Source organism: Mycolicibacterium sp. 624, from assembly GCF_040548615.1.
Classification (GTDB): Bacteria; Actinomycetota; Actinomycetes; order Mycobacteriales; family Mycobacteriaceae; genus Mycobacterium.
Genome location: NZ_JBEPRZ010000004.1, coordinates 173,014 through 230,684 on the forward strand (window position 1 = coordinate 173,014; position 57,671 = coordinate 230,684).

Sequence of the window (57,671 nt, forward strand, 5' to 3'; positions counted from 1 at the left end):
CGCCGAGGTCATCGACGTCAGCCCGCATAAGCGAAATCCGAACATCGGTTTGGTCACCAAGGCCTACACCGGCACGAATCAGCACGGCAAGACGGTGCTGGCGTGCCATCACATTGTGGCCGTAGACCGGCGCAACCCCGAGGAGATGACATGAACACCCTGGACGAGATTCTCGAAGCGGCCCACGCAGCCCGGATTCCGGCGGCACGCGCGAGCGCTGCCGAACGCGCTGCTTGGTTGCGCGCCATCTCCGATGCGCTTGACGCCCAAAGTGACACGCTCGTGACGATCGCTGCCGAGGAGACGCACCTGCCCGAGCCGCGGCTGCGCGGTGAAGTCACCCGCACCACGTTTCAGGCTCGACTGTTCGCCGACCGCGTCGAATCCGGTGACCTGCTCGAGGTGCGTGTCGACGCAGCCGATCCCGACTGGCCGATGGGTCCGCGACCCGACCTGCGTCGCGGCTACGTCCCGATCGGACCGGTCCTGGTCTTCGCGGCGAGTAACTTCCCGTTCGCGTTCTCCGTCGCAGGCGGAGACACCGTCAGCGCTCTGGCCGTCGGATGTCCGGTAGTGGTCAAAACCCATGACGCACACCCGAGGCTGGCGCGCGCCACCGCTGACATCGTGACTGCGGCACTGGCTTCCGCTGGGGCCCCCGAGGGCATGTTCGGGACGATCCACGACCGCGAGGACGGTATCCGCGCGGTCCAGGACGTTCGGATCAGGGCCGCCGGGTTCACCGGCTCGGAGGCCGGTGGACGGGCGCTGTACGACCTCGCGGCGTCGCGGCCCGACCCGATCCCGTTCTACGGCGAGCTCGGAAGCACGAATCCGGTCGTGGTCACCCCCGCGGCGTGGAATGAACGCGCGGACGACATCGTCGACGGCTTCACGGCGTCCTTCACGATGGGTTGCGGACAATTCTGCACCAAACCCGGTGTCGTCCTCGTCCCCGATCGCGATGCCTTCGCCGACAAGGTGGCTCTGCAACCGGTGCATCCGATGCTCGATGAGCGCATCGCGCGCGGATTCGATCAGACGCTGCACGAGATCGGCGGCAACCCGGCGGTGAAGGTCCTGCTCACCGGCCCCCGGGAGGCGAACTCGCCGGCCGCCACGATCCTGGGAACCGATGCCGACGCAGTACTCGCAGATCCCGCGATCGTCACCACCGAGATGTTCGGACCCGCTTCGGTGCTCGTGGGCTACCGAGACATCGCCCAGGCCGTCGACGTGCTCGCGGTGATCAAGGGTGCCCTGACCGCGACAATCCAGGGCGCCGCCGCGCTCGATCCGGATGCGCCGCGCCTCATCGAGGCCATGTCCTCCCTAGCCGGTCGCGTGATCTACAACCAGTGGCCGACCGGCGTCACCGTGAGCGACGCGCAGCAGCATGGCGGACCCTGGCCGGCCACCACGGCGCCAACGACCACGTCGGTGGGAACCGCTGCAGCTCAACGGTTCGCTCGGCCAGTGGCGTTCCAGAACATGCCAGAGGAGTTCCTCCCGCCGGGGCTTCGCCGATGACGGGTACCTACCGAGGCCTGACATGGGATCACCCGCGCGGCGCGGAGGCCCTGCGCCGGGCGGTCATGGAGGCTGAGGCGCCGAGATGCGAGATCGTCTGGGAGACACAGTCGCTCGAGGGTTTCGAGTCGGCGCCCATATGTGACAACGCCGCCCGCTACGACCTGCTGGTGCTGGACCACCCGCACCTCGGCGAGGCGCTTGGGTGCGGAGCACTGTTACCACTCGAGGAGGTCTTCACCTCAGCCGATCTGGACAGGTGGAGACACGGCACGGTGGGGGAGTCGTTCGCCTCGTATCAGATGGACGACAGGTCGTGGGCGTTGCCGCTGGATGCGGCCACGCAGGTCTCGGTCGCCGCTGATCCGGCCATCGACATCCCCACCACGTGGTCCGATGCGGTCGCGCTCGCACGGGACGTCGACACCGTGCTGCCGACCAGCGGGCCCCACCTGTTCCTGACTCTGTGCTCGATCGCCTTGGCCAATGGCGAGGAACCAGGCCAAGGTGACGAGTTCTTGACGGTCGAGGCGGTGGGCGAGGGGCTGCAGACGATCGGTGCCTTCATCGACCCGCACCGGCCACCGCCCCCATTGCACAACCCGATCGTCGTGTTGGAGCAGATGTCGCAGCCGGGCGGACCGGTCTACTGCCCGCACGTCTATGGCTACGTCAACTACGCGCTGACAGGTCAACCGAGACCGCTGCAGTTCGCCGACGCGCCCAAGGGACGCGGCGGACGACGGGGCTCGGTCCTCGGCGGGACCGGCGTCGCCATCAGCAGTCGATGCCGTCCCGATGACGGTCTCGTCCAACATCTGCGCTGGCTGCTAGACGATGCGACCCAGCGCACGTTCATCCCACAGCACGCCGGCCAGCCGTCGGCGACTGCGGCGTGGCGAGATCCCCTCGTGGACAAGGCATCAACGGGCTTTTACTCGCGAACATGGGACACCATCGACGACGCCTGGGTCCGGCCGCGCTTCGACGGCGCCGTCGCCTTCCAGCGCAGTGCCAGCGAATGCGTTCGTGAGGCCGTACTCGGCCACTGCGACGCCCGCCTGCTCGCCGCGGAGTTGACGCGACTACACCGAACGTCTCAAGGAGATCGATGACCACCGCCGCAGCCACCACCGACCACGCTTCCGTGTCGCTGACCGCCTGGCCCCCGGCCTCGCAGACGTGCCTTCCGTTCGACCATGATCGCGCCACCCTCGTCGGACGCGTCTCCGGACCCGACGGCCCTTGCGTGGTCACCGTTCGCGGTGGTGATGTGGTCGACATCAGCGGTGTCTTCGCCACCGTTCGAGACCTCGCTGAGCACCCAAACCCCGCGGCCGCAGTCAAGATCGCTGAGGGTCGTGTGCTCGGCACCATTGCAGACATCCTTGCCGGAACGCCGGTCGATCACCGCTCGACGGCGGGCGTGCGCCTGCTCAGTCCGGTCGACCTGCAAACCATCAAGGCCGCCGGCGTGACCTTCGTCGTGTCGATGGTCGAGCGGGTCATCGAGGAACGCTGCGGTGGCGACTCCACCCGCGCTGCCCAGATGCGCGCCGAGATGGCCGATCTCATCGGTGGTGATCTCGCTGAGCTTCAGCCCGGCTCGCCCGAGGCGGCCCGGCTGAAGGAGGTCATGGTCGCCGCCGGGACCTGGAGCCAGTACCTCGAGGTGGGTCTCGGGCCCGACGCCGAGATCTTCACCAAGGCCTCACCGATGTCCACCGTCGGCACGGCCATGGACGTGGGGGTCCATCCCGGGTCGGCGTGGAACAACCCCGAGCCCGAGGTGGTGCTGCTCGTGTCGTCGAGCGGGCGCATCGTCGGTGCGACTCTCGGCAACGACGTCAACCTCCGTGATTTCGAGGGCCGTTCGGCACTGCTGCTCTCGAAAGCCAAGGACAACAACGCCTCCGCAGCGCTGGGCCCGTTCATTCGTCTGTTCGACGACACCTTCTCGCTGGAGGACGTGCGTGAGACGGTGGTGCGCCTCGATGTCCGCGGCGTTGACGAGTTCACGCTGCAGGCCACCTCATCGATGAGCCAGATCAGCCGTGACCCTGAGGATCTCGTGCTTCAGATGATGGGGAGCACCCATCAGTATCCGGACGGCGCGGTGCTGTTCCTCGGCACCATGTTCGCCCCTGTGCAGGACCGCGGCGCCGAGGGGGAGGGTTTCACACATCATGTCGACGACATCGTGGCGATCAGCGCCAGCCGTCTGGGAACACTCGTCAACCGGGTTCGCACGAGCGATGTCTGCGAACGATGGACCTTCGGTATCGCAGATCTGATGCGAAATCTTGCTGCCCGCGGACTGCTGTGAGACGAACGTGAGTCCTGTCGGACCTCACTCGAGTCGTATGGGCCAGGCCTCACCGCGCCAGCGCTGCGGATCGTCCTCCAGTTCGGCCCGGTTCCAGCCGGCGAGATCGGCGGCTGCGGCGTAGCTGGACTGCAGGAACTCCAGCAGGTCACGGTCGGGGTTGGCTGAGGTGCGCACCGCCTCATAGGGCAGCAGAAACTGCTTGTAGTCGGGGTGGTAGAACGCGGCGTCCGGACCGACGGAGTGCCCGGCGAAACCCTCCGGTTCGGGATAGGCGTACGCGTAGAACGCGCCTTCCTCGCCGCCACCGGGCCAGAAGCCGCAACTGCTCAACTCATGCGAGTAGCCCTCCACCATGACCCAGTCTGCGCAGTTGGGCGCCCCGCCGGGGTGTTTGGGTGCCGGGCGACCGGAGAACCTGGTGCAGGCCATGTCGAAGGAGCCCCAGAAGAAGTGCACGGGGCTGACCTTGCCGATGAAACGGGAGCGGAACTCGTTGATCACCCGATGTGCCTGCACCAGTTGACGCCAGAACAGGTGGGCGGCCTGCGGGTCGTAGGACGCGTGTTGATGGTCCTCGGCGAACGGTATGGCCGGGTCGACCTCGTTGGGTCGGGCGGAGATTGTCGCCTCGATACCCAATTGCGCCAGCGCGTCGATGATTTCGGCATAGAACTCGGCGACGGACCTCGGGGCCAGCGCGACGGTGCGCGACCCGCCGTCGCTGGTGCGGATCGACAGGACGTGGTCAATGAAGTCGAACTCCATGTCGAACAGTCGGTTTCGGTACGGAATCGATGACGTGGTCAACCCGCGCGGGCTCACATACAGCGTCACCTGCCACCAGTGGTTGAGTAACGGCGATTGCGTCAGGCGGATCTTGCCGACGATCTGTGTCCACATGTGCAGGGTGTCGCGGGTTGGCGTCCAGTCCGATACACGCAGGGCCGGCCAACCATTGTCAGCTGGAGCAGTCATATCGCGAGCGTAACCCTGTGTCATGGCGCGAAGAAGTCGATCGTGCGTTGTGTCCAGGTCCTCACGTCGTCAACGGTTCGGGCAACGTGCAGAGTGGAGTCGGGAATGATCTCCGCGAGCCGCTCGGCGGTCGACACCGGGTGCAGCGGGTCGGTGTCCCACGCCAGAATCAATGTGGGATGGGTGAGTGCGGCCAGCTGCGTGGGATCGGGCAGATCCGAGAGCCCGACGCCGCGCAGGATGGCCGACGCCAGCGCATCGTCGACGTCGGGGTCGAACTTGGCTGGCGGGTAATCGGCGAAGATCGGCAGGGGCGGCGCGTCGGCCCACTGTCGCCGCCACGCAGTGGCGCCGATGGAGTCGATGGTGTCGGCGGTGTCGAAATACCACTGCCGCAATTGCTGGGGACCTGATTCCCACGCGACAGGCGGGATGAGAAGGGCGAGTCGACGGAATCGCTGGGGACTGTCCACGGCGGCGTGAAGGATCGCGGCCGCCCCGAGGGACGAACCGGCGAAGTCGATGGGTTCATCGATACCGCTGGCGTCGATAACTCCCAGAAGGTCGTCGGCGGCCTGTTCGAATCGGTAGTGGCCGGGCTTGGGGCGGCCGGTCGAGTGTCCATGCCCGCGCTGGTCATAGGTGAGCAGGCGACGCCCGGAACCGAGCGCGCCGAGATCGAAGATGCCGAGACCGTGTATCGCGGCGCGACTGAGGAGCACCCCGTGGGCATACCCCACGGGGCGACCGGTGCCGTTCACCTCGTAAGCAATGGTCGCGCCGTCGGCAGCGAAGTGTTGATCGGCAGCCATATGGTGTCAGTTCCCTTCGAGAGCGGTTCGTAATACCCCTACCTGGTATATCCGACCTCGCCGAATCTGTCGAAGAGCGGTGCAGGCACGCCCGGACCCTGGCAGCGGCGACATCTTGAGCAAATCTTCATCTGACCCACACCGATTCCGCGTGCAACGTCGATGAGCATGAATGAGACGGGCAGGACCAATGCAGGGAGGCGCAGGCGAGCATGCAGTCACGGGTCAACCGCCGCACGTTCATCGCCGCAACGGCAGTGACGGGACTGGCGTTGGCGGGATGTGGACGAAAGGACGTCTCCGCGGACCTCGGTGAGGCCGTGGCCGCCGCCGAAGCGCGTCGGCCGCACACGGGTCGCACGATCAGGGCCACCCTGACGCCGCGGCCGGCGGTCATCGATCTGGGCGGTACCCGCGCGGCGACCCTGGGCTACGGCGACACTCTGCCGGGTCCACTGTTGCGCGCCACGGCCGGCGACGATCTCGCCGTGACGGTCAGTAACGGGCTCTCACATCCGACCTCGGTCCACTGGCACGGCATCGCCTTGCGCAATGACATGGACGGCGCCGCTCCGGCCACTCCCGACTTGAAGCCCGGCGGAGAGTTCACCTACCGCTTCTCCGCACCTCACCCCGGCACCTACTGGGCACATCCCCATACCGGGCTCGACGCTGACACGGGGCTCTATTTTCCCGTCATCATCGATGATCCCACTGAGCCGGGGCGCTACGACGCCGAGTGGATCGTGGTACTCGACGACTGGACCGACGGTGTCGGCAAGTCACCACAACAGGTTTGGGAGGACCTCACATCAGAGAGCGCGTCCGCGCACGACATGCACGGCATGGGTCCCATGCCCGGCATGGGTGGCGGTGCGACCAGCACCCTGCTGGGCGGAGACGCCGGTGACGTCGAGTATCCCCACTACTTGATCAACGGTCGGATCGCAGACGCTGCAAGCACGTTCACGGCCAAACCGGGGCAGCGGATTCGTATTCGGATCATCAACGCTGGTTCCGACACCGCATTTCGGGTGGCGTTGACCGGGCATACTCTGACCGTCACCCACACTGACGGGTTCCCGGTCGTGCCCGTCGACGTCGATGCGCTGCTGGTCGGCATGGGAGAGCGCTATGACGTGGTCGTCACGGCTGGTGACGGGGTCTTCCCCCTCGTGGCACTGGCCGAGGGCAAGAACGCCGCCGCGCGGGCGCTGCTGGCGACGAGCAGTGGCCGGACGCCCGATGTGTCCTTTCAGCCAGCTGAATTGATGCGGCGCATCGGTACGCTCGACATGTTCACTGCCACATCGGAAGTCAGCTTCGACGACGGTGTCGCTGACACCGAACTGTCGGCTCGACTCACCGGATCCATGACTGGCTACGACTGGTCCATCAACGGGAAACCGTTCCGCGACAGAAGGCCACTGACTGTGCAGCAGGGGCAGCGGGTGACCCTTACCTTCGAGAACGCAACAATGATGTGGCATCCGATGCATCTCCACGGCCACACCTTTCAGATCATTCGGCGTGACGGCAGCTTCGGAGCGCGCAAGGACACCGCGATCGTGTTGCCGATGCAATCCCTGACGACAACCTTCGTCGCCGACAACCCGGGCACCTGGATGCTGCACTGCCACAACACCTATCATCAGGAAGCTGGCATGATGACCAGCGTGGACTACGTGCGATGAGCATGCCGCGGTCACATGGCAGGTATCAGGACAGCCGCACGATGACGCGATGGACTGCATTTGCAGTCCTCGCGTTGGTGTTCTCCCTCGCCGGGATCGGCGCGGAGTGGGCGCTCGTCGGTGGCGGGGCATCCACTCCGCACGGCCCACACGCACTCGCCGCCGCTCCAGGCGGCGAATTCACCGCCATCACCGAGCATCCCCACATTCAGGACGGTTCAGCGTCCACTAGTCCGGATTCGCTTGCCCGGCCCGTTCTGCCACGGGTGTCGGGTGTGCTTGCGGCACTGGGTCTGATTGTCGCGTTGACGACCGTGTTCACGGTTTGGCAGCACCGCGCCACCACGCCCGTGCGGGGCCCTCCGTGCTCGCCGGCCATCGTTCTCGCGGGGCGGCAGCTGTTGACCCGTCTGTGTGTCGCTCGCCGCTGACGAGGTAGCGCCAGATTGTGCGCCTCTGGTGCGCACGGTCGGTGACCGCTGCCCATGACAGCTGGTCGCGCCCCGAGCGGGTCGCGGCTGCGAACAGAAGCGACCCACACATGAATCACGTCCTATCCGTCTCATCGTCGGACGCACACGACCGGCCCGGCACCATGGTTGGCAACACGCCGGTCCTGCGTATCGCCGCACCGTTCACCACCGACGGCCGCGGCTTCTGGGCCAAGCTGGAGGGCTTCAATCCCGGAGGCATGAAGGATCGGCCCGCCATGCACATGGTCGAACGGGGGCGCTCTCGCGGCGACCTGGTTCCCGGTGCCCGCATCGTCGAATCAACGAGTGGCACACTTGGACTGGGCCTCGCGCTAGCCGGCACGGTGTACGGCCATCCGGTCACGCTGGTCACCGACCCCGGTATGGAGCCGCTCATCCAGAACATGCTCGCCGCCTACGGCGCCGATATCGAACTCGTCACCGAGCCCCATCCCGAGGGTGGATGGCAGCAGGCGCGCCGCGATCGCGTGCAGGCGATCCTCGCCGAGGACGCCAACGCCTGGTACCCCGACCAGTACAACAACCCCGACAACGTCGCGGCGTACCAGGGGCTGGCCGAGGAACTCCACGATCAGCTGGGGCCCATCGACGTGCTGGTGTGTTCGGTCGGCACCGGCGGGCACTCAGCCGGCGTCGCGCGAGTACTGCGCAGCTTCAATCCCGAACTGCGCTTGATCGGGGTGGACACCGTCGGATCGACGATCTTCGGTCAACCGGCGGGTACGCGGCTGATGCGAGGCCTGGGGTCAAGCATCTATCCCGGAAACGTCGATTACGAGGCGTTCGACGAAGTGCACTGGGTCGCCGCAGCCGAAGCGGTGTGGGCGTGTCGAGCACTGGCGGCCACCCACTACGCCACCGGCGGGTGGAGTGTCGGGGCTGTCGCGCTGGCGGCGAGTTGGGAGGCCCGCAACCACCCCGCCGGCACCACCATCGCGGCGGTGTTCCCAGACGGCCCCCAGCGCTACTTCGACACCGTCTACAACGACGACTACTGCCGACACCATGGATTGCTCGACGTTGCCCCGCCAGGCGAGCCAGCTGTGATCAGCCATCCAGGTGAGCGCGTTGTGCAGTCATGGACCCGGTGTGCGTCGGTCGTCAATCCCCGGGAGATGGGGCAGTGACGGGCATCCTCACCCAGTTCCGCAGTTTCGGCTGGCCGACGCGACTGCTGATGATCAACCAGTTCGGCATCAACCTTGGCTTCTACATGCTGATGCCGTACCTGGCCGGATATCTGGCGGGACCGTTGGGTCTTGCGGCCTGGGCGGTGGGGCTGGTGCTCGGTGTGCGCAACTTCTCGCAGCAGGGCATGTTCATCGTGGGCGGCACCCTTGCCGACCGGCTGGGCTACAAACCGCTCATCGTGGCGGGCTGCGTACTGCGTACCGCGGGTTTCGCGCTGCTGGCCTTTGCCGATTCACTGCCGGCGATTCTGATCGCGTCCGCGGCAACGGGTTTCGCGGGTGCGCTATTCAATCCCGCTGTGCGTGCCTATCTTGCCGCAGACGCCGGCGAGCGCAGGGTTGAGGCATTCGCCCTGTTCAACGTCTTCTATCAGGGTGGCATCCTCGCAGGCCCGCTGGTCGGGTTGGCGCTGATGCTGGTCGACTTCCGCATCACCGCCGTCGTCGCTGCCGTCGTGTTCGCTGTGCTGACGATCGGCCAGCTGTTCGCGCTGCCCCGGAGCGCGCCGCGGCCACAGGAGGATCGGACCTCAGTGCTCGAGGATTGGCGCGCGGTGTTGGCGAACAGGTCGTTCCTCCTGTTCTCCGCGGCCATGATCGGCTCATACGTCCTGTCCTTCCAGGTCTATCTCGCGCTACCGCTGCAGGCCAAGGACCTGGTGCCCCACGCTGAATACGCGGCTGTCGCTGGGATATTCGTTGTCTCGGGTGTCGTGGCAGTGCTGGGGCAGCTGAGGATCACACGATGGTTCGCCGCGCGCTGCGGTCCAGGGCGGGCGTTGGTGATCGGGGTGGTCATCATGGCGACCGCGTTTGTGCCGCTGATGGTGCTGCCCGACGCCAACGTGCTGGGCCAGGCCGGCGCGATCGTCGCGCTCTTGATCTCGGCGGGCGTGCTCGCCGTTGGCTCGGCGGCGGTGTTCCCGTTTGAGATGGACACCGTGGTGTCGCTGGCAGGGGACCGCCTCGTCGGTACGCACTACGGCTTCTACAACACTGTCGTGGGCGTCGGAATCCTGATCGGCAATCTCGCGACGGGCTCGTTGGTGCAGTTGGCGCAGAACATCGGAGCCCCCGAATTGGTGTGGATCGCGTTGGGCGTCATCGGCTTGCTGGCTGCCGCGGCGTTGCACGGCCTTGACCGTGCCGGACGACTTCGACCGGCACCGGCTGCCGTCAGCGCATCTGGCACACGCGAATCCGTTGGCGAATAGGGAGGGAATGACATGAGAACAAGCATCAAGGCAGTCATATCGACGGCTATTGCGGTCGGGGGTGCGCTCGCGGCCGCTGGCCCCGCGGTCGCAGCGCCGCACGAGGCGGGGTCGGCGGCAGACACCATCGTCTCGCTGCAGGAGAGTGGCTACACGGTAATCGTGAACAAGGTCGGCAGCGCTGCACTTGAGGATTGCACCGTCCGTGCCATCCGACCCGGACGCAAGATCACAGAGATGCGTAGCGATATTCGCGACCGCACTGTCGAGAAGGTCGTGTACACAACCGTGTACCTAGACGCGGAATGTCAATGACCTAGATCGCCCGATACTCGAGTGTGACGTCCGCTGGTAAAGTTCAAAACCCCGTCGACAACTCCTCGGCGTGTGAATTCGCCTGCTGCGACGAGGTGCGCGGCCGCCGGTCGTGGAGTGCTGCGCGCGTCTTTACTGAATCTTTATCGAACGACGAGCAGGCCCATATTTGGTCTCCGTAGGGTCGAAACCAAGACGGCCTAAGTGTCACTCAACGAAAGAGGAATACGCGTGTACAACAAGCGAATTGCAGCGATTGCGGCGCTGGCCGCGGCTGCGCTCACAGTCAGTGCCTGTAGCGGCGAGGGAGGCGACACTCAAGCGTCGCAGACCTCGCCCGCAGTGACGGCCACGTCAACGCCGACAGCCGGCACCGAGGCCCACAATGCCGCCGACGTGACGTTCGCGCAGGGCATGATCCCGCACCACCAGCAGGCGATTGAGATGAGTGACATGCTGCTGGGCAAGCAGGACATTGACCCGCGGGTGGTGTCGCTGGCCAACGAGATCAAGGCCGCTCAGGGCCCGGAGATCGAACAGCTGCAGGGTTGGCTGAGCCAGTGGGGTGTCTCGACTCCCGCAACGACACCGGGCCACGACATGCCGACCAGCAGTATGCCGGGCATGCCGGGCCACGACATGCCGACCGGCAGTATGCCGGGTATGCCGGGCCACGATATGCCGGGCGGTGACATGCCGGGTATGAGCGGACACGGCATGATGTCCGCTGCGGACATGGCCGCACTCGAGGCCGCCCAGGGGACAGAGGCGAGCCGACTGTTCCTCACTCAGATGATCGCGCACCACGAGGGTGCGGTCACGATGGCGCAGCAAGAGGTCGACGGCGGTCAGGATCCGGCGGCCGTCGCGCTGGCCCGCGCGATCATCGACACCCAACAGCGTGAAATCACCACCATGCAGGGGATTGTCGACTCACTGTAGGTCGGATCCTGCGTCACCGCCGGCCTCGGAAAGTGCCGGCGGTGACGCGAGCCGGCGCGGCTGTCCCTCGTGCGGCCTGCGGTGCGCGTAGCGGCATGACGATCGTGAAGGTGGCGCCGGTGCCCAGGCCGTCGCTGGTGGCTGTGATGTGCCCGGCATGGGCTTCCACGAGTGCCGCCGTGATGGCCAGACCGATACCCGCCCCGCCGTGCTCGCGGTCGCGGGCCATGTCCGCGCGATAGAACCGTTCGAAGAGATGCGGCAGGTGCTCGGCGGCGACACCCTCGCCGTCATCGGTCACCTGCAATACCAGATTGTCGCGGTTCACCCTGGCGCTCACGCCAACTCGCCCGCCGGACGGGGTGTGGCGCAGCGCGTTGTCGAGCAGGTTCCCCAGCACTTGAGCGAGTCGCTCCGGATCTCCGAACAATGGTGGGAGGCCAGCGGGGACGTCGGTCGTCAGGGCGACGCCCTTGGCGTCATAACGCTCTTGAGCGGCGGCGACCGCACTGCCGATGAAATCGGGCAGAGCGACCGACGTGAATGCCATTGAGGTGGCACCCTCTTCGGCCTGAGCCAGTGCTGCGACATCGTCGGAGAACCGCACCAGGCGCCGGGTCTGGTCGCGCAGCATGGCGGTGGTGTCAGGGGTCAGTGTTCGCACCCCGTCCTCGAGAGCCTCCATGTACGCCTCGAGAACCGATACCGGTGTGCGAATCTCATGGGCGAGATCGCCGAACAGTCGCCGGCGGGTGGCGTCAACGGTTTCAAGTCGCCCGGCCATCTGGTTGAAGGCCTGTGCGAGCGTGTCGAAGTCGTCGCCGAGATGCGGTGGGGACACCCGGATGTCGTATCGGCCCTCGGCGACGGCGGTGGCCGCGGCGGCGACCTCGGTGACGGAGCGTTGCAGCCGTCGGCTGACGTACCAGCTCACCGCCAGCGCCGTCATAGCGGAGACGGCCAGCGCGCCACCAACCGAGAAGACCGTGGCGTATCGGTAGGCCTCAACCGCGTGGGTCTCCTCGTGAGAACTCGCGGCAACTCCCGCACGGTGCAGGTGCTCTCGAAACAGCGGCGGCCCGACGATGGCGGCGACGATGAATGTGGTCGCCGCGCCTGCGGCAAGCACCAATGCCTGAGCCATGAGGAGGCGCAGGCCAAGGCCCGGGCGCCGCCGTGACCTTCGCGCCCTACGCGAGGTCTGGCTCATTGCCCGGATCCCATGCGGTAGCCCACGCCGCGGATCGTGATGATGTAGCGCGGCTGGGCGGCGTCGTCACCCAGCTTGCGTCGGAGGTGACCGATATGGACGTCGATGAGGTGGTCGTCGCCGACCCATGGCCCGTCCCGCACGGTCTCAAGGAGCTGGCGGCGGGTCAACACCACTCCGGGGCGGGCCGACAGTGTTTCGAGGATGTCGAATTCGGTGCGGGTCAACATGATCGGTTCATCGTCGATCGTCACGTCCCGTGCGGCGACGTCGATACTGAGCGGGCCGAACTGCCGCGGGGGCGGCCTGTCGTCGGCAGCTGCGGCATCGACCGGTGTCTGTACGCGTGGCCGGCGCAGCATCGCCCTGATTCGCGCCACCAGTTCGCGCGGGCTGAACGGTTTGGTGACGTAGTCGTCGGCACCGACAGTGAGCCCCACGATGGTGTCCATCTCGGTGTCGCGCGCGGTCAGCATCACCACGTAGGCATCGGAGAAGGTGCGCAGCTGCCGGCACACCTCCAACCCGTCGACGCCGGGAAGCCCCAGGTCCAGGATGACGACGTCGGGGTCCAGCTCTCGCGCCACGGCGATGGCGTCGGAACCGTTGAAGACAACGGTCGTCTCGAACTGGTCACGCTCCAGATAACTGGCCACCACCTCGGCAAGGGGCGCCTCGTCATCAACTACGAGTGCCCGGTATCCCTGTGCTCCGCTTGGCGGTGGCGCTGATGTGCCGTCCATGGTCTTCATCGTGCCCGGTCTCGGCGTGGGGCGGCCGTAGACGCCCGCTGTCGGCGAAGTCTTGAGCAGATCTTCACACGACCCTCACCGGTTCAGCGCCGACACATGCGGTGTTCGACCGCCGCCCCAATCCAGCGCTGGAGGTATCCCCGCAGTGCGTCGCCGGTGCGAGGTGGCCGCCCGGGGTCGGCGATCAACGACTGCAGAATGCGCATCGCGTGTTCGTTGAGCTCATGGAGATCGGTGTCGTCGAATCCTGCTGCCTGCCAGTCGACGTCGTAGCGCAGCAGCATCGAGTTACCGAGCTGCAGGGATGCATCGGAGGTGACCGACGCAATGAACGCTCCGGAGCGTTCGGGCGTGAGCAGCAGCCGGATGTACTTGTCCTGCTGGAGCAGATCGAGGGTGAAGATCATGGCTTCGACGATCGCTACGGCGGGGTCGGTGATGCCGGTCAGGTGGTGTGCGAGATCGTCGAGGAATCCGTTGGCCGAGTCCATCGCCGCCGCCACCAACAGTGCCTCGGTGCTGGGGTAGTACCGGTACACGGTCTGGCGCGTCACACCGAGATCGCGGGCGACGTCGGCGAGGCTGACCTCGATGCCCTGCGTGTCGATCGCGGATTTGGCGGCCGCAAGGATGCGCGCGCTGGCCTCCTCGTCGCTCGCAGGCGTCGCACCGCCCCACCCGCGTGTCCGCATCAGCGCGCGCCGCGCACCAAACGGCCGGGGCGGGCACCTGTGTCGACACCGTGGCGGCGGGTCACCGTCCCGCTGACGACGGTGGCGACGTAGCCGCTGGCGCCCTGGATGAGCCGTCGGCCCCCGGCCGGTAGGTCGTAGGCCATCCGCGGCGGGTGCAGGGTCAGCGCTTCCATGTCGATGACGTTGATATCCGCCTTCTTGCCAACCGCGATCGTGCCGCGGTCGGTGAGGCCGAACAGCTCGGCCGTGTCATGACACTGCTTGCGAATGACGAATTCCAGAGGCAGCTTCTCGCCGCGGTGCCGGTCGCGGGCCCAGTGCGTGAGCAGGAAGGTGGGGTAGGAGGCATCGCAGATCATGCCGCAGTGGGCGCCGCCGTCGGACAGACCCGAGACCCCCGCCGGGTGGGTGAGCATCTCGCGGATGGCGTCGTGGTTGCCGTCGGCGTAGTTGAAGAACGGCAGCATCAGCATGGACCCGGCATCTGATTCGAGCATCAGGTCATACAGCGTGGCGAGCGGGTCCTCGCCCCGATCGCGCGCGATCGCCGCGACGGTGCGATCGGGCGTGGGCTCGTAGTCGGGTGGGTCTCCCATGGCGTACAGCCGGTGCAGCGAGTGCTGCACCAGGGCGAACATCGCGTCGAACTGCACGGCCGGGTCGGGCGGCAGATCGTCCTCGGAGAGGATGGCGGCCTTGACGGTCGGGTCGGCAAGCCGGGCCGCCAGTTCCGCGAGCGTGCACTCGGCCTTCAACCGCCGGAAGGTGGGGCGGTGGGTGAACGCGTGATGCCCGGGGAAACCGAGCAGCATGCCGAACGGTCGCGCGGCGATCTGCGGATACAGTCGGCTGCCGGCCTGGTGCGCGGCCGCCGAGATGTCCAGTTGTTCCCGCCACAGGTTGGGGTCGGCATCGACCTGGATCAGCGCGAATGACACGGGGCGGTCGATTTCGGCGCCCAGTCGCTGCATCCACTCCAGTTCCTTCTTGGGTGCGACGATGTCCTCACCCGCAGCCCCCTGCGGGGCGAGTTCGAACACCGCCTGACCGCCGGCCGCCATGGCGCGACCCAGTCCGAACAGTTCGTCCTCGGCGGCGAAGGTACCGGGGACGGGTTCACCGTCCATCGCGCGATGGGCCAGGGTGCGCGAGGTGGAGAACCCCAGCGCGCCGGCCTCGACCGCCTCCTGCACCAATCGGCTCATTGCCGCGATGTCCTCGGGTGTCGCGGCCTCATTGCGGGCCCCGCGATCTCCCATCGCATAGGCACGCACCGCGCCGTGCGCCACCTGGCTGCCCACGTCGACGGCGAACTGCTGTTGCCCGATGACATCGAGGTAGTCGGGGTAGCTCTCCCAGCCCCACGAGATGCCCTCGGTGAGCGCGGTACCCGGGATGTCCTCGACACCCTCCATCAGCTTGATCAGCCATTCCTCGCTGCCCGGTCGTACCGGTGCGAAGCCCACGCCGCAGTTGCCGGTCACCACAGTGGTGACGCCGTGCCCGCTGGACGGCTCGAGCAGGCTGTCCCAGCTCACCTGACCGTCGTAGTGGGTGTGGATGTCGACGAACCCCGGTGCGACGATCCGGCCCGTCGCGTCGATCGTTTCGGTGGCATCGCCGTCCAGCCCGGCATCTCCTGCACCGCGCCTGCGCACCTCGACGATCCGGCCGTCCTTGATGCCGATATCGGCGAGGTACCGCTCGCTACCGGTGCCGTCGACCACGGTGCCGCCGGTGATTTTGAGATCGAACACGGTTGTCTCCTCACTCGCGCCGACCACCGAGGTCGGTCATACACCGACGATCATGTGTATGACCTGAAGCTAGGCCCAGGCGGTGAACTGAGTCAATAGACAGTTGCGTTGTGGACCACCCGGGCCGCTGGGACCGGTCTACCGCTGCTCTGGACAGCAGGGGGCCGACGCCGGGCGGCGCCCCGATTGCTCGAGCGCGCACATCACGGCGCACCGAATCACAAACCGCGCCGCGGGGTGCCTGACCCACTGGGCTGCCTTCTGCGAGATGGGCATCGCTCACTCCTCCATAGCCGTGTCAGATACCCATGCAGGGTATAACGACCGTGACAAAGGCCCGCGCGGTGCTGGCGGGCGGTATGTGTCACGATGTCGGGCGTGGTGAAATCGGTCGGTTTGAGAGAGCGCCGCCGCCGCCAGACGAGTCTGGAGATCCATCGTGCAGCCCTGGAGTTGGCTAGCGAGCGGGGTTTCGACAATGTGACCGTTGAGGAGATCGCGACTGCCGCTGGTGTCTCGCCGCGCACCTTCTTCAACTATTTCACGACCAAGGAATCCGCGATTGTCCATGCGCCGCTGGATATTACGGCGGAGCAGGCAGCCGAGTTCGTTGCATCCAAGCGGACCCGCCACTCTGAGATCCTCGATGACGCGATCGCCGTGATCAGTGCAGGCTTGGCGGAGAGCCCGCCCAGCCGGCAGCAGATGGCTGACCTGCGCACTGTGGCACTGAACAGTGTGGCCGTGAGTTCGGCCGTACTCGCCGAGTTCGACGCCTTTCAGCGCAGGCTCGCGGTCCTGATCGCGCAGCGGACGGGCGCGGAACCCGACGACGACATTCCCGTCCTGATCGCGTCCCTCGCGCTCACTGTCGTGCGGGTGGGAATGGATCGTTGGGCAACCATCGAATCTGAGAAGAGTGACAGCCCGGTGCCACACGTGCAGCACGCCGCCCGCTTGGTGCAGGGCTTCTTCTCGGCCCCCGGGCGCTGAGGCGGGTCACCCGAGTGTGACCATGCACATAACGCAGTTATTGCAGTCTATGCAAGAATTTGCCCATGGGTAGAGCAACGATCAGTCAGCAGAAGTGTTCCCGAACCGCGACCTCCTCCGATATTCATCGTGCTGCAGTGGAATTGGTCGGTGAGCTCGGCTTCGATCAGGTCACGGTGGAGCAGATCAGCGATCGTGCCGGAGTCTCGGTGGGCACCTTTCTCGAGTGTTTTCCCACCAAGGAATCCGCGGTGGTGACCAGCATGCCGCCGTTCAGCGCCGAGGCGATTGCGCTGTTTCGTGCCGGTCGCGGAGCCCGGGACCTCTACGCCGATTTGGCTGCGTTGGCGGCCAGTCAGATTGCCGAGGATCTGGACAGTGACGCGGAGTTTCTGGCCGCCGCCAAGGTCGTCATGGACGTTCCCGCGCTGACCTACCGAGTGCTCAAGGATTTCGCGGTGCTGGAGCGACGGCTCGCTGACCTGATCGCCGAACGGCTCCGACTCGACGTCTCCACGCGACGTGTGCAAATGGTCGCCGCGACGTTCATGTCCGCAGTCCGGGTGGCCCTCACGCGATGGGGATCGCATCCGAACCGCGTCAATCTCTACGATGAAATCCGCTGGTGTGCCGCAGAACTCGATGACGCTCGAGACCTGGCCGCCTAGCGACGTGCTCCGGCGAGCGTAGAGGTCGCCTACGGCGCTGCTACATGACGCGCTGTTACCATGACGCGATGAAATCGGCTGATCACATCGTGGCGCTGCGCCGCGATGGTGACAGGATCGCTCATGGTGCAGAGGGTCGGCTTGACTGCAGCGTGCCAAGCTGTCCCGGATGGTCGGTCGCCGATCTGGTGTGGCATGTCGGAGTCGTCCACATGTTCTGGCGGATGGTTGCGAGCAATGCACTCGCGGGGCCGGAGGCTTGGACTGAACCCGACCGCCCCGAGAGCGCTGACCTGCTTTCGTGGTTTCGAAACGGTGTTGAACTGACCGCCACCGGCCTGGCAGATCTCGCCCCTGACGCACGGGCATGGACGTGGGGACAACGCCAGGATGTGCGGTTCATCCGACGCCGCCTGGCACAGGAAACCACTGTGCATTGCTGGGATCTCGTCAACGCCATCGGATGTGACGAGCCCATAGAGCAATTCCTCGCCGCGGATGGGGTGGATGAATTCCTCGACGAGGTTCTGCCAGGCCTCTCGCACGACCTGGGCGGGCCGACTCAAACCATCTGCCTGCGCGCCCGCGACAGCGGACAAACATGGACTGTGAGCGCAGGAGAGGGTTCCATTCACGTGACCCGAGGGGCCGCCCAGGCTGACGCTGCGGTGACTGCCAGCGCGCCGGATCTGCTGCTGCTCCTGTGGCGTCGCCACTCACCGAGTCAATTGCAGGTGGACGGCGACATCGCTGCGCTGCAACGCTTCTTGGCCCGAGGGAACTTCTGACCCCAGGCAAATCGGCACCTTTCTCGCATTACGAATCGGCGCTACCCTTGAGGGAGTCCTGAAAGGCCGCCGCGCGGATGCGGCGGCGATGGATCAGGACCCTGCGTCGTCGCCTCGAGGAGGTTGCGGTGGAGTCCAATTTCAGAGGTCTGATGAGCGCGGATCGGCGCCATCAATCACACGCGGCTTCGATTTCCTCACCCGCCTCATCGGCAACCCCACATACACACCGGGTGGGCGTCGTGGCGGGGCTGGTCGTGGCGGGCGTGCTGGCTGTCGGGAGTGTCTCGCTGACCGGAGCGGCACCCGCCAATGCCGGGTGCCAGGGCGGCTGGACACCCTGGGGCGGTGGCACCACGTGTGATGGGCCGATAGCGCAGGACGGCACGTTCCAGCGCTGCATCACGGCTGGCGCGATGGGATTCGGTGGCACCAATTGCTACCTGCTGAACATCAACAATCTGGCCAACCAGATTCCCTACGTGGGCCCGTGATTCACCTGCCCGTGCCGGGCGGGTAGCGCAGCCCGCACTCAGAAGTAGCCGCTTCCCGGCAGTTTCGTGCCGAGGACGTGGTATGCCCCGATGGCCTGCGCCTTGTAGGAAGTCGGGTTGTGCGACGCCAGCGTCCGGATGTTGCGCCAGTGCCGGTCCAGCAGATGGGTCTGGCGCACCACCGATGCGCCGCCGACGTCGAAGATCTGCGACGCCGCCTTCTGCGCGAGGGCATCCACGACGACCTTGGCGGCCGCCGCCTGCAGCGAGGCCTCATGGGCGAGTTTCAGATCGGGGTCGTCGCCGCGGACGTCGGCATCGAACGCGGCGGCCAGCGCATCGGCTGCCGCCAACACCGTTGCCTCCGCGGCGAACGCGGCGGCCGCGATCTCGCCGATCTCGAGCTGCAGCAGCGGATCATCTGCCGCCGCGGGAGTCGGCGCCCACGCGAAGCTGCGGGGCCGCTGGTGCACATGTGCCACCGCGTCGGCCCGCAGCGCTTGCAGCACACCGGCTTCCAGAGCGGTCACGTACAGCTGGAAGAACGCACCCGAGAGATACAGGGCAGGCGGCTCGGTGTCGGCGTCCGCAGGTGCGAACTGCAGGATCTCATCGGCCGAAACGGCGACATCGGAGAAGGTCGCAGTTCCAGTGCCGGTCGCGCGCTGACCCATGCCGTCCCAGTCGTCGAGAACCGTCACGCCGGCCCGGTCGGTGGGTACCAGGGCGATCACCGTCGCACCGTCGGGATCGCTCGCAATGACCTCGGCGTAGTCGGCGTACAGGGTGCCGGTGGTGAAGAACTTGGTGCCGTTGAGACGGAACCCGTTGCCGTCCGGACTGAGCTGGGTCTTCCAGGTGAACGCGCCTGCGGGTGTCGAACCGAGTTCAGTGGACGCGTTACCCACGATCGCACCGGACAGCGCCAGCGCCGTCACCCGCCGCCGTTGTTCCTCGTCGAGGCGCAGGCGCTCCTCGACGTGCGAGAAGTGCCCGCGCAGGATGTGGGCGACGTTCACGTCTGCGGTTGCCAGAGTGATCACGGTCGCGAACAGCTCGCGCAGACTCGCACCGCCGCCACCGTCGGCCCGCGGCACCCGCAGCGCGCCGAGGCGTTCCCGGCGGATCAGATCGATTGCGGAGAAGGGTCGTTCACCGCTGCGTTCGCGCTCGAGGGCACCGTCGCCGATCGCGGTGATCAGCGCGGCCAGCCGCTCGGATCCGTAGGTGACAGGGGCGGTGACGGTCGATGTCATCGGATGGCCTCTTCAGTGACTCGGCGGTAGCGGGCGGCACGGTGGCTCTCGGGCAGGCGTGGACCATGCCCGAAGATCTTGTCGCGCAACGTCCCCTCGGTGTACGCGGTCTTGTAGACCTCGCGCCGCTGCAGCTCGGGGACGACGTGGTCGATGAAGTCGATGAACGAGCCAGGAGTGATGACGTTGGTGAGGTTGAAGCCGTCGACATCGGTCTCCTCGACCCACTCCTGAAGATCGTCGGCGACGTGGGTCGGCGATCCCACGGTGAAACCACCTTCCGCGTCGATCGCCTTCGAGTCGATGAAGTCGCGCAGGGTCCACTGGCCCTGTCCGAACATCTGGACCGATGACTTCAGGAACTCGTTGTCGGTGACCGCAACCGGGTCGTCGAGGTCGAACTGAGACAGATCGGTGCCGAGCCATCCCGACCACAGCGCTAACGCACCCCGCGGATCCGTGTAGCGACGGAAGTCCTCGTAGCGCTCCTGTGCCGCCGCTTCGGTCGCGCCCGTCACGGCAACGTGGCCGTTGACGATCTTGACGTCGTAGGGGTCCCGGCCTGCGTCCGACGCTCGGGTGCGGATATCGGCCACCGCGTCGCGCAGTGCCTCCTTGGTCGGTGCCCCGACGAAGATGACTTCGGCGTTCTCGGCACCGAACTGCTTGCCGCGGGTTGATGCGCCGGCCTGATAGAGCACCGGGGTGCGCTGCGGGGAGGGTTCGCAGAGGTGGATCCCGGGGACTTGAAAGTGCTTGCCGAAGTGATTGATTGGATGAATCTTGGTGGGATCCGCGTAGTCGGCGCGCGCGGGGTCGGTGCCGACGGCGTCGTCCTCCCAGGAGCCCTCCCAGAGCTTGTAAAGCACCTCGGTGTACTCGTCGGCGATGTCGTATCGGTCGGCGTGCGGCGTGATGGTGTCGAGCCCATGATTGCGCGCCGCACTCTCCAGATACCCGGTGACGACATTCCAACCGACCCGGCCCTTGGTGAGGTGGTCGAGGGTTGTCATCCGGCGGGCGAAGTCATAGGGGTGCTCGAATGAGGTGGCGGCGGTGATACCGAATCCGAGGTTCTTCGTCACCGCTGCCATGGCGGACACCACCATCATCGGGTCGTTCACCGGTACCTGCGCGCCCGCGCGCAGCGCGGTCTCCGGCCCGCCGCCGTACACGTCGTAGATGCCCAGCACGTCGGCGATGAACAGGCCGTCGAACAGGCCGCGCTCCAACAGCGTGGCCAGGTCGGTCCAGTACTCGAGGTCCTTGTAGCGCACGGCCTGCGATTCGGGGTGCCGCCAGGTACCTGCGACGATGTGGGCGACACAGTTCATGTCGAACGCATTGAGGACGATCTGGCGCTTCCTGGATGTCAAAGGAGTCCTCCGGTGACGGTTTCGGGCTCGGCAGCCGGCAGGCTGGCGAGCAGTTGTCGGGTGTAGGGATGGCGGGGGGAGTCGAATATCTCTGCGGCGGTGCCGGATTCGACGACCTGCCCGTCGCGCATCACGAGAACGCGGTCGGCGACGTGATGGATGACGCCGAGGTCGTGTGAGATGAACAGGTAGCTCAGGCCGAGCTGCTCCTGCAGGTCGGCCAGTAGATCGAGGACCTGAGCCTGAATGGTGACGTCCAGCGCGGACACCGGCTCGTCGCAGACGATGAGCGACGGTTCCGGGGCGAGCGCCCGGGCGATCGCCACGCGTTGGCGCTGGCCTCCGGACAGCAGCAGCGGCCGCCGATCGAGGTGTTCGTCGCCAAGTCCGACGTCGTGCAACAGTTCGCGGGTGCGGCTGGTGCGGGCTGCGGCGTCCGGATAACCATCGGCGGGCAGCGCGTCGGAGATGATGCGGCGCACCGTCCATCGGGGATCGAACGAGCTGAGCGGATCCTGGTAGATCACCGAGATCCGTCGCCGACGCGGCCTGCGTTGCGCCTCGGACGCCTCGCTCCACGGCTCTCCGGCCAGCCGCACCGTGCCCTCATCGGGTTCCAGCAGGGCCAGCGCCAGGCGCGCTGTCGTGGTCTTGCCGGAACCGGACTCCCCGACGATGCCGAGGGTCTCACCGACGCCGACCGTGAACGACACATCCGAAACCGCGGTGCGCTCAACGCCGTCCGGGCCACGAAACCGCTTGACCAGGCCATCGGCCCGCAGCAGGGCGCCATCCGCGGAAGCATCGGTGTGGCGCAGGGCCTGGACCGCCCGCCGCGGTACGCCTGAGAGCCTGGTGCCCTTGCGGTGCGCGGCGGGCACCGCGTCGAGCAGCGCCCGAGTGTAGGGGTGCGACGGTGCGGTCAGTACCTCGTCGACGGTTCCCTGCTCGACCAGAAGGCCATTGCGCATCACCGCGACGCGATCGGCGAGACGGCCCACGACGGCGAGGTCGTGGCTGATCAGGATCAGTCCGGTGCCCCTGTCCTTCATGGCCGCCAGCAGGTCCAGGATCTGCGCCTGGATCGTGACATCGAGTGCGGTGGTCGGTTCGTCGGCGATCACCAGCGGCGGGTCCAGCGCGATCGCGGAGGCGATCAGGGCTCGCTGCCGTTGGCCGCCGGACAGCTCCTGTGGCAGTTGGCGTGAGCGCAGCTCGGGTTCGGGTACGCCGACGGCGTCGAGCAGCTCCAGCACGCGCTCGCGGCGGCGCGCCCTGTTGCCGAAACGGTGCAGCCGCAACGTCTCCGCGATCTCGGCGCCCACGGTGCGAAGCGGATCGAGTGAGACGAGGGCGTCCTGCAGCACGAATCCGACCTCGCGGCCCCGAATCCGCCGCCAGTCTCGGTCGCGGCTCCCGAGCACGGACCGGCCGCCGAGTTCCAGCCGCGTGGCACTCACCTGGGACGACGCGCCCGCGAGCCCGAGCAGGGAGCGGGCGGTGACACTCTTGCCGGAGCCCGATTCGCCGACTATCGCGAAGCACTCACCGGGCGCCACGGTGAAGGAGACGCCGCGCACCACCTCGCGACGGTCCCGGTGGGTGCCGAATGCGACGGCGAGGTCCTCGACCTGCAGCAGGGGAGGCCGGTAGGAGCTAAGCGACTCGGGGATGTGCGGAGTCGTCACGTGAGCCGTCCTTCGAGGCGCTGTTGGAGGTAGCGGCCGACCACGGTCACGGCCAGCGTGCAGCCGACGATCGCGAGGCCGGGGAACAGTTCCAGCCACCAGGCTGTCGACACGAAGTCGCGGCCCGCGTTGAGCATCGCGCCCCACTCCGGTGCAGGAGGTGCTACGCCGAGGCCGAGGAAGCTCAGCGACGACGCCCAGATGATCGACTGGCCGATGCCCATCGTGCCGAGGACCACCAACGGGCGCATCGCGTTGGGGAACACGTGCCGGGTGATGATCGTGCGCCGTGAGTGCCCGAGCGCTGTGGCGGCACTGACATATCCAGAGTCCTTGACCGCGATGACCTGGCCGCGCACCATGCGTGCGTATCCGACCGCGGAGCCGATCGCGACGGCCACGATCTGGGTTGCCACGCCCGGCCCGAGGATCGCGATGAACAGCAATGCGATGAGCAGACCCGGTATGGAGAGGACCACCTCGAGGAACCGGCTGATGGCACCGTCGGCGAGGCGGCCGCCCAGCCCGGCGGCGAACCCCAGGGCGATGGCCACGATCAGGGCGAGCGCGGTGGCGCCGACCCCGATGGCCAGCGAGCTCTGCGCGCCGTACACGACCCGGGTGTAGATGTCGCGGCCGGACGCGTCGGTGCCGAACCAGTGCTCGAAAGACGGTCCGCGCAAGGGAGTCTCGATGTCAGTGTCATAGGGCGAGCCGCTGGTGAAGACCCTGGGGGCGACAGCCCAGGCCAGCATCAGCAGGAGGTATCCGGCGGCGACGTAGACGGCGGGCCGCAACGTCCGTCGGCCCCCGCGCGTCAGGCCGGATCCGACGGTGACAACGTCCGCGACAGCCATCACGCGCTCCGCAGTCGGGGGTCGACGCGCCCGAAGGCGGTGTCCACCAGCAGATTTGCGATCACGTACACCGCGGCGACGAACAGCGTCACGCCGACCACCACCGGCATGTCCTTGGAGGTGACGGCGTCGACCAGCACGCGGCCCAGGCCTGGCCGCACGAACACCGACTCCACGATCACAGCGGTGGAGAACAGCGAGCCGAGAGCCCAGCCGGACAGCGTGAGACCGGGCAGCACGGCGTGGCGCAACGCATGTCGCCAGCGCACACCCCAGTCGCTCATGCCGCGCGCACGGGCCGAGACCGCGAACGGCTGCTCCATCGCGGACGAGAACTCGTCGCGTGTCACCTGGCCCAGGAAGCCGGCCAGCGGCAGGGCCAGGGTCAGAGCGGGCAGCACCAGCCCCTCGGGTCCACCGTCACCGACCACCGGCAGCACGCGCAGGTGGAACGCGAACACCACCAGCAGCACGATGCCCAGCCAGTACTGCGGAAGCGCGGCGAGGAAGATCTCCAGGCCAGAGCCGATGCTGGCCACCCAGCGGCGTCGGTGCGCGGTCAGCAGCGTGACCGCCACGGCGATCACCCAGGACGCGATCAGTGCGGTGATCGTGAGCACCAGCGTCGGCCCGAGCTGCTCGGTGATGATGTCGGTGACCGGCTGCTTGAGGATGTAGGACGTGCCGAGGTCACCGCGCAAGAGCCCGCCGAGGTAGTGCAGGTACTGGACGATCAACGGGTCGTTGAAGCCGTACTGCTCGCGGACCGCGGCGAGCTGCTCCGGTGTGGGTCGCGACCCCGCACCACCGAGGATCGTCTGCGCAGGATCGCCCGGCATCAGGTGTTGGGCAAGGAATGTGAGGGTCGCGGCGCCCCACAGCACGCCGATCACACCCGCGAGACGGACGAGCACCCGCCGCACCCGAAGGGGGATGCGGCGGGTAACGGGTACCGCCAGGGTCATGGTGCCAGCCAGGCGTCGTGCAGCACCGGCTCACCCTCGGACGGCTCGATCCACACATCCTTCAGACGCTTCTTGGCGACCAGTCGGGTGGTCTGCGGGTACAGCCCGAGGTGGTAGGCGTCCTTGGCGACGATGTCCTGCACCTCGCCGTAGAGTCGCGCCTGCTCGGCGACATCGGTCGCCGCCGCGGCCTTGCGGACCAGATCGTCAATGGCCGGGTTCTGCACCCACGACATGTTGTTGCCGGGAGCGGCCTTCAACGAGTCCGACGAGTAGACGATGGAGAGCACCGCGGGCGTCGGGCTGTTCCAGTACGCACCCGTGAGACCGTCGTAGGCGTTCTTGTCGCTGAACGCGGCGAAGTACTGATCCTGGGGCAGCGGCTTGAGCACGGCGTTGAAGCCGATCTCCTTCTCCGCGGCCTGAATGTTCTGGAACAGAGTGACATCGGCCGGTGGGGTGTCCCCGGGGTCGGACGAGTAGACCAGCGTCGCGCTCAGCTGCTTGCCGTCCTTGGTGCGGAAGCCGTCGGCGTCGCGCTGCGTCCAGCCCGCGTCGTCGAGCAGCTTGTTGGCCTTGTCCCTGTCGAGTTCGTAGAAGCTGCGCAGGTCCTTCTTGAAGTACGGGGTGGTCGACGACAGCGGACCCGGCTCCCAGTCGAAGACGCCGAGATAGGCGCTGCGGACGGCGGCTTCGGCGTTGGCGCCGTGGATGAACGCCTGACGGACCGCGGTGTCATCGAACGGGGCGTGCGTGGTGTTGAGCGCGATCCCGTTGGGCAGCCCGGTGTGGGTGAACTCCTGCAGCACCAGATTGGGGTCGGCCTGCAGCGCGGCGTCCTGCTGAGGCGGCGGGTTGAAGACGATGTCGGCGTCGCGGCCCTGCACGGCGGCGAATCGGACCGACCCGTCCTCGATGAACTTCCAGCTGACGTGGTCGAGGTAGGCCGGACCCTGATGCTTGGCGTCCGCAGGCGCGGAGTTGTAGTCCGGGTTGCGGTCGAGCTCGACACTCTGCCCGCGATTCCATGCCTTGACGATGAACGGGCCGGTACCGACCGGTGCCTGGCAGTTCTGATCCAGCCCGCGCGCCATCGCCTTGGGTGACTGAATCCCGAAGAACGCCTGAGAGAGCACCGGCAGCAGGGCCGAGTAGGGGGACTTCAGCCTCACCTCGAAGGTCGAGGGGTCGACGGCCCGCGACGACTCGTAGTAGGGCTTCAGGTAGCCGGCGTCGGTGGCGGACTCCGTTGCCGGATCGAGGATGTGCTCGAAGTTCGCCTGTACCGCGGCCGCATCCAGTGGTGCGCCGTCGTGGAACTTGACGCCCTGGCGGATCTTGAACGTGTAGGTCAGACCGTCGGGGGAGACCTCCCACGAGTCCGCCAGCCACGGAACCACCGAGCCGTCGGGCTTCTCCGAGACCAGGGAGTCGAGGTACTGCCGCGCGACATAGGTCTGCGGCATGTCGCCGAAGTTGTGCGGATCCAGGCAGGTCGGCTCGCGGTCGGTGGCGTAGACGATGGAGCCGCCGCTCACCGGAGTGCCGCCCGTCGCCGAGTCGTCCGAAGTGCTCGAGCCTCCACCACAACCGGCCAGGGCCAGGGCGGTGACGAGGGTGACGGCGGCCGGGACGGCACGACGATAGGGGGTTCGGTTCACTGGCAGGCCTTTCGGGCGTTCGTACTCCGCCGAAGCGCCGTGCTGACGGGCGGCTGAAAGGCTCGCGGAGTGTTGATGACGGCGTCACATTGCCGCACCGCCCGTATCCGCGACAGTGATGAGATCTACGCGATTCTTTGTCGCATGCAGTGGAGACCGACCCGCGCCGCTAGTCCTCCTTGCGGATCAGGCGCTGCAGGGCCTCCCGATCGGGGGCGAGCAGCTCGTCGATGCGGTCGTGATTCACGTCGGCGACGACGATCTCGCCGACGTCCTGGTGAACGTCGCGGAAGATACCGTGCGACTTCATCTTCTCGGTTTGATAGACGTTGTCCTCGGTGGGAGTGACGTAGTAGACGGCATCGGCCTTGAACCGGTGGATCAGCCACAGATGGATCAGGGTCATCAGGCGCTTCTGGCGCAACTGCTCGGCGAACGTGTTCTGGTCGCGCACCGTCAGGATGCTGCGGCCGTGCCGGTCCTTGATGGGATCGACCAGCACATTGGCGAGCAGTTCCTCACCCTCGTCGCGCTTGCCGTAGATGCCGAGTTCGAGCACCTCGCCGCCCGCGCGCCGGGGTCGCAGCTGCACGCGGAAGGACTCGCCGAGGTTGTAGTGCTCGCCCCAGAGCGCCAGCCACTCCTCGAGCAGCTTCTTGGGCACCTCGGTCTGCACCAGGTGCTGATGTTGAGTCGAACCCTTGCCCATCGACTTGGTGGTCGCCGTGCGCCCCGAGGACGCCGCGAGCGCCGCGTCGCTACGCGGGCCGCCCACCAGGGTCTGCGGCGTGCGGTAGGGCGACTCGACCAGCCGCATCTTGCGCTGCAGCCGGGCCAGCGCGAGCATGCCGTCCTGGCGTAGCGCGCTGGCGAACTCCTCGGCGGCGACGCCGTCGACCTGGTGCCCGCCATAGGTCATGAAGTTGAAGACGAAGCCCATCTTCCCGATCTCCTCGGGGAAGGCGCGCATCTCGTCGTCGCTCATACCGGTGGTGTCCCAGTTGAACGAGGGGGACAGGTTGTACGCCAGCATCTTGTCGGGATAGACGCTGTGGATCGCGTCGGCGAACTGCTTCGCATCCGCGAGGTCCGCGGTCTTGGTCTCCATCCACAGGATGTCGGCGAACGGCGCTGCCGCAAGTGATTTGGCGATCGCATAGGGGATGCCGCCGCGGACCTGGTAGTAGCCCTCGGGTGTCTTGGACCGTTCGCAGTCCCATGGGGCGTCAACCCCCAGCTGCCTTGCCCGCTCGCGCGCGGAGTGCAGCGATGCGGTCTTGGCGAACAGGCGCCAGTCCGCTGCCTTCATGTCCTGCGGTTCGCCCTCGCGCTCGCGGAACTCGAGCAGCTCCGCCACGGCCTCGCCGTAGGTCTGCAGCCCGGCATCCTCCTGCCAGGCCTCGACGAACTGCGACTCCACGCGGTCGAAGAGATCGTCGACCGACTGGTCCCCGTCGGCCCGCCACCCGGACGCGGCCTCGGTCACGGCCTTCTTGATGCCCTGGCGCTCGAGCCACGCGTCGGCGGCGGCGTACTCGTCGTCGGGAAGCGCGTAGAGCAGATGACCGTTGAGGGCGGTGACACCCGCGTCGTGGAAGCTGCGCACCAGGGCCAGGAAGCACGCCTTGTACGGCGGGATCCTCAGGTTGGTGACACCAAGGACGAACGGCTGGTCGCGTTCGTCGGCACGGCTGTCGATCAGGTTGGCCGCCTCGGCGTCGGTGCGCGCGACGATGATGCCGGGCACCCGCATGATGTCGAGTTGGAAGCGGGCGGTGTTGAGTCGCTTGATCTGTTCGTCGGAGGGCACCAGCACCTTGCCGCCCTGATGGCCGCACTTCTTGGTACCGGGGCGTTGGTCCTCGATGTGATAGCCCGGCACGCCGACCTCGACGAATCTGCGGATCAGGTTGCGGACGTGCGGATCTCCGCCGTGACCGGTGTCGGCGTCGGCGATGATGAACGGCCGGAAGTCGACTGCCGGGGTCGCGGCGCGCTCGGCGTCGGTCATACGCAGCCGTAGGTACAGCTGATTGCGGTCCGCGGTGAGCAGCGCGCGTACCAGTCCGGCCGCCTCGTCCGGTACCTGGCTCAGCGGGTAGCTGGCCAGGTCGGGGCCGGGGTCCTCGCTCAGCGACCCCTTGGCCGAGGTCGCCCACCCGCCGAGGTAGATGCCCTCGATGCCCATGCGCTTGATCGTGACGGCCTGCCCTGGTGAGTACGGGCCGAAGGTGGTGATGCTCTTGTGCTGGGAGAAGAGTTCGCGCAGGCGGGTGTAGAACGCCGCCGCCGTCTCCCGGGCGACGGTGTAGTCAATGGGGATCGTGCCGCGCTGCTCGGCGACCTGGCGGGCCGTGTAGAGCCGGGTAATCCCCTCAAAGCGCGGACTGTCGAAGTACTGCTGCGTGGCGGCCACATCCTGGTTGACGGACTCAGTGACCGACCCAGTGACCGACTCGTTCGCAGGCTGGGTGACGGACTTGCTGACAGGCTCGGTGATCGACATGGGCTGTGCTCCTCGCTGAGCGGATTCCGCTTATTGCCCGAGTGTATGGCTGGTGTGGCGCATCGAGTTTCAAATCGCCATCTCCACCACAGCATGCAGGCCAGGGCTCAGCCCTGGCCTGCATGCTGTTCAGTTGTGACTGGTGTGGTTACCGCGCACCGCCGACGCAACCGACGTTGTCGATGCAGAACTGGCCACCGCCGGGGCCGACGTTGGCGTCGGCACCTGGAACGTTGGCGCTGGCGCCGCCGGGACCTGCTTCGGCACCGGCACCGGGAACGGTGGCACTGGCGCCGCCGGGTCCCGCTTCAGCACCCGCGCCGGGAACGGTGGCTGCCGCGCCGCCGGGTCCGGCTTCAGCACCGGCACCGGGCACGGTGGCTTGGGCTCCATCGGGTCCTGCTTCAGCACCTGCACCGGGAACGGTGGCAGCGGCTCCGCCGGGTCCGGCTTCAGCACCGGCACCGGGCACGGTCGCTCCGGCCCCCTCCGGGCCAGCCACAGCACCTGCACCGGGAACCGTGGCCTGGACGCCGCCGGGTCCGGCAGTTGCGCAGCCCGGTGCGTTGACGTCGGCGCACGGCGGCGGCGGTGCCGGCTCAGCGAGCGCCGTCGGCACACCAAGCGGTGTGATGGCCAGGGCAGCAGCCGCTGCGCCAGCAATGAACAATCGCTTTGAGAAATCGCCGTTCAGGAACATGACAGTCGATTACCACCTGGGCGCGCGCACAAAACATCGAAAGCGAGATTGGCTAGGTATTCCCAGGCCACGGGCGTGAAATTGGTCTAGAGGACGTCGAGGATGGCGTTCTTGAGCGCCTCGGCCTGGGTGCCGAACACCGCCTGCACGCTGTTGCCGACCTCGACCACACCCGCTGCGCCCAGACTCTTCAGCCGGGCCTGATCGACCTTGCCCTTGTCGGCGACCTCCATGCGCAGGCGCGTGATGCAGGCGTCGACATTGACCAGGTTCTGCCGGCCGCCGAACGCCTCGATGACCTGTTCGGCTCTGCTGTCCGCCGGAGCTGCGATCGTCGCGGTCGCCGTACCGCCTGCCGCCACCGCGGTCGCCGATTCCGCGCCCTCCCCGATGTTCGCCCGCTCCTCGGCCTCGAACTCGGCCTCCGGCTCCCGGCCGGGAGTGCGCATGTTCCACCTCGTGATCGCGAACCGGAACAGCACGTAGTAGACGACGAAGAACACCAGGCCCATCCCGATCAACAGTCCGATGTTCTTTGCGGCCGGTGCGGTGCCGTAGAGCAGCAGGTCGATGAGCCCGGCGGAGAACGAGAAGCCCAGGTGTATGTCGAGCAGGTAGGCCACCGCCAGCGACAGCCCGGTCAGCAGAGCGTGGATGACGTACAGCGGGAAGGCCACGAACATGAACGCGAACTCCAGCGGCTCGGTCACACCGGTCAGGAACGCGGTCAGCGCAGCCGCCGACAGGATTCCGACCGCCACCTTGCGCTGTTTCTTGTTGGCCACGTGGATCATCGCGAGTGCGGCGGCCGGCAGGCCGAACATCAGAATCGGGTAGAAGCCCGACGTCAGGATGCCCGCCGTGGGGTCGCCCGCCGCGAATCGGGTCAGTTCACCGGTGACGACGTCGCCGCCGGGTGTCTGGTAGTCGCCATAGAGGAACCAGACGTAGGAGTTCGGGATGTGGTGCAGACCCAGCGGTATGAGCATGCGGTTGGCGAATCCGTAGACGAATGCACCGAGCGCACCTGCGCCGCCGATGAACTGGCCGAGACTCGTCAGCCCCACGTCGAAGATCGGGTAGCAGTAGCTCATGGCGAACGCGAGGAACAGCGAGGCCAACGACACCACGATCGGCACAAACCGCCGCCCGCCGAAGAATCCGAGGTAGGACGGCAACTCGATGGTGTGGTATTTGTCGAACAACCAGGCGGTGAGCAGACCGACCACGATCCCCGCGAACACGCTGTAGTTGATCTGAGCCTGGTCACCGGCCTTGTCGACCTCGCCGGCGAGAACGATCGGCGACATGGTCTTGAACACCGCCTCCACCACCAGGTAACCCACCACGGCGGCCAGCGCGGTCGAGCCGTCGGCCTTTCTGGCGAATCCGATGGCCACGCCGACGGCGAACAGCAGCGGCAGGTTGGCGAATACGGCGTCACCTGCCGCACTCATCGCCTGGAAGAACGCCCCGATGACCGGCGCGTCGATCCGGCCCAGCAGGTCGGGCTGACCCAACCGCAGCAGGATGCCCGCCGCGGGCAGTACCGCGATCGGCAGCATGAGGCTCTTGCCCAGCCGCTGCAACTGCGCGAAGCCGGGTATGCGCATCCCCGATTTCCTCTGTGCGCCCACGGGTTTCGTCGCATCGCCCATTATCGGTGACCTCCCTGTGGCGCCCACGCCGACCGTCGAAGCGCAGCGGTAGCTTAAACGAGTAGCGCTGAAGTGGAGGCCGTCTTTGCGCTGCGCTCGTATTGTTGGTGCAGGCCGGACGATGGTGTCCGCTAGATAGGGAGTCGCTCATCGTGAGCAAGACGCCAGTCCTCGCCCCGGTGGCGGGGCGTGCAGTTGCGTTGTCCGACGTCCCCGATCCGGTGTTCTCGCAGGGCATGGTCGGCTACGGTGCCGCCGTCGACCCGCCCCGTGCGGTGGTCGACGCGATCGCTCCCGTCAGTGGCAAGCTGCTCAAGCTGATGCCCCACGCCTACATCGTGATGACACCGGACAATGTCGGCGTGCTGGTCCATCTCGGCCTGGACACCGTGGCGTTGGCCGGTGAGGGCTTCATCTCTCATGTCAGCCAGGGCGACGACGTCATCGCGGGCCAGACCGTCATCACCTACGACGTTCCGGCCATCGTGGCCAAGGGCCTCAATCCCATCGTGCCCGTCGTGGTCATGGACGAACGCGAATCCGACAATGTCACGCCGTCCGACGCGGTCAGCACCGGCTCCGAGATCGACTACGGTGCCACCCTTTTCACCGCGACCAAGTAGATGGAAGTCATTACCCTGGCCGACGCCGAGGAGATCGGCGCCCTCGCCGCGGACGCGATAGGCGCACTGCTGGCTCGCAAACCGACGGCGGTCCTGGGGCTGGCCACCGGATCGTCGCCGCTGGCGATCTACGACCAACTCGCGGCGCGCTGCGATGCGGGGCTCATCTCCTTCGCCTCGGCACGGGGTTTCACCCTCGACGAGTATGTGGGCCTGCCCGCCGACCATCCCGAGCGGTACAGCACGGTCATCGACAACGTTTTCGTGTCGCGGGTGGACTTCGCGCCAGGAGCGGTGCAGAGCCCCGACGGTCTGGCCGCCGACATCCCGGCGGCATGCGAGCAGTACGAGAACGCGATTCGTGATGCGGGTGGCGTCGATCTGCAGATCCTCGGCATCGGCACCGACGGACACGTCGCCTTCAACGAGCCGGGATCGTCGCTGGCGTCACGGACCCGGATCAAGACGCTCACCATGCAGACGCGCCGCGATAACGCGCGCTTCTTCGGCGACGACATCGACGCGGTGCCGACCCACTGCCTCACGCAGGGCCTCGCCACCATCATGGCGGCCCGGCACGTGATCCTGGTCGCCACCAGCAGCAGCAAGGCCGAGGCCGTGCACCACCTGGTCGAGGGCGCGGTCAGCGCGATGTGGCCCGCGACCATTCTGCAACACCACCCCCACGTGACCGTGCTGCTCGACGACGCCGCCGCACGCCGCCTCCAGCTCGTCGACTACTACCGCGAGACCTACCGCGCCAAGCCGGACTGGCAGGGCATCTGAGTTGTTACTGACGGCAGACACCATCGCCACGGGCTCAGAACTGTTGCGGCCCGGGTGGATCGAGGTGGACCAGGACAACGTGGCGGCAGTCGGCAGGGGAGTTCCCTCGCGGCCCGCGGACCGCGACCTCGGGGCGGTGACGGTGGTGCCCGGATTCGTCGACACCCATCTGCACGGCGGGGCCGGTGCGAACTTCTCCGCCGCCGTCGCGTCCGAGACCGCCACCGCGGTGGCGTATCACCGCCGATTCGGCACGACCGCGATGGTCGCGTCCCTGGTGACCGCCGGGCTGGACGAATTGCTGCGCCAGGTATACGGATTGGCCGACGACGTGCGCGCCGGACTGGTCGACGGTATCCACCTGGAGGGACCCTGGTTGTCGGCCAGTCGCTGTGGTGCGCATCAGCCATCGCTGATGCGCGACCCCGACCCAGCCGAGATCGACCGTGTGCTCGAGGCGGGCGCCGGAACGATTCGGATGGTCACCATCGCACCCGAGCGGGACGGTGGACTCGCGGCGATCAGGCAGTTCGTCGATGCAGGAGTCGTTGTCGCGGTAGGGCACACCGAGGCCACCTACGAACAGACGCGTGCGGCGATCGCGGCGGGTGCGACGGTGGGCACGCATCTGTTCAACGCGATGCGCCCGATCGATCGGCGGGAGCCAGGGCCTGCCATCGCGCTGCTCGAAGATCCCAGTGTGACCGTCGAACTCATCACCGATGGCGTGCACATCGCGCCCGCCATTTACCGACATGTCGCGATGAGTGCCGGAGCCGACCGGGTCTCGTTGATCACCGACGCGATGGCGGCCACCGGGATGCCCGACGGGAGGTACCGCCTCGGTCCGATCGCCGTCGACGTCGTCGCGGGCGTTGCGCGTGTCGGGGGCTCCGACACCATCGCAGGCAGCACCGCGACGATGGACAGGGTGTTCCGGTTCGCTGTCACGCACGCCGGACTGCCGCCGGAGGCGGCGCTGCTGCAGGCCGTGCGGCAGTCCTCGATCAATCCGGCGCGGGCACTGGGACTACCGTCAGATGGCCTGACGCCGGGTGCATATGCCGACCTGGTAGTTCTGGATGGTGACCTCGCGGTGCGCGGTGTGCTGCGTCGGGGGCAGTGGATCTATGGAGAGTGAGTTCAGATGAAGAGCGTCGTGATCGATACTCCGGGTCAGGTTCGGGTCGAGACGGTGCCCGATCCGACGCTGCCCGGCGCGGACGGCGCCATCATCGAGGTGCGGTCGACCGCGATCTGCGGTTCCGATCTTCACTTCTACGAGGGTGACTACCCGCTCGCCGCGCCGGTTGCCCTTGGCCACGAGGCGGTCGGCACGGTGGTCGAGGTCGGACCCGATGTGACGACCGTGAAGGTAGGTGACGACGTGCTGGTCTCCTCGGTCGCCGGCTGCGGGTCGTGCGCCGGTTGTGCGACACACGATCCGGTGACGTGCGTCGGTGGGCCTCGGATCTTCGGCGCCGGTGTACTCGGCGGCGCGCAGTCCGAACTGCTGGCGGTTCCCGTCGCGGACTTCCAGCTGTTGGCGCTGCCCGAGGACATTCACACCGAGGAAGCCCTGCTGTTGACCGACAATCTCGCCACGGGGTGGGCGGGTGCGCAGCGTGCCGACATCCCGCCCGGCGGCACCGTCGTGGTCATCGGTCTGGGTGCGGTCGGACTGTGCGCGGTACACAGCGCCATCGCGCTCGGCGCGGGCACCGTCTTCGCCATCGATCCCGTCGAGGGTCGACGGCAGCGCGCCGAGCAGGCCGGGGCCGTCGGGTTGGCGCCACCGGCACTGCAGGCGGTGTTGGATGCGACCGACGGTCGCGGTGCGGTGTCGGTGATCGATGCCGTCGGCAGCGATGGGTCGATGAACGATGCGCTGGCCTGCGTGCGGGCCGGTGGCACGGTGTCGGTGGTGGGTGTGCACGACCTCAACCCGTTCCCGCTGCCCGCCACACTCAGTCTGATTCGGAGCATCTCGTTGCGGTTCACCACGGCGCCCGTGCAGCGCACCTGGCCCGAACTCGTCCCCCTGCTGCAATCAGGCCGGCTCGACGTCAGCAACATCTTCACCCACACCATGCCGCTGGCCGAGGCGCCCGCCGCCTACGCCGCAGTTGCGGCCAGGGATGCCGACTGCGTCAAGGTGGTGCTGACGACCTGAGGGCGGGATGGTGCAGACCGTAGACGCGGGTCACCGCGATCCGTAGCACCATTCGTCGGTCGGCGAGCATCCGCTCGTCGAACTTGGGACGCTCGGAGACTCGGGCCTTAGGAACGTCGAACGCGGCCGAACTCTGCGAATCATGAGCGCTGACGCTCGCTGAGCGAACGTCAGCACGCACGAAGCGCTCAGCTACCCGGCCACTCGCCGGTCGCCTTCTCGAAGAGTCGGGCGCCCTGCCGGTCGATGATGGTCTTGACCGCCGAGAAGATCGCGCCCTGTATGACGGCGGCCAGCAGAATCTGCTTGAAGGGGTACTCGGTCTCCAGGGCCTTCGGCGGATTGGACTGCGGGCCGGGAGCCGCCAGTCGCCACACCTGCTTGAACACGAGCCCGGCGATGAGTCCGCCCACCAGCGAGCTGGCCAGGCCTATGGGGCGATACAGGAGCGCAGCTGATTTGCTCGTCTTCTTGGCCATGTGTGGTCTCCTCGCTCCGTTTGAAGTCCGGAGTGCCCTCTGTCAGGGACCGCGAAACCGACACCGCCCCTTCACGACGACCTTGCGCTCAGCGCACCCTCACCACGACCTTGCCCTTGGCCGACCGGTCCTCCAGCGAGGCGATGGCGTCACCGGCGCGCTCCAGCGGGTAGACGACCGGATCGGGTGCGGTGATCAGGCCCGAGGCCAGCAGCGGTTCGAGTTCGGCCCACTGCTCGTGTAGATAGCCGGGATGCGTTGCGGCCCAAGCGCCCCACCCGACACCGATCACGTCGACGTTGTTCAGCAGCAGCCGGTTGACCTTGACGGTTGGGATCTCGCCGCCGGTGAATCCGACGACGAGCAGGCGTCCGCCCGGTGCCAACGATCGCAGCGAGTCGGTGAAGCGGTCACCGCCCACCGGGTCGACGATGAGTTCGACGCCGCGTCCGCCGGTCAGTTCCTTGACTGCGTCCTTGAAGTGGTCGGCCAACACCACGTCGGTGGCGCCGGCGGCCCTGGCGACGGCCGCCTTGTCCTCGGTACTGACCACGGCGATGATGCGCGAGGCACCCCACGCCGCGGCCAGGCGCAGCGTAGATGTTCCGATGCCGCCAGCGGCACCGTGCACGAGGACCGTCTCGCCGGGAACCAACCGGCCCCGGGTTCGCAGTGCGCAGTGCACCGTCAGATCATTGAAGAGCAGGCCAGCACCCGCCTCGAAGGACACCGAGTCCGGCAGCGCGAACACCCGATCTGCCGGTAACGCAACGACTTCGGCCATGCCACCCGTCAGCATCGTCAGGCCGGCCACCCGGTCGCCTGCGGACACGTGCGCGCCGGCGGGCGCGCTACGCACCACGCCCGCGATCTCGGCTCCCGGCACGTAGGGCAGCTCCGCCTTGTGCTGGTAGAGCCCGCGGGTCTGTAGCGCATCGGGGAAGGCGACGCCGGCGGCGTACACGTCGATGACGACGCCGTCGGCCGATGTCGGCTCGTCGATGTCCACCAATTCCGCGGCGTGTGGACCGTCCAACTGTGGTACCTGTATGGCTCGCATCCAGACCATTTAACATCCCAGGGTGATAGAGGCGCGTGCCGCGGTCGTGCTCGAGCCGGGAGCCGTTCCGCAACTGACCGACGTCCAGATCCGGCCGCCCGTCGGCGATGAGGTGCTGGTGCGCGTCGCCGCGGTCGGCATCTGTCACACCGACGTCAGCGTCTCCGCCCGGTTTCCGGCCGCGAGGCTGCCGATGACATTCGGCCACGAGGGCACCGGCACCGTTGTCGAGGCCGGCCCCGACGCAACGGCGGCAATGGGCCAACAGGTGGTCCTGACGTTCGCCAGTTGCGGCGAATGCGCGAACTGCTCCGAGGGCGCCCCCGCCTACTGTGACCACTCGACCGGCCTGAACATGCGCGGTGATCGCGGTGACGAGACCAGCGCCCTGCGCCTGCACGGCACACCGGTGGCCGGCGGGTTCTTCGGGCAGTCCAGCTTCGCCACCCACGCCATCTCGCGGCCGGCCAACACCGTCGTGCTGCCCGAACCCATGCCCCCCGAGCTGGCGGCGCCGTTGGGTTGCAGCGTCCAGACCGGTGTCGGCACTGTGCTCAACGCCCTGGCTCTGGCTGCCGCCGACGTGCTGGCCGTCTTCGGCGCGGGTGCGGTGGGGCTCTCGGCGGTGATGGGTGGGCGGATCGCGGGATGCCGGGCCATTGTCGCCGTCGATCCGGTGCCGCAGCGACGGGCCTTGGCGATGCGTCTGGGCGCCACCGCCGTCATCGACCCGGTCGACGGCGATGTCGCGGCGCACCTCATCGAGGTGACCGGTGGGGGAGCGACGGCGGCGATCGACACGACCGCGCTACCCGACGTCATAGCGACGGCACTGACCTGCCTGCGTGCCCGCGGCACTCTTGCGCTGGTCGGTCTGGGCGCGTTGAGCGCGGCGCTTCCGGTCGGATTGATCATGGGTCGTGGCCTTCGCGTGCGCGGTGTCGTCGAGGGCGACAGCGACCCGCACGTGTTCATCCCGCAACTGGCGCAGATGTGGCGCCGCGGCGACCTGCCGCTGGAGGAGCTGGTGACCACCTTCTCGTTCGACGACTTCGGCGACGCATGGCATTCCGCGACGACGGGTGGCGCGGTGAAACCCGTTCTCGTAATGCGTCCTGATCGCTAGAGTCCCGCACATGGACGCACAGGTGATCGTCGTCGGAGCCGGCCCGGTGGGGCTCACAGCTGCTATTGAGTTGGCGCGCCGGGGAGTTGACGTTCTCATCATCGACAAACGCGACAGCGTGGCGCCGTGGGCGAAGGCCGTAGGGATCCAACCCCGCACCCTCGAGATCTGGGATCAGATCGGCATCGTCGACACCGCGCTCGACGCGTCGATCACGATGCGCGGGCAGGTCATGTACGTCAACGGTGAGCGCACCGGAGAACTCGTCTTCCCAATACCTGATGAGGTGCCGTACGGATTCGTCTGCCTGCCGCAGTACACCACCGAGGAGATTCTCGGTGCGCATCTGGCGGGGCTCGGCACCGCAGTTCGCCGCGGCGTGGAACTGGTCGCCTTCACCGCCGACGACGCCGGTGTGAAGGCGACCCTGCGCGACGCCGACGGCGAACGCGAGGTGTCAGCCGAGTATCTGGTGGCCGCCGAGGGCGCGCACAGCGTGGTGCGCAAGACGCTGGGGCTGACGTTCGAGGGCGACGCGTTCCCCGAGGAGTACATGCTGGCCGACGTCGAGCTCGACTGGGGCCTTCCGACTGGCCTGTCTGTGCGCAGCTCGCATGTGACCGACGGCGTCGTCGACGATTTGCTGGTGTGCATCCCGCTGCCCGGCCGGTGCCGCTATCGAATCTCGATGCTGGTGCCCGACGAGCTGTCTGCGGCCACCCGCGTGGAAGACGTTGTCACACACGGGATTCAGGCCGATGCGCCGAAGCCGGCGCTGCGCCACGTGCAGGCGGTTCTCGATCGATTGGCGCCCGAGCCGACGACGGCGACAAACATGCGTTGGTCATCGGTCTTCCGCATCAGTCACCGGTTGGTCAACCGGTATCAGCAGGGCCGGGCGTTCCTGGCGGGCGATACCGCCCACATCCATCCGCCCACAGGCGCGCAGGGCATGAACACCGGTATCCAGGACGCCTACAACCTGGGCTGGAAACTCGCGCTCGCCGTGCAGGGCGCGGCGGCGCCGCACCTGCTGGACAGTTACCACGCCGAACGCCATCCCGTGGGGGAGGAGGTGGTTGGCCGGACGGTGCGTGCAGCCCGGGAGGGAATCGGCGGCGGCGACGACTTGCAGACGACGGTGCTGCGCACAGCGCAACTCCTGGTGCACTACGCCGACAGCCCCATCGTCGGCGACGATCCGGACGCACCGGGTCCCGCCGCCGGACCACGTCCAGGGGAGCGGGCGCCGGACGCCACCGGCCTTCGTCGCAGCGCAGTGACCGGCCCCATTCGCTGTCACGAGTTGTTCCGCCACACCGGCCACACCCTGCTGCTGTGGGCGACATCGGAGGCGGCGTGGGGCGAGGCGATGGAGGTCGCCGAGGATGTGATCGCTCGGTCGGCCGGGCGCCTGCGTGCTGTCGTCGTGGTGCCCGAGGGGCTCTCGGATACCGCGGTGTTCGGCGCGACGTTGGTCGACGCGGACGGGAACCTTGCCACTGCATACGGTTTCGGCGATGCCGCCACGACGCCGGCGGCCTGTCTCATCCGACCCGACGGCTACGTGTCCTACCGCTCGGCGGCGGTCGATGAGGGCCGTCTGCTCGCGCACCTCGCGACGACCACGCTGCAGCTGCCGGACGCCTGACGCGACAGGCCCCTGGGCCAGGCCGGCGTCGATGGTAGCGGGGATCTGGTCCCGTCCTCTTAGCTGACGGTCGCCGTGCGCGCGATGCGCACAGCCGGCACATCGGTGACGGCGGTACCGCATGCCGGGACGGCGGAAGCGCCACGGCACCACACAGTCGAGCCAATGGGACCAGTTGAGGATGCGGCCTGCGATATTGTAAAGGGCCAGGATCACGGCGTCGAATGGTGTGCCAAACTCGTTGACACTCAGCCAGTTCAGCGTGGGTTGCCGTACCCGCGGTCGCATTGGGCTGCGGTCTGTGTGGTCAGGAGAGCGTGGGCACGCCGGCTACAGGAATAACGCGCATCCGCGGTGATCAGCGCGTGTGCCGTTATTAACGAGCATTAATCCACAAAAGGTTGGATCGGCCGCCTGCGGGTGCCATTTGTGGCCCTTAATCCGATGGACAGGCGGTTCCATCTGTGGCTCTGCGCAACGGTATGCAGGTGAAACCCACGGAAATGCCCGTGGTTCTACAGAAAGTGTTGACAGGATCACACTCGGGCCATAGGTTAATGCGCATTCACAGAGGCCGATGGGATGCGACGGGCGATTCACCTATATGGGCGAAGTCGAGACGACACCAGCGCATACGCATGAGCGCCGTTACCGGGGCGCACCTCAGCGGCGATTCTGGATGGTGTTCGCGCCGAGCGGCCGCCTGCTACGTCGAGTTCGAAGCGTTCGAAAGCAGTGTCCCAGCAGGAAACAACCGAAAATAGTGTCGAGGTAGGAGAAGCGCGATGAACACACTGGCCGCGGATGACGTCTTTAGCCGCTACCCGAAGGAGATCTTGATCGAGCGCAAACCAAACGGGGTACTCCTCATCACCCTCAATCGTCCCGAGCGACTGAACTCCCTCACGATGCCGATGTTCGAGCATATGACCGAAATTTGGCTTGATGTCGACCGTGACCCCCAAACGCGGGTCGCTGTTATCACTGGCGCCGGCCGCGGGTTCTGCACAGGCATGGATGTGAGCCAACCAGACCCCACCCTGGATGACGCGATCGCGCTCATGGAGGGTGAGCGGCGACGGATCACGGCGCTCCTGAACATGGATAAGCCCCTCATCTCGGCGATCAACGGGCCCGCGGTGGGCTGGGGTCTGTCAATGGCGTTGCTCGCGGACATCAGTGTCGCTGCTGAGGACGCTTTGCTTCGGGACGGCCACACTCGTGTAGGAGTGGTCGCGGGCGACCACTCCTCCCTGATTTGGCCGCTGCTCGTCGGCATGGCCAAAGCTAAGTATTACCAACTAACTTCAGCAAGTCTGACTGGCGCTGAGGCTGAGCATATGGGTCTGGTGAGCGTCACCGAGCCGAAGGAGGCGGTGCTCGATCGCGCCTTGGCGATCGCCGACGATCTTGCGCAGGGCTCACAGCAGGCAATCCGCTGGACAAAGCGATCGCTGAACTCAGGTTGGCTGACCAATGCCCTTCCTCAGCAGGAGTTGTCCGCGGCGTTGGAGACCCTAGGTTTCGCGAGCGCGGACTACCGCGAGGCCCGACAAGCCTTCCGCGAGGGTCGGCCGGCCGAATTCCCCTCTGCACGTGGCGATGGCCACCTCGTCCCTAGCTCTCCGGCAACGCAAGAAGTTGCACGGTGAATCATGACAGAACCTGAAATCGGCAAGGGCGCCCGGAACTTCGACGATCCAGCCTCCCGTTGCCTGCGAGAGTGCGGTAACAGCAATAGATCTCGGCGTGCAAGGGCATGAAGGGGGATTCGTGCTAGTCGTCGTTGCTGCTGGCTTGGTCAGCGGTGCGGTTCTGTTGCTGGCCACGGTGGGCTTCGAACTCGTGCGCCGGGTGGAGGGCTTCCTCAATATCGCGCATCCCCAACTCATCGTCCTCAGCGGGTTCAGTGCGTACGGCTTCAATGTGCTGCTGGGGATGCACTGGGTAGCCTCCTGTCTCGCGGCGATCGTGGTCACGACGGTGGCGGGCGTTGTATCGGCTCGGCTCATCTTCTGGCCGATGCGCGGACGTCCGCACCATATCCCCATGATCGCATCAGTCGGTCTTGCGTTCTTCATTCACGCAATGGTCGAGGTGTTCACCGGGTACGGGGTGAAGACGCTCAACGTACCTCTGCAAGAGACCTTGCGCATCGGTGAGACCGCAGTGGCCAGCGTTGATCAGATCGCTGTCATCGGCATCGCGACTCTGGTGGTTGTGGCACTGCACTTTTGGCTGTCGAACTCCTACAGCGGCCGGGCATTGCGCGCGATGGCCAACAACCAGGAGCTGGCTCAGATTCGCGGTGTCAACACCTCCTATCTGCAGTACGTCACATGGGCGGTCGCGAGCGCGTTGGCTGCGCTGGCGGGAACGCTCATTGCCTTTACCGCACGCATCTACCCTGAGCTCGGCTGGGATCAGGTGCTGATCATCTCCGCCGCGGCCATTATCGGTGGACTCGGCAGCATCTATGGCGTGATGCTCGCAGCCGTCCTGGTTGGTCTCACATCAAGTCTCGCAACCCTCGTCATCCCGTCCGAATACACCCAGATGGTGGTGTTCGCGGTCATCGCATTGGTCGTCTTCTTTCGGCCTGAGGGCCTCTTCAGCGGTCCGAAGGAGCGTGTCGCATGAGTACTCTGCTGATTCTTGGCGGACTGATCACTCTTATGGGGATCTACGCCGTCGCAGCCCTAGCGTTGAACCTCCAGTTCGGCGTTGGCGGGATGGTGAACTTCGGTGTCGCGGCGTTTTTCGGTGTCGGAGCCTACGCCTACGCGCTGACTGTCATGCCGGCTCAAACTGGTTCATACACATATATTCTCGGACTGGGCTTACCGTGGTGGTCTGGGGCAATCATCGGTGGTCTCGCATCAGCGCTGCTCGCACTCATTGTCGGAAGCGGCCTGCTGAGGGTTGGTGGTGACTACCTCGCTGTGGTCGCGCTTGCGCTTGCCGAGATGACTCGTCAGCTGTTCATCAACCAGCCGGCGATCGCTAATGGAGCGCGCGGGCTACTCGACGCGCCGGTGCCGAGCGTTGATTTCATCCCGGGGCGAGCGCAGGGGTTGTTCATTGCAGCAATTGTTGTGGCCGTCCTGGGTGTGACCTTCCTGCTCTTCCGGCGTGTCACGCGGTCGGCGTTCGGCCGAAGCCTGCTCGCAATCAACCAAAACGAAGCGGTTGCACGTTCGCTGGGGGTGAACGTCTACGCCGTGAAGCTCAAGGCCTTTGTTTTTGCCGCGTTCTTCATGGGCCTGGCCGGGGTCATGTACGTGTGGTACCTGTCGATCCTCACTCCGGCATTCTTCAACGTGAACATCACGTTCACGGTCTTCATTGCTCTGATCATCGGCGGAATGGGCAGCAATGCCGGTGCGGTCCTTGGTGCGGTCGTTCTGCTGGGGCTGCGCGAAGGCCTCACATACGTTCAGGTGGGCTTCATTTCGTCGGAGCTGATGGCCAGCCTTCAGGACGCGCTACAGGGTTTGGTCCTCATCGTGATCCTGCTTTTCTGGCCGGGAGGCCTCTTTAAGCCCCGACTGGCCAGCTACCCGTCGCCCGGCACAGCCTTCGTGGCACCTGCTGTGCTGGCCGCTTCTACGGCAGGAGGTCGGTGATGGACGCAGCAGATCCGTTACTCGAAGTGCGGGGCATCGTGAAGAGTTTTGGTCAGCTCCGAGCACTCGACGGTGTCAATATGGCGGTTGGACGGAGCAAAGTCACCGGTCTCATCGGGCCAAACGGCTCTGGTAAGACGACGCTGTTCAACGCGGTGTCCGGTTTCCTCAAGCCAGATGCTGGAACAGTGGTGTTCAACGGTCGCATCGTCACGGGTGCTCCGACATATCAACTTGCGCGGATGGGTCTGAAGCGCACATTTCAGAACACAGCGGATTTCACTGGCATGTCGGTCATGCAGAATCTGCTCACCGCCGCGCGCACGGTGCCAGGCGAGCGACTATCGCAGCTATTCACCTCGCCGCGCAAGGTGTCAGCGAGTGAACAGGCGTTGGTCGACCGTGCATGGAAACTGCTTGATCGCATGGGGTTGGCCGAACTGGCCAACACCCGGGCGGGGGATCTGTCGATCGGCCAGGGGCGCCTGCTCCAGATCGCCCGTCTGCTCATGGATCCACCGTCGCTGTTGATGCTCGATGAACCTTCCTCGGGGCTCAACCCCGACGATCAGCACCGTCTATCGAAGACCGTGCGTCAACTCCGCGACGCCGAGGACGTGACGGTGCTCGTCATCGAGCACAACATGTCCTTCATCAATGCGATCTCCGATGCGCTGTACGTCATGCACGACGGTCATGTCATCGCCAACGGTCCACCGGCGGAGGTCATCCGCGACCCCCTAGTGATCGAAACCTATTTGGGAGTCCGCCGTGCCACTGCTTGACGTCGAGAACCTGACCAGCGGCTACGGTCGAAACAACATCATCCGTGGTATTTCACTTGCTGCTGACGAAGGGGCCATCACAGCCATCATCGGCCCTAATGGCGCCGGCAAGACGACCCTCGTGCAGACCATCGCCGGGGTTGTGGATGCGCGCAGTGGGAGCGTCAAACTCAATGGAGAGACACTCGACGGGATGTCCCCTCGCGAGCGGGCCCGCGGTGGACTTGGCTATACGCCTCAGTTACGAAACGTCTTTGGCGCACTCTCAGTCGAAGACAATCTGGAAGTTGTGACCCGCGCGATGCGACTTCCTCATGATCGCATGGCTGAGGTTTTGGAACTGTTCCCGATCCTAGCCGAGCGCCGGAAGCAGCGAGCTGGAACGCTTTCAGGCGGGCAACGCCAGCAGCTCGCGATCGCCTCCTCACTGCTCATGCGGCCAAGGCTCTTGATCCTCGACGAACCGACTACCGGCCTAGCACCCCAGATTGTCGATTCGCTCATCGAGCAGATCTGTGTCATCGAACGCAGCGGGACCGGCGTCCTATGGGTCATTGAGGAGCATCCCAGTCAAATCCTGCCGCTGTGCGGACGCGTATTTCTCATGGAATCCGGCCAGGTCCATCACGAGGCAAACGGGCCGCAACTGCTCGCCGATCCAGGCTTCGCCGAGATGTTCCTGGGCGCTCGAATCTCACAGGCATAGGTGCCACGCATGCTCACCCGCACGCGTAGAGCTAGTTGCAGGTCTGGCTCACCCAGCTTCAGCAAGGAAAGATCCACCAGCCCAACGCAAATGCCATTTAGGAGATCTGAACTATGACAATTTTCAGAGCAACAACGCACAAGGTGGCAGTTGCGTGCGTCGTTATGGCGACCGGGGCGGTGCTCACAGGTTGCGGAAACAACGGTGGAGGGGCCTCCGACGGAACCTCCGTGATCGGTGTGGCCGCGCCGCTATCGGGCGAGGCGGCCGTCTTCGGCGGGGCTGTCGATTCGATCACCCGAGCAGTGGTGAACCATGTCAACGAACGCGGCGGCATCAACGGGATCACGTTCGAGGTGGTCAGCGAGGACGAGAAGTTCAACGCCGAGGATGGAGTCCGCGCAGTCACCAAGCTCATCAACAAAGACAACGCGCAATTCATCGTGGGTCCGACCTCCTCGACGTTCATGGCGACGCTCAGTCAGGCAGAACGCAGCGAGGTTGCTATCGCATCGCCGTATGCGGGCATCGTGGAGTACGACGACCAGGCCAACCCCTATACCTTTCGTACAATCGGCCCGGATACCTTCGATGGGCTGGCGGTCGCAAAGAACATCTGGGACAACGGTTTCAAGACGCTGTCGATACTCTACGAGAACTCCGACTCGGCGCGAAGCACGTCGAGCTGGTTGGAGGACTACTACACGAAGCTTGGTGGCACGGTGGTGGCAAAGGTGGCGTACAACGGGGGGCAGAGCTCCTACCTGCCGGAGGTTCGCAGTGCCTTTGAGCCCAAGCCCGATATGGTGTTCCTCGCCGGCTCCGTCGAGCCCGCGATACCGATCGTGCGCGAGTGGGCGCGGCTGGGAATTCCTGGCAAATGGTCGTTTATCGCTGAGTTGACCTACCCCGTGCTGCTCAACGAGGTCGGTGCCCAATACCTTGAAGGTGCTTACGGGCAGTCCGCTTTCGCAGCAGACTCACCGGCCGTCGCGGGGATGCGTGATGTGTTGATCGAGGAGTATGGCGAAGAGAAGGGCATGGCCATCGCTCAGCAGCCGACGGCTGCGATGGCCTACGATGCGATCGTTTCGGGACTCTTGGCGATGGCGGCCGGTGGCGCGGCCACAGGCACAGCGATTGCCGACAATCTTCACAACGTGACTGATTCCGGTGGCACGCCGGTGTTCTCCCTGGATGAAGGCCTTGAACTATTGGCCAAGAATGAGAGGATCGACTATCAAGGTGCCAGTGGCCCAGTCGATTTCAGCTCGACGAACACGGCAGCACCCGACTACGGTGTTTACCAGGTGGTCGACGGGAAGTGGCAGGTAGTCAAGCGCTACACGGGCGTCGAGATTAGCGATCTGGCTGAGGAATTGGGCTGACCATGGAGATGGAGAGAGTTGTTTCCACGAGTTCGCCTGGTTGCGGCAAGGACGGGATCCCCGTGTTGCACAGCGTGTCAGGGTTCGAGGCTGTGCATCGCACCTTCGCGCAGATGTTGTGCGACCGCGCCGAGCGCGAGCCGGACACGGTCGCTTTCTGCAGTTGGGCGGGTGGTGCTGCCCGCCCGACCAGTTGGAGCGAGTACCTAGACGAAGTGCGGGAGACCACACTGGGCCTCCATAATCTCGGGGTGGCGCCGGGCGACCGGGTGGCCATCATGTCCTCTACCCGCCGGGAGTGGGTAGTGGCGGCCCTCGCGATCCTGAGCATGGGCGGCGTCCCTGTTGGAGTCTATCCCACAAGCTCAGGCGCCGAGGTTGAGCAAGCGCTCGAAAGTAGCGGGGCAACAGCTATTTTCGCCGAGAGTGCGTCTGACATCGCCAAGGTGGCAGCGGCCGCCCCCGGGCTGCCGCACTTGTGTGCGACCATCGGGTTCGATACCGAACCAGCGGACCTGCCTCCGACCGTGAAGGCGGTGCATTGGGCGTCATTGCGTGCTGTCGGTAGGGCGCGAGCCCTGGCGGAGCCGGAGTTGTTTACCGTTCTTGTCGAAGCCGGCGACATCGACCAGCTGGCTGCGCTGTTTTATACGTCAGGCTCTACGGGCGCCCCAAAGGGTGTGATGCACACACACCGCACACTCCAGTACTCGGTGCTTGCTTTCGCCATGTCCTACCCCGAGATCGGCAGGACTAGGCACGATCTCGTTGGATTCCTCGGACTATCACACGTCGCGCCGGCGCTGATCGGAGTCTTCGCGCCGATAATGACGAGGCTCGTCGTCACGTACTGCACCATGGATCAGCGTCGCGAAGCGCTCATCGGGGTGCGGCCAACTGCTGTCGTATGGCCGCCGAGGATGCACGAGAAGCTCGCCAGCGAAATGCTGCAGGCGCTTTCCGAGTCTGGGAGAGCCTTCCGCTTTGCATATTCGATTGCAATGAGGGTCGCCCGAAGGATCAGCGTTCTACGCTGGCGGGGGCGTCAGGTGCCGAAGCACCTCAACGCGCTTTACGGCTTCTGCATGAAAAGCGTGTTCCTACCATTGCGGGCGACGGTCGGCATCGACCGCATCAAGGTCAGCTGGACTGCGTCCGGAAGCATGACCCCCGACGTGGCCGCGCTTTGGCACATGTGGGGCCTCGATCTTCGCGAGCTTTTCGGTACGACTGAAACTTGTGGCTCCGTGCTCGCCCAATGGGACCGTGCGTTTCCGGCGCCAGGGACCATCGGCAAGTGCATGCCCGATCCCCGGTGGGCCATCCGTGTCTCTGCTGAAGGAGAGCTACAGCTGCGCAGCCCATGCTTGTTCAAAGGTTACTGGCGCAATCCTGAGGCGACAGCCTCCGTCATGGAGGACGGGTGGTACCGGACAGGCGATCTGGTCGAGCTGAACCGCGACGGCGAGGTGAAGATCATCGGGCGTATGAAGGATGTCCTCAAGACCAGCGGTGGCAAGATGGTTAGCCCGCAGCCGATAGAGGTACGGCTAAAGGCGAGCCCGCTCATTGATGAGGCGATCGTCGTGGGCGAAGGTCGGAAGTACCTCGCGGTGCTGCTATGCGTCAGCGACGTGGCGCGAGCGATGACTCCGCACGAACGGGACGATGCTCTATCCGGCTGGATCGACGAGGTCAACTCCGAACTCGCCCGCCCACTACAGCTGAAAACCTACCGGATCCTGCCGCGTGCCCTGTCACCGGCGGCAGGGGAGTTGACGCCAAAGGCCACCATCCGGCGTTCCAACATCCTTGCCTCCTTTGCCGATTTCGTCGACGACATGTACGACGCCGGCGAGCAGGACGAGATCGTCCGCCAAGCTCGCTTCGCCAGGACAGAACGCAAGTAGGTGCCGCAATGAACGAGATTCGGGTCGAGTACATGACGAGTGCCGAAATCGGTGAGGCGATCGCAGGGGGAGCGCGCACGGCGATCCTGCCCCTCGCCGCAGTCGAGCAGCACGGTGGTCACCTGCCGCTATCCGTGGACGCCGACCACGCTGACGAACTCGCGGTGCGGATTGCGAAAGACCTCGGTGGCGCGCTCGTCCTGCCCACCGTCCGCGTCGGATACTCGCCGCATCACCTCGGATTCCCTGGCACACTGTCGCTTCGAGCGTCGACTCTTGAAGCCATCTGCGAAGACTACGGCGCAAACCTCGCTGGTTACGGATTTGAGCGTTTGGTCCTGTTCTCAGGCCACATCGGAAACCATCCCGTCATGCGCGACTTCGAGTTGCGTCTGAAGGCTAAGTTGGCCCCACTGTCGGTCATCGTCTTTACAGACAGTGAGGCGATCCTCGATGCATGGCGCCGGGCCGCCGAGGACGTGGCTTCCCTGGGCGGCAACGTCGGGGGGCACGCAGACATCGCGGAAACCTCCGTGATGCTCGTGCTACATCCGGATAAGGTGCGCGTCGAACGCTGTGCCCGCGGATACTCGGGCACTGTTGACGAGGAGTTCCTCGCCCGCGCCTTCAGCGAGGGCATCGCTGCAGTATCGCCCAACGGTGTCCTGGGTGATCCAGCAGGCGCGTCCGAGTCCATCGGGACAGCATGCCTCGAGGCCGTCACCTCCCTCATCGTTCAGCATGCGCGAGCCCGGGGCGCCTGAGAACGTGATGGCCCCGCCCAATCGTTCTACTAGAAACCGATTTCAGCGCTTCGGCAGGAAGCGTTGCTTCAACTGGAGGATCCATGACTGGTCTTGATGTTCCTTTGACACCCCTCCGTTTCCTCGAGCGTGCAGTCGAGATCATGCCCGACAAGATCGCGATCATCGACGGCCAACGTCAATGGAGCTACCGTGAGTTCGCCGCAGCAGTGCAGGCTCTCGCGAAAGCGCTTCGCGCCACCGGTATCTCGGATGGCGAACGAGTCGCCTATCTGGCCAGCAACTCCGCCGAGATGCTCATCGCTCATTACGCAGTCCCCCTGGCGCGCGGTGTGCTTGTCACGGTCAACACGCGCTTGTCAGCGGCCGAGGTCGAGTACATCTGCGGGCATTCAGGTGCGCGCATGATAGTTGGCGAAATTGAACTCCTGCGGTCACTCCGCGACGCCGGATGCGAATTCGCCACGATCGATGATTGGATCGAACTACCGGCCGTGGATGGCCTCTTCACGGTACCGAGCGAGTTTCACAGCTATGACGCGCTCCTGACCCGCGGCAGGGGAGGCGACCTCCGGTGGGAGATCGACGACGAGACCCGGACGCTGGCAATCAACTACACATCCGGCACTACTGGCCGTCCCAAAGGAGTCATGTACTCCCACCGTGGTGCCTACCTCAGCGCGCTCGGCGGGATACACCATTCGGGATTTGGCCAGGAGACCAAGTATCTGTGGACTCTACCGATGTTCCATTGCAACGGATGGTGCACGACGTGGGCGGTCACTGGCGCTCTCGGTACGCACGTCTGCCTTCGGGCGGTGCGCGCCGAAAGCATGTGGTCGTTGATCGACGAGCATCAGATTTCGCACCTCAACGGAGCACCGACGGTTCTGACCATGCTCGCCAACGCCGAGCAGGCCCATCTCCTCACCGCACCGTTGACCATAACCAACGGCGGCGCACCCCCCAGCCCCAGCATCATTGCCGCAATCCGCGGTCTCGGCGCGTCGATCGTCCACGTCTACGGCCTCACTGAAACCTACGGACCCTATTCCATCTGCGAACCCAAGCCCGAGTGGAACGAACTCGACACCGAACACCACGCGGAACTCATGGCACGCCAGGGTGTTGGCATGATCACTGCCAATCGTCTGCGGGTCGTGCGGCCCGTGCTTTCACCGGAGGGCGAGTTGATTGATGTCGCCGCCGATGGGGCAGAGATGGGCGAGATTGTGATGTGCGGCAACAGCGTGATGAAAGGATATTACGGCGACGAAGACGGTACGCGGAAGGCAACCGAGGGCGGCTGGTTTCACTCGGGTGACCTGGGCGTCATGCATCCCGACGGATACGTGCAACTCCTCGACCGGGCGAAGGACGTGGTGATCTCAGGAGGAGAGAACATCTCGACAATCGAGGTCGAGCACGCCATTCTGTCGCATCCGGAGATACTCGAGGCTGCCGTCGTGGGCGTACCCGATGATAAGTGGGGCGAACGGCCAAAAGCGTTCGTGGTCACCGCCAGCGGAGCGCAGCTCCACGAGACCGAGGTCATCGCACACGTGAAGTCGCGTCTCGCGTCGTTTAAGGCACCACGTTCAGTCGAGTTCGTCAACGAGCTTCCCAAGACTTCAACCGGAAAGATCCGCAAGAACGAATTGCGTGATGCGGAGTGGAGTTCACGGCCGTTCATGATCAACGGTTGAAAACTCCGGCACAGTGCAGTGCCGGTAGTGACCCAGCACCGCGTGGGACGCGGCCACGCGGTGTCCCTGGGCACTCTCACAATGACGGGATGGCGTCCGCCTTCAGGCGGCCTCTACTCAATGGAGCGCGGGCATCGGACGTGGTGCCGGCCTGACTAGCTCGGCAGTCGCAGAGCGAGCGTCGCTCACGGACGGGTCGCAGTGGTGGCGAACACTTCCTCGGCGGTGAAACCGGACTCGAGCCGATCCTTGATCGTGGTCAGGAATCGCGCTGCGTCGGCGCCGTCGACGATGCGGTGGTCGTAGGTCAGCGCGAGATACACCATGGAGCGCACCCCGATGGAGAGATTCCCGTCCGCGTCACGCTGGGGAACGACGCGGTCGACGACGGCACCGGTCCCGAGGATGCCCGACTGGGGAGCGTTGAGGATGGGGGTGTCGAACAGTGCTCCGCGGCTGCCGGTATTGGTCAAGGTGAAGGTTCCGCCGACAAGAGCATCGGGTGGGATCGAACCGACACGAACCTGATCTGCGAGTGCCGCGATCTCGACCGAAAGGTCCGGGATGCCCAGTTGGTGGGCACCACGAACGACGGGCACCATTAGTCCTTTCGGGCTATCGACGGCTATCCCAAGATCGACGCCGTCGAAGTAGGTGATCTCCGTGCACTCCGGATTCACCGTGGCACTGAGCACCGGGTGCTCCGCGAGCGCTTCGACCAGGGCCCTGGCGAAGAACGGCAGGAATGACAACTTGACCCCCGTGCGCTCGAGGAACTGCGACTTGCTCGCTGCACGGAGCCGACCGATGGCGGTGACGTCGACCTCGACTACCGAGGTCAATTGCGCTGATGTCTGCAGGGACTCGAGCATGCGTGCCGCGATGATCTGCCGGATCCGCGGCAACCGTTGCGGTGAGCCTGAGACTGTGCCTGGGGCGGGAATGATCGCGGCGGCCGCCGTGCTCGGCGTCGGGGGTGCGATTCGGTCAGGACCGGAGGGCTGTGGGGCCAAGGGCACCACTGCCGGAGATGGTGCTGCCGTGGACGGGGTCTCGGTTGGGGCAGGCGGCGTTTGGCTGGGCGTCACCGCCACGGCGATGACAGCCAGGCGGGCCCCCACCTCGACGCTTTCGTCCTCTTCGACGAGGACCTCCACAACGGTGCCTGCCACCGGAGACGGGATCTCGGTGTCGACCTTGTCGGTGGCCACCTCCAGCAGGGGTTCGTCAGTATCGATGTCATCACCGACGCTGACGAGCCACCGGCTGATGGTGGCCTCGGTGATGTCCTCGCCCAGGGAGGGAAGTGAAATGGTCACTCGTGTTTCGCTCATCGTCACTCCGTCTCATTTGGCCACATCGAGCGCGGCGCGCACGATGCTGTCGGTGTCGATGCCGTGGTAGCGGTACACGGCATCGAGATCGCCCGCTTGTCCGAACATGCTGACGCCCAGTGACTTACAGCGGACGTGGTTGATGGTCGCCAGGAACGCCAACGTGTGGGGGTGCCCGTCGAGCACAGTGACCATCGGCGCAGCCCGCTCAGCAGGAAAGACCTGATCCAGGATCCACGAGGGGGACTCACTTAAGCCTTCTCGCCCCTGTAAAGCGCGGAAGAGCAGGTCCGGGCTGGTCACACATATCACCTCGGCGCTCACACCTATCTCGCTGAGCCGGGCCGCGGCCTCGATTGCCTCGGTTGCCATGGCTCCCATGGTGACGATGCACACCGCCGGCGTGGTCGAATGCCGAAGCGAGTATGCACCGGCCAGCACATGGCGGCGTCGGCGTTCCCTGGCCGCGGGATCATCAGGCACGTCTGCCAGTACCTGCTGCACCGGCCTGGTGGACAGACGCAGGTACGACGATGTGCCGTTGGAGCGTCCCAACTGGCTGATGCAGTGCAGCAGGATCCACTCGACCTCTGTGGCGAACGCAGGCTCGTAGCTGATGCACCCGGGCTGTTCGAGTCCAATCGACGGTGTCTTAATCGATTGGTGCGCACCGCCCTCGGCCGCCAATGTGACCCCGGCGGGTGTACCGACGAGGATCGATTGGCCGCCCGCGTAGATGCCGTAGGACCAGGGTTCGAGGGCGCGTTCGACGAACGGGTCGTAGAGCACTCCGATCGGGAACAGCGGCTGTCCCCAACGGCTCCAGGTTGCGCCCAGCTCGCTGATGAGTCCGACCAGGTTTACTTCTGCGATGCCGAGTTCCATGTGCTGCCCCGTGGGGCGTTCGCGCCAGTGCATGATCGTCTCGTCGTCGTCGTCGAACCAGTTGCGCCGCTCGGTGGGCGACCAAACGCCAACTTTGTTGAGCCACCCGGCGAGGTTGGTGCTCGAACTCACGTCCGGGCTCACGGTAATGACCCGTTTCGCGACTTCGGGTGCGTCTCGAGTCAAGTCGAGCAGCGTGCGTCCGAGTGCGCTCTGGGTGTTGGAGACTGCCGGGGGAGTACGTCCGATGTCGGTAGGCACCCGCGGCGGCACGATCTCGGTGAACTCGTCACGGCGAAGTCGTTCGGCCGCCTGCCGGCATAGGCTGCCCGCCGGGCTGTCCTCATCGAATCGCCGGAAAGGATGCTCGGGATCCTCGTCGAGCATCGCCGCGAGCGCAGTGAACTGCTCGTTGCTGAGCAGCGACGAGTGATTCTGCGGATGCCCTTGGATCGGCAACCCGTAGCCCTTGACGGTGTAGGCGATGATCACTGTCGGGCGCGAGTCATCGATCTGGGAGTACGCGTCCCGCAGCGTCTCCATGTCATGGCCGCCGAGATTTCCGATGGCCCGGAGCAGAGTCGCGTCGTCCAGGTCTCCAATCAGGGTGGCGATGGCCGCGGCGCCGTCGCCATCCCCGGGCAGGCGCGTGCGCAGCTGCTCGGCAGTACACCGCAGTAGACGCTGATACTCCGGGTTCGGCATATTGAGAATCCTGCTGCGCAGCTGCTCTCCGCCAGGCTTGGCAAAAAGGCCTTCGAGGAGTCTGCCGAACCTGACCGTAATGACCTGCCAGCCCGCCGCATCGAACATGTCGTGCAGCCGATCGGTCGCTATGTGAGGTACCACGCGGTCGAGGGACTGGCGGTTCATATCGACAATCCACACGATCTCGCCGAGTTCCCGAACTGAGGGATCCAGGATGGCTTCCCACACTGCACCCTCGTCGAGTTCGGCGTCCCCGAGCAAGGAGTACTGCCGACCAGTGCCGGCGTTGCCGTACACCGTGTCCACGTATCGGCGCGCAACCGAACCCCAAATGGGAGCTGTGGCACCAATTCCCACTGATCCAGTGGAATAGTCCACCGGATCGGGGTCCTTGGAGCGGCTCGGATAACTTTGCAGGCCACCGAATTCCCGCAACGTCGTCATATACCGCTCGTCAAGCGACCCCAGCAGATAATTGATGCTATGCAGCACCGGGGACGCATGGGGTTTCACTGAGACCCGGTCGGAGGATCGAAGATGCTCGAAATACAACGAGGTCATGATCGCCACCATCGAGGCAGACGACGCTTGATGTCCGCCCACCTTTAGACCGCTGGGATTGGGGCGGACACGGTTGGCGTGGTGAATCATTGCCGTCGAAAGCCACAAGACTCGAGCGGCGATGACATCAAGTGACTGAGATTCCTGTCGACTCTGCGTGGACGGCGCGAGTCCGAATGAATGAGTAATGGTCATGGTGACTCCCTGGTGGCGTAGCGCGCGGATGAGTGCCGACCGTCAAGGTCAGGAGAACTCACATCCAGATCGCAGAATGCACTGCTAAGCGCATCACGGCGTCGCATTCGAAGCAAGCGCCGTTGTCACGGTTGCGCACGTTGCACACCGACCTTCCGTGTAGGACGTTGGAACACGATCAGAATGATCAACCAATATGACTTTGGCGCAACACAATCGGCGCGGTCGTGTTCTGGACGCAGTCACTGCCGTACCGACTGACCGTCGAGGGATTGGTTGCCGGCGAGGCGATCCCAGGTTGCGTGCCCACGATCTGTATCCGAAATAGTCGGACGCCCAGTGACGCACAACAAGTTTCGCGTGCAGTGTGGCGGCAGTCACGTCCGGGTTGGGGTGATGGTATCGCCAGACTGTTCATATTCGATAGGAGAAGGCATGGGGAACAACGTTTTTGGCCGCGTCTTTCCAAGTCTCAAGTTGATGGCTGCCGTGATGGGCGCGGGAGCCGCGATTGCGATGGGCGCAGTGTCCGCCACCCATGAAAGCGACGCGGCCAGCGAAAGCGCAGCGCGCAGCGACAATCCGCCGTTGGTCGCCACGGTGACGCGGTCAACGGCCCCGAAGGAATTGGCAACGTCGTTTGCCCGACCGACTCACACCGCGAAGCTGTGTGCCGCGAGAGCGACCATGCCCTGCTAGCGCGCTGCCTACCCACATATCAAGGTGTGCGCCAAAGCAGCGCACGATGGCCGGCATGGCCGTTACGCGGCCCGAAGGTCTTACCGCGAAATGCCCTGCTGGAGCAGAATGCGCGCCGACCGCCGGGCGATGCGAAGGCACTCTTCGCCACGATTCTGCATTCGCTCTGTTGGCATGCTGATCGATAACGCGGCAATCGCTTGGCGTTCGCGCTGGTAGATGCCCACTGCAGTACACGACTGTCCGACAAAGGTCTCGCCGTGTTCGGTCGCGGCACCGTCACGGCGCGCTGATATGAGCTGCGCACGAAAGGCATTGACGTCGGATACCGAGTTCTCCGTCAGATGTGGAAGGCCGTATCGGTCGATACGCTCTTGTACCTTCGGCCAGGGGAGTTGTGCCATGAGCAGCTTGCCGAGCGCCGATGTGTGGTCTGAGATATGGGTTCCGTCAGCGACAATTGGCTCGGCTCGACTTGCTGACGCATTGGCGATGCAGACGACTCCTTGGCCATCCCACGCTCCGATGGTGACGATGGCCGACAGCTGATTGGCCAGGTCGGCCACACAGCGGTGCGTATGCGCGTTGAAGCAAGTGGAACTCATCAGCCGGCGACTGATGAGCAGAACACGCCAGCCGAGTCGGTATCGGTCCTCTGAAGTCCGCTGCAGCAGGCCAATCGCGGCGAGACTGGCCATGACGTCGAAAGTCGTTGACTTTGGCACCCGCAGTGTTGTCGCCACCTCGGTGACACCCCACTCGGGTGTCTCTGCCGTGAAGAGATTCAGCACCTTCCCGGTGCGATCGATGGTATTCAGCAAGTCGCCGGCCTCACGTGTCAGTGGGGATCACAGGTCCGTCTCGATGTATCCGTACACCGACCGTGAAGCAGTCACTCCTCACAGCGCACCCGAAACGCCGGTGGCGCTTCGTGGTACGCCCTTGCGGTGTCTTTGGCTTTGTCAGACGGCAGACCGCATCGCCACATCCTCCGTCATGGTATGAATCACGATTAATGTAGGACGATAACTTGGTATTGTCAATCAAACGCGCGATGAGGGTTGCGTGCGCAAGGGCCTAGGCCATGCAAACATGCTATTAGTATGGGAGTTACGAGGCTTTTCGGCGCCATTCCGGAGCCGCTTGGTGGGCGGTGCCACCCCCTCGGCCCGAGGGCCGTCAATGTTAATTCCTATTAATCTAGTCGGCTTGGATGTCAGTCAAGGCGGCTGCACGGCGGTTGGTCCGATTCGTTAACATGTTGGCGCACAAGTGAATTGTCGGCAGTGGGGGCGCCGTGGGGTGGCCGCGGGTAGAGTGGTGCACCCCACCACCGCTATCACGGAGGCCGACGATGATCGTCACGCTGCACCTCGCCGAGGACGGGTCAACCAAACTCGCCGCCCGCGACTCCGATGACCTGACGTCTTTATCGGTCGATGGGCTGTCCAGCGATCCTATGGCGCTGGAGCGGGCGAGTGGGACGAGTCCAACCGCCGAAACGGTCTCGCATGTGATGCTCGATGTGGAGTGCATGCGTGCTGTCGGATCTCGCTCGTCCGAGTGGGACGCCGATTTCACGGCGATGATCGCCTACGCCCGAAGCAGGGGCTGGGTCAGTGACGACGGCAGGTACGTGCGCGCACACGTCACCTGACGGACAGCTGCGGCACCGGCCGCTCGTCTCGGTGGACATCGATTATTCGGCCGGCGATGCGATGAGGGTCATCGGCTCCACACGCCGAGTGAATCAATGAATCGCTATGCCGCCCAAACCGTACCGTTCGGATACGGGCCTCCCGGGCATCATTCCTCGCGAGGTGAGGTGAGCGCTTTGATGGCCGCGGTCGACATCGTCTTGACGATGGACTCCTGGTCCAGGCCTTTGTTGAGAGTTGCCACGGCGTTGAGCATCGAGAACACCGCCTGTGTGAGCAGTCGAATCTCCGGTTCGGATAGGTCGGGCCGCAATGCTGAGACAATCGAGATCCATTCCTCAGCGTAGAGATTCATCTCGCGTCGGATGCGGCGCCGATCCGTTTCCGGCAGGGCGTGTTCATTCTTCATGAAGACGAGCGTCGTCGGAGCGGTGCCCACCACGCTCCTGATATGGAAGTCGACCAAGATCTCGAGCGCGGTGTGTGGATCCGGCTCCGCTTCTGCGGTGTCTCGGGCGAATCGATGGAGGGCCGCCAAGGGACTCTCCACCACCGCGATGAGGAGGGCCTGTTTGTTCTCGAAGTGGTTGTAGAGCCCAGGCCCGGAAATCCCGGCTTTCGCGCAGACCATTTCCACTGTCACCGTGTCATAGGAGTGACGCAAGAACAGGTCGGCGGCGACTTCGAGCAGTCGATCCCGGCGTGAGGTGCCTACGGAGGACTCGCGCGGCAGGTGGTTAGTGGCCATGGCTAACCACGATAGCCAGCGTCGGTCGTCGCCTCCGAGGCGAGGACTGTCCCCATCGGCGGAGTTGGACCTGCGGAAGCCGGGTGTGCCATCCCGTCGAGATTAATCGCGATTAATGTTTTTCACCACTCGTCGGTAGTACCTTGGTCGTCGGCTTGGCGGTGCAAGCTCAGCCCAAACGCCAATATGTGCAGGCCAGGGCCAATCTACTGGCGATCTTTCGCTGGTGATTCGAGATGCAAGGGGGCGTTGACAAACGATGCCATTCGCCTCTAGGTTAGGGAGCATTCACCTAGTGGAAAGTGGTGTGACCATGCGATTCATATTCATGAGCGAAGGCGAGACGCTTCCGGGGCATACCCACGAGCATCGCTACCGGGAACTCGTGGACGAAGTCCTGCTCGCGGAGGAGGTGGGATTTGACGCATTCGGAACATCCGAGCAGCACGTCGCAATCGGCACAGCGACGACCTCCGCGCCAGAGGTCATCTATCCCTACCTCATGGCTCTGACCACGCGCATTCGGTTCATCCACCTGGTCACGCTCCTGCCCACGCGGATCAACCACGCTCTTCGCGTAG

53 protein-coding genes (2 of these 53 only partly in view) are annotated in these 57,671 nt (G+C 65.4%); 32 read left to right on the forward strand and 21 right to left on the reverse strand.

Annotated elements, in window-relative coordinates; genetic code table 11:
- The 4 genes in view from ABIA65_RS17365 to ABIA65_RS17380 are tightly spaced (each overlapping or abutting the next) and all read left to right on the forward strand, a layout consistent with a single transcriptional unit that may run on beyond the window.
- A protein-coding gene (locus tag ABIA65_RS17365) for a MaoC family dehydratase (RefSeq protein WP_241400346.1) crosses the window boundary here: on the forward strand, positions 1-154 show its final stretch. It extends 323 nt beyond the left edge of the window; 154 of the gene's 477 nt are visible here — the last part of the coding sequence; the start codon falls outside the window, past its left edge; its stop codon occupies positions 152-154.
- Entirely contained in the window at positions 151-1,530 is a 1,380-nt protein-coding gene (locus tag ABIA65_RS17370) for an aldehyde dehydrogenase (NADP(+)) (RefSeq protein ID WP_354524331.1), read from the forward strand. The genes ABIA65_RS17365 and ABIA65_RS17370 overlap by 4 nt, the downstream gene beginning before the upstream one ends.
- Positions 1,527-2,645: a hypothetical protein gene (locus tag ABIA65_RS17375; RefSeq protein ID WP_354524332.1), complete on the forward strand. Its 1,119-nt coding sequence runs from the start codon at positions 1,527-1,529 to the stop codon at positions 2,643-2,645. Before ABIA65_RS17370 ends, ABIA65_RS17375 begins: the two co-directional genes overlap by 4 nt.
- Positions 2,642-3,856, forward strand: a complete 1,215-nt coding sequence (locus ABIA65_RS17380) for a fumarylacetoacetate hydrolase family protein (protein WP_354524333.1) — start codon at positions 2,642-2,644, stop codon at positions 3,854-3,856. Before ABIA65_RS17375 ends, ABIA65_RS17380 begins: the two co-directional genes overlap by 4 nt.
- Positions 3,857-3,880: 24 nt before the next feature.
- Here the strand turns inward: ABIA65_RS17380 and ABIA65_RS17385 are convergent, their stop codons facing one another.
- Positions 3,881-4,834: a DUF5996 family protein gene (locus ABIA65_RS17385; protein ID WP_241400342.1), complete on the reverse strand. Its 954-nt coding sequence runs from the start codon at positions 4,832-4,834 to the stop codon at positions 3,881-3,883.
- A 20-nt stretch (positions 4,835-4,854) separates the two neighbouring features.
- Positions 4,855-5,646, reverse strand: a complete 792-nt coding sequence (locus ABIA65_RS17390; protein WP_354524334.1) for an alpha/beta fold hydrolase — start codon at positions 5,644-5,646, stop codon at positions 4,855-4,857.
- Between the two features lie 212 nt (positions 5,647-5,858).
- On the opposite strand from ABIA65_RS17390, the gene ABIA65_RS17395 reads away from it, so the two are divergent.
- The 6 genes from ABIA65_RS17395 (at position 5,859) to ABIA65_RS17420 (ending at position 11,495) form a co-directional block, all read left to right on the forward strand.
- Entirely contained in the window at positions 5,859-7,340 is a 1,482-nt protein-coding gene (locus ABIA65_RS17395; RefSeq protein ID WP_354524335.1) for a multicopper oxidase family protein, read from the forward strand.
- Between the two features lie 41 nt (positions 7,341-7,381).
- The gene (gene lpqS, locus ABIA65_RS17400; RefSeq protein WP_354524336.1) at positions 7,382-7,771 is read left to right on the forward strand and encodes a putative copper homeostasis (lipo)protein LpqS; all 390 of its coding nucleotides are present in this window, start codon (positions 7,382-7,384) and stop codon (positions 7,769-7,771) included.
- A 110-nt stretch (positions 7,772-7,881) separates the two neighbouring features.
- Positions 7,882-8,961, forward strand: a complete 1,080-nt coding sequence (locus ABIA65_RS17405) for a PLP-dependent cysteine synthase family protein (protein WP_354524337.1) — start codon at positions 7,882-7,884, stop codon at positions 8,959-8,961.
- A complete protein-coding gene (locus ABIA65_RS17410) occupies positions 8,958-10,238 on the forward strand; it encodes an MDR family MFS transporter (RefSeq protein WP_354524338.1) in 1,281 nt (426 codons plus the stop codon). The genes ABIA65_RS17405 and ABIA65_RS17410 overlap by 4 nt, the downstream gene beginning before the upstream one ends.
- A gap of 12 nt (positions 10,239-10,250) precedes the next feature.
- Entirely contained in the window at positions 10,251-10,553 is a 303-nt protein-coding gene (locus ABIA65_RS17415) for a hypothetical protein (protein ID WP_354524339.1), read from the forward strand.
- A 231-nt stretch (positions 10,554-10,784) separates the two neighbouring features.
- The gene (locus ABIA65_RS17420; protein ID WP_354524340.1) at positions 10,785-11,495 is read left to right on the forward strand and encodes a DUF305 domain-containing protein; all 711 of its coding nucleotides are present in this window, start codon (positions 10,785-10,787) and stop codon (positions 11,493-11,495) included.
- Positions 11,496-11,508: 13 nt separating this feature from the next.
- Here the strand turns inward: ABIA65_RS17420 and ABIA65_RS17425 are convergent, their stop codons facing one another.
- From ABIA65_RS17425 to ABIA65_RS17440, 4 genes are all read right to left on the reverse strand, one after another.
- Positions 11,509-12,705, reverse strand: coding sequence for a sensor histidine kinase (locus ABIA65_RS17425; RefSeq protein ID WP_241400336.1), 1,197 nt, complete (start codon positions 12,703-12,705; stop codon positions 11,509-11,511).
- Entirely contained in the window at positions 12,702-13,457 is a 756-nt protein-coding gene (locus ABIA65_RS17430; protein ID WP_502919578.1) for a response regulator transcription factor, read from the reverse strand. The genes ABIA65_RS17425 and ABIA65_RS17430 overlap by 4 nt, the downstream gene beginning before the upstream one ends.
- 83 nt (positions 13,458-13,540) lie before the next feature.
- Positions 13,541-14,149 (reverse strand): TetR/AcrR family transcriptional regulator, encoded by a 609-nt coding sequence (locus ABIA65_RS17435; protein ID WP_241400334.1) that lies wholly within the window; start codon positions 14,147-14,149, stop codon positions 13,541-13,543.
- On the reverse strand, positions 14,149-15,909 hold the full coding sequence (locus ABIA65_RS17440) for an N-acyl-D-amino-acid deacylase family protein (protein WP_354524342.1): 1,761 nt from the start codon (positions 15,907-15,909) through the stop codon (positions 14,149-14,151). Before ABIA65_RS17440 ends, ABIA65_RS17435 begins: the two co-directional genes overlap by 1 nt.
- Before the next feature lie 369 nt (positions 15,910-16,278).
- On the opposite strand from ABIA65_RS17440, the gene ABIA65_RS17445 reads away from it, so the two are divergent.
- The 4 genes from ABIA65_RS17445 to ABIA65_RS17460 all read left to right on the forward strand — a co-directional run bounded on the left by ABIA65_RS17445 (position 16,279) and on the right by ABIA65_RS17460 (position 18,852).
- On the forward strand, positions 16,279-16,902 hold the full coding sequence (locus ABIA65_RS17445; RefSeq protein WP_354524343.1) for a TetR family transcriptional regulator: 624 nt from the start codon (positions 16,279-16,281) through the stop codon (positions 16,900-16,902).
- A gap of 137 nt (positions 16,903-17,039) precedes the next feature.
- Positions 17,040-17,570, forward strand: a complete 531-nt coding sequence (locus ABIA65_RS17450; RefSeq protein WP_354524344.1) for a TetR/AcrR family transcriptional regulator — start codon at positions 17,040-17,042, stop codon at positions 17,568-17,570.
- 68 nt (positions 17,571-17,638) lie between these two features.
- A complete protein-coding gene (locus ABIA65_RS17455; RefSeq protein ID WP_354524345.1) occupies positions 17,639-18,358 on the forward strand; it encodes a maleylpyruvate isomerase family mycothiol-dependent enzyme in 720 nt (239 codons plus the stop codon).
- A gap of 233 nt (positions 18,359-18,591) precedes the next feature.
- Positions 18,592-18,852 (forward strand): CDGP domain-containing protein, encoded by a 261-nt coding sequence (locus ABIA65_RS17460; RefSeq protein WP_371746834.1) that lies wholly within the window; start codon positions 18,592-18,594, stop codon positions 18,850-18,852.
- Between the two features lie 38 nt (positions 18,853-18,890).
- On the opposite strand, the gene ABIA65_RS17465 is transcribed toward ABIA65_RS17460, so the two are convergent.
- The 9 genes from ABIA65_RS17465 to ABIA65_RS17505 all read right to left on the reverse strand — a co-directional run bounded on the left by ABIA65_RS17465 (position 18,891) and on the right by ABIA65_RS17505 (position 31,519).
- Positions 18,891-20,108 carry an acyl-CoA dehydrogenase family protein gene (locus tag ABIA65_RS17465; RefSeq protein WP_354524346.1) on the reverse strand — a complete coding sequence of 406 codons (1,218 nt, stop codon included), beginning with the start codon at positions 20,106-20,108 and terminating at the stop codon, positions 18,891-18,893.
- Positions 20,105-21,442, reverse strand: coding sequence for an LLM class flavin-dependent oxidoreductase (locus tag ABIA65_RS17470; RefSeq protein WP_354524634.1), 1,338 nt, complete (start codon positions 21,440-21,442; stop codon positions 20,105-20,107). Before ABIA65_RS17470 ends, ABIA65_RS17465 begins: the two co-directional genes overlap by 4 nt.
- A gap of 38 nt (positions 21,443-21,480) precedes the next feature.
- Complete coding sequence (locus tag ABIA65_RS17475) at positions 21,481-23,172, reverse strand: dipeptide ABC transporter ATP-binding protein (RefSeq protein WP_354524347.1); 1,692 nt, start codon at positions 23,170-23,172, stop codon at positions 21,481-21,483.
- Positions 23,169-24,029, reverse strand: coding sequence for an ABC transporter permease (locus ABIA65_RS17480; RefSeq protein ID WP_354524348.1), 861 nt, complete (start codon positions 24,027-24,029; stop codon positions 23,169-23,171). Before ABIA65_RS17480 ends, ABIA65_RS17475 begins: the two co-directional genes overlap by 4 nt.
- Positions 24,029-24,994: an ABC transporter permease gene (locus tag ABIA65_RS17485; protein ID WP_354524349.1), complete on the reverse strand. Its 966-nt coding sequence runs from the start codon at positions 24,992-24,994 to the stop codon at positions 24,029-24,031. Before ABIA65_RS17485 ends, ABIA65_RS17480 begins: the two co-directional genes overlap by 1 nt.
- The gene (locus tag ABIA65_RS17490) at positions 24,991-26,655 is read right to left on the reverse strand and encodes an ABC transporter substrate-binding protein (RefSeq protein WP_354524350.1); all 1,665 of its coding nucleotides are present in this window, start codon (positions 26,653-26,655) and stop codon (positions 24,991-24,993) included. The genes ABIA65_RS17485 and ABIA65_RS17490 overlap by 4 nt, the downstream gene beginning before the upstream one ends.
- Before the next feature lie 169 nt (positions 26,656-26,824).
- A complete protein-coding gene (gene aceA, locus ABIA65_RS17495; RefSeq protein ID WP_241400324.1) occupies positions 26,825-29,161 on the reverse strand; it encodes an isocitrate lyase ICL2 in 2,337 nt (778 codons plus the stop codon).
- Positions 29,162-29,309: 148 nt separating this feature from the next.
- Complete coding sequence (locus ABIA65_RS17500; protein WP_354524351.1) at positions 29,310-29,861, reverse strand: hypothetical protein; 552 nt, start codon at positions 29,859-29,861, stop codon at positions 29,310-29,312.
- Positions 29,862-29,947: 86 nt separating this feature from the next.
- Positions 29,948-31,519 carry a PTS transporter subunit EIIC gene (locus ABIA65_RS17505; protein WP_354524352.1) on the reverse strand — a complete coding sequence of 524 codons (1,572 nt, stop codon included), beginning with the start codon at positions 31,517-31,519 and terminating at the stop codon, positions 29,948-29,950.
- Between the two features lie 152 nt (positions 31,520-31,671).
- On the opposite strand from ABIA65_RS17505, the gene ABIA65_RS17510 reads away from it, so the two are divergent.
- From ABIA65_RS17510 to ABIA65_RS17525, 4 genes are read left to right on the forward strand one after another with little or no spacing between them, the layout of a single operon-like run.
- Positions 31,672-32,142: a PTS sugar transporter subunit IIA gene (locus ABIA65_RS17510; protein ID WP_354524353.1), complete on the forward strand. Its 471-nt coding sequence runs from the start codon at positions 31,672-31,674 to the stop codon at positions 32,140-32,142.
- Positions 32,143-32,928, forward strand: a complete 786-nt coding sequence (gene nagB, locus ABIA65_RS17515; RefSeq protein WP_241400318.1) for a glucosamine-6-phosphate deaminase — start codon at positions 32,143-32,145, stop codon at positions 32,926-32,928.
- A 1-nt stretch (position 32,929) separates the two neighbouring features.
- The gene (gene nagA / locus ABIA65_RS17520; protein ID WP_354524354.1) at positions 32,930-34,069 is read left to right on the forward strand and encodes an N-acetylglucosamine-6-phosphate deacetylase; all 1,140 of its coding nucleotides are present in this window, start codon (positions 32,930-32,932) and stop codon (positions 34,067-34,069) included.
- Positions 34,070-34,075: 6 nt separating this feature from the next.
- Positions 34,076-35,101: an alcohol dehydrogenase catalytic domain-containing protein gene (locus ABIA65_RS17525; protein WP_241400316.1), complete on the forward strand. Its 1,026-nt coding sequence runs from the start codon at positions 34,076-34,078 to the stop codon at positions 35,099-35,101.
- Between the two features lie 188 nt (positions 35,102-35,289).
- Here ABIA65_RS17525 and ABIA65_RS17530 read toward each other — a convergent pair whose 3' ends face one another.
- Entirely contained in the window at positions 35,290-35,580 is a 291-nt protein-coding gene (locus tag ABIA65_RS17530) for a DUF4235 domain-containing protein (protein WP_241400315.1), read from the reverse strand.
- An 88-nt stretch (positions 35,581-35,668) separates the two neighbouring features.
- Positions 35,669-36,640, reverse strand: a complete 972-nt coding sequence (locus ABIA65_RS17535) for an NADPH:quinone oxidoreductase family protein (protein WP_241400314.1) — start codon at positions 36,638-36,640, stop codon at positions 35,669-35,671.
- A gap of 22 nt (positions 36,641-36,662) precedes the next feature.
- On the opposite strand from ABIA65_RS17535, the gene ABIA65_RS17540 reads away from it, so the two are divergent.
- From ABIA65_RS17540 to ABIA65_RS17590, 11 genes are all read left to right on the forward strand, one after another.
- Positions 36,663-37,766 carry an NAD(P)-dependent alcohol dehydrogenase gene (locus tag ABIA65_RS17540; RefSeq protein ID WP_354524355.1) on the forward strand — a complete coding sequence of 368 codons (1,104 nt, stop codon included), beginning with the start codon at positions 36,663-36,665 and terminating at the stop codon, positions 37,764-37,766.
- Between the two features lie 10 nt (positions 37,767-37,776).
- Positions 37,777-39,417, forward strand: a complete 1,641-nt coding sequence (locus ABIA65_RS17545; protein WP_241400312.1) for an FAD-dependent oxidoreductase — start codon at positions 37,777-37,779, stop codon at positions 39,415-39,417.
- A gap of 785 nt (positions 39,418-40,202) precedes the next feature.
- Positions 40,203-41,069, forward strand: a complete 867-nt coding sequence (locus ABIA65_RS17550; protein WP_354524356.1) for an enoyl-CoA hydratase/isomerase family protein — start codon at positions 40,203-40,205, stop codon at positions 41,067-41,069.
- 121 nt (positions 41,070-41,190) lie between these two features.
- On the forward strand, positions 41,191-42,057 hold the full coding sequence (locus ABIA65_RS17555) for a branched-chain amino acid ABC transporter permease (RefSeq protein WP_241400310.1): 867 nt from the start codon (positions 41,191-41,193) through the stop codon (positions 42,055-42,057).
- A complete protein-coding gene (locus ABIA65_RS17560; protein ID WP_354524357.1) occupies positions 42,054-43,043 on the forward strand; it encodes a branched-chain amino acid ABC transporter permease in 990 nt (329 codons plus the stop codon). The genes ABIA65_RS17555 and ABIA65_RS17560 overlap by 4 nt, the downstream gene beginning before the upstream one ends.
- On the forward strand, positions 43,043-43,828 hold the full coding sequence (locus ABIA65_RS17565) for an ABC transporter ATP-binding protein (RefSeq protein WP_354524358.1): 786 nt from the start codon (positions 43,043-43,045) through the stop codon (positions 43,826-43,828). The genes ABIA65_RS17560 and ABIA65_RS17565 overlap by 1 nt, the downstream gene beginning before the upstream one ends.
- Positions 43,815-44,534 (forward strand): ABC transporter ATP-binding protein, encoded by a 720-nt coding sequence (locus tag ABIA65_RS17570; RefSeq protein WP_354524359.1) that lies wholly within the window; start codon positions 43,815-43,817, stop codon positions 44,532-44,534. The genes ABIA65_RS17565 and ABIA65_RS17570 overlap by 14 nt, the downstream gene beginning before the upstream one ends.
- A 230-nt stretch (positions 44,535-44,764) precedes the next feature.
- Entirely contained in the window at positions 44,765-45,922 is a 1,158-nt protein-coding gene (locus ABIA65_RS17575; protein WP_241400306.1) for an ABC transporter substrate-binding protein, read from the forward strand.
- A 92-nt stretch (positions 45,923-46,014) separates the two neighbouring features.
- Positions 46,015-47,832: an AMP-dependent synthetase/ligase gene (locus ABIA65_RS17580; RefSeq protein WP_354524360.1), complete on the forward strand. Its 1,818-nt coding sequence runs from the start codon at positions 46,015-46,017 to the stop codon at positions 47,830-47,832.
- Between the two features lie 8 nt (positions 47,833-47,840).
- Entirely contained in the window at positions 47,841-48,596 is a 756-nt protein-coding gene (locus ABIA65_RS17585) for a creatininase family protein (protein ID WP_354524361.1), read from the forward strand.
- Between the two features lie 83 nt (positions 48,597-48,679).
- The gene (locus ABIA65_RS17590) at positions 48,680-50,302 is read left to right on the forward strand and encodes an AMP-binding protein (RefSeq protein WP_354524362.1); all 1,623 of its coding nucleotides are present in this window, start codon (positions 48,680-48,682) and stop codon (positions 50,300-50,302) included.
- A 185-nt stretch (positions 50,303-50,487) separates the two neighbouring features.
- Here ABIA65_RS17590 and ABIA65_RS17595 read toward each other — a convergent pair whose 3' ends face one another.
- A complete protein-coding gene (locus ABIA65_RS17595) occupies positions 50,488-51,636 on the reverse strand; it encodes a 2-oxo acid dehydrogenase subunit E2 (protein WP_354524363.1) in 1,149 nt (382 codons plus the stop codon).
- Positions 51,637-51,648: 12 nt separating this feature from the next.
- Entirely contained in the window at positions 51,649-53,985 is a 2,337-nt protein-coding gene (locus ABIA65_RS17600) for a thiamine pyrophosphate-binding protein (RefSeq protein WP_354524364.1), read from the reverse strand.
- A gap of 435 nt (positions 53,986-54,420) precedes the next feature.
- On the opposite strand from ABIA65_RS17600, the gene ABIA65_RS17605 reads away from it, so the two are divergent.
- Positions 54,421-54,684 carry a hypothetical protein gene (locus ABIA65_RS17605; RefSeq protein WP_241400300.1) on the forward strand — a complete coding sequence of 88 codons (264 nt, stop codon included), beginning with the start codon at positions 54,421-54,423 and terminating at the stop codon, positions 54,682-54,684.
- A gap of 80 nt (positions 54,685-54,764) precedes the next feature.
- On the opposite strand, the gene ABIA65_RS17610 is transcribed toward ABIA65_RS17605, so the two are convergent.
- Entirely contained in the window at positions 54,765-55,505 is a 741-nt protein-coding gene (locus ABIA65_RS17610) for an IclR family transcriptional regulator (protein ID WP_354524365.1), read from the reverse strand.
- 533 nt (positions 55,506-56,038) lie between these two features.
- Here ABIA65_RS17610 and ABIA65_RS17615 point away from each other — a divergent pair.
- Positions 56,039-56,341, forward strand: a complete 303-nt coding sequence (locus tag ABIA65_RS17615) for a hypothetical protein (RefSeq protein WP_241400298.1) — start codon at positions 56,039-56,041, stop codon at positions 56,339-56,341.
- A 149-nt stretch (positions 56,342-56,490) separates the two neighbouring features.
- On the opposite strand, the gene ABIA65_RS17620 is transcribed toward ABIA65_RS17615, so the two are convergent.
- A complete protein-coding gene (locus ABIA65_RS17620; protein ID WP_354524366.1) occupies positions 56,491-57,090 on the reverse strand; it encodes a TetR/AcrR family transcriptional regulator in 600 nt (199 codons plus the stop codon).
- Between the two features lie 259 nt (positions 57,091-57,349).
- Here ABIA65_RS17620 and ABIA65_RS17625 point away from each other — a divergent pair, with 259 nt between their 5' ends.
- Positions 57,350-57,671, forward strand: partial view of an LLM class flavin-dependent oxidoreductase gene (locus ABIA65_RS17625; RefSeq protein ID WP_354524367.1) — the start only. Its footprint extends 932 nt past the window's final position; 322 of the gene's 1,254 nt are visible here — the first part of the coding sequence; the start codon lies at positions 57,350-57,352; its stop codon lies off the right edge, out of view.

What these genes read in the sequence shown, in the direction of transcription:
- ABIA65_RS17370 (WP_354524331.1), top strand. Translation starts at nt 151, where the DNA reads ATGAACACCCTGGACGAGATTCTCGAAGCGGCCCACGCAGCCCGGATT.
- ABIA65_RS17375 (WP_354524332.1), top strand. Translation starts at nt 1,527, where the DNA reads ATGACGGGTACCTACCGAGGCCTGACATGGGATCACCCGCGCGGCGCG.
- ABIA65_RS17380 (WP_354524333.1), top strand. Translation starts at nt 2,642, where the DNA reads ATGACCACCGCCGCAGCCACCACCGACCACGCTTCCGTGTCGCTGACC.
- ABIA65_RS17385 (WP_241400342.1), bottom strand. Translation starts at nt 4,834, where the DNA reads ATGACTGCTCCAGCTGACAATGGTTGGCCGGCCCTGCGTGTATCGGAC.
- ABIA65_RS17390 (WP_354524334.1), bottom strand. Translation starts at nt 5,646, where the DNA reads ATGGCTGCCGATCAACACTTCGCTGCCGACGGCGCGACCATTGCTTAC.
- ABIA65_RS17395 (WP_354524335.1), top strand. Translation starts at nt 5,859, where the DNA reads ATGCAGTCACGGGTCAACCGCCGCACGTTCATCGCCGCAACGGCAGTG.
- lpqS (WP_354524336.1), top strand. Translation starts at nt 7,382, where the DNA reads ATGACGCGATGGACTGCATTTGCAGTCCTCGCGTTGGTGTTCTCCCTC.
- ABIA65_RS17405 (WP_354524337.1), top strand. Translation starts at nt 7,882, where the DNA reads ATGAATCACGTCCTATCCGTCTCATCGTCGGACGCACACGACCGGCCC.
- ABIA65_RS17415 (WP_354524339.1), top strand. Translation starts at nt 10,251, where the DNA reads ATGAGAACAAGCATCAAGGCAGTCATATCGACGGCTATTGCGGTCGGG.
- ABIA65_RS17425 (WP_241400336.1), bottom strand. Translation starts at nt 12,705, where the DNA reads ATGAGCCAGACCTCGCGTAGGGCGCGAAGGTCACGGCGGCGCCCGGGC.
- ABIA65_RS17430 (WP_502919578.1), bottom strand. Translation starts at nt 13,457, where the DNA reads ATGAAGACCATGGACGGCACATCAGCGCCACCGCCAAGCGGAGCACAG.
- ABIA65_RS17435 (WP_241400334.1), bottom strand. Translation starts at nt 14,149, where the DNA reads ATGCGGACACGCGGGTGGGGCGGTGCGACGCCTGCGAGCGACGAGGAG.
- ABIA65_RS17445 (WP_354524343.1), top strand. Translation starts at nt 16,279, where the DNA reads ATGTCGGGCGTGGTGAAATCGGTCGGTTTGAGAGAGCGCCGCCGCCGC.
- ABIA65_RS17455 (WP_354524345.1), top strand. Translation starts at nt 17,639, where the DNA reads ATGAAATCGGCTGATCACATCGTGGCGCTGCGCCGCGATGGTGACAGG.
- ABIA65_RS17465 (WP_354524346.1), bottom strand. Translation starts at nt 20,108, where the DNA reads ATGACATCGACCGTCACCGCCCCTGTCACCTACGGATCCGAGCGGCTG.
- ABIA65_RS17470 (WP_354524634.1), bottom strand. Translation starts at nt 21,442, where the DNA reads ATGAACTGTGTCGCCCACATCGTCGCAGGTACCTGGCGGCACCCCGAA.
- ABIA65_RS17480 (WP_354524348.1), bottom strand. Translation starts at nt 24,029, where the DNA reads ATGGCTGTCGCGGACGTTGTCACCGTCGGATCCGGCCTGACGCGCGGG.
- ABIA65_RS17485 (WP_354524349.1), bottom strand. Translation starts at nt 24,994, where the DNA reads ATGACCCTGGCGGTACCCGTTACCCGCCGCATCCCCCTTCGGGTGCGG.
- aceA (WP_241400324.1), bottom strand. Translation starts at nt 29,161, where the DNA reads ATGTCGATCACCGAGCCTGTCAGCAAGTCCGTCACCCAGCCTGCGAAC.
- ABIA65_RS17500 (WP_354524351.1), bottom strand. Translation starts at nt 29,861, where the DNA reads ATGTTCCTGAACGGCGATTTCTCAAAGCGATTGTTCATTGCTGGCGCA.
- ABIA65_RS17505 (WP_354524352.1), bottom strand. Translation starts at nt 31,519, where the DNA reads ATGGGCGATGCGACGAAACCCGTGGGCGCACAGAGGAAATCGGGGATG.
- nagB (WP_241400318.1), top strand. Translation starts at nt 32,143, where the DNA reads ATGGAAGTCATTACCCTGGCCGACGCCGAGGAGATCGGCGCCCTCGCC.
- ABIA65_RS17525 (WP_241400316.1), top strand. Translation starts at nt 34,076, where the DNA reads ATGAAGAGCGTCGTGATCGATACTCCGGGTCAGGTTCGGGTCGAGACG.
- ABIA65_RS17530 (WP_241400315.1), bottom strand. Translation starts at nt 35,580, where the DNA reads ATGGCCAAGAAGACGAGCAAATCAGCTGCGCTCCTGTATCGCCCCATA.
- ABIA65_RS17535 (WP_241400314.1), bottom strand. Translation starts at nt 36,640, where the DNA reads ATGCGAGCCATACAGGTACCACAGTTGGACGGTCCACACGCCGCGGAA.
- ABIA65_RS17545 (WP_241400312.1), top strand. Translation starts at nt 37,777, where the DNA reads ATGGACGCACAGGTGATCGTCGTCGGAGCCGGCCCGGTGGGGCTCACA.
- ABIA65_RS17550 (WP_354524356.1), top strand. Translation starts at nt 40,203, where the DNA reads ATGAACACACTGGCCGCGGATGACGTCTTTAGCCGCTACCCGAAGGAG.
- ABIA65_RS17560 (WP_354524357.1), top strand. Translation starts at nt 42,054, where the DNA reads ATGAGTACTCTGCTGATTCTTGGCGGACTGATCACTCTTATGGGGATC.
- ABIA65_RS17565 (WP_354524358.1), top strand. Translation starts at nt 43,043, where the DNA reads ATGGACGCAGCAGATCCGTTACTCGAAGTGCGGGGCATCGTGAAGAGT.
- ABIA65_RS17585 (WP_354524361.1), top strand. Translation starts at nt 47,841, where the DNA reads ATGAACGAGATTCGGGTCGAGTACATGACGAGTGCCGAAATCGGTGAG.
- ABIA65_RS17590 (WP_354524362.1), top strand. Translation starts at nt 48,680, where the DNA reads ATGACTGGTCTTGATGTTCCTTTGACACCCCTCCGTTTCCTCGAGCGT.
- ABIA65_RS17595 (WP_354524363.1), bottom strand. Translation starts at nt 51,636, where the DNA reads ATGAGCGAAACACGAGTGACCATTTCACTTCCCTCCCTGGGCGAGGAC.
- ABIA65_RS17600 (WP_354524364.1), bottom strand. Translation starts at nt 53,985, where the DNA reads ATGACCATTACTCATTCATTCGGACTCGCGCCGTCCACGCAGAGTCGA.
- ABIA65_RS17605 (WP_241400300.1), top strand. Translation starts at nt 54,421, where the DNA reads ATGGGGAACAACGTTTTTGGCCGCGTCTTTCCAAGTCTCAAGTTGATG.
- ABIA65_RS17615 (WP_241400298.1), top strand. Translation starts at nt 56,039, where the DNA reads ATGATCGTCACGCTGCACCTCGCCGAGGACGGGTCAACCAAACTCGCC.
- ABIA65_RS17620 (WP_354524366.1), bottom strand. Translation starts at nt 57,090, where the DNA reads ATGGCCACTAACCACCTGCCGCGCGAGTCCTCCGTAGGCACCTCACGC.